The 57,671-nt window shown below is 51.4% G+C and carries 44 protein-coding genes (1 of these 44 cut by a window edge); 39 read left to right on the top strand and 5 right to left on the bottom strand.

Annotation, left to right across the window (positions count from 1 at the left end):
* From NTX59_14445 to NTX59_14410, 8 genes are all read left to right on the top strand, one after another.
* Positions 1-2,073: the 3' portion of a sodium-translocating pyrophosphatase gene (locus tag NTX59_14445; GenBank protein MCX5786879.1), read on the top strand. It extends 324 nt beyond the left edge of the window; 2,073 of the gene's 2,397 nt are visible here — the last part of the coding sequence; the start codon falls outside the window, past its left edge; it ends in the stop codon at positions 2,071-2,073.
* 110 nt (positions 2,074-2,183) lie between these two features.
* A complete protein-coding gene (locus tag NTX59_14440) occupies positions 2,184-2,924 on the top strand; it encodes a YdcF family protein (protein ID MCX5786878.1) in 741 nt (246 codons plus the stop codon).
* A 124-nt stretch (positions 2,925-3,048) separates the two neighbouring features.
* Positions 3,049-3,744 carry a translation initiation factor IF-3 gene (infC, locus tag NTX59_14435; GenBank protein MCX5786877.1) on the top strand — a complete coding sequence of 232 codons (696 nt, stop codon included), beginning with the start codon at positions 3,049-3,051 and terminating at the stop codon, positions 3,742-3,744.
* A gap of 58 nt (positions 3,745-3,802) precedes the next feature.
* A complete protein-coding gene (gene rpmI, locus NTX59_14430) occupies positions 3,803-4,006 on the top strand; it encodes a 50S ribosomal protein L35 (GenBank protein ID MCX5786876.1) in 204 nt (67 codons plus the stop codon).
* A 51-nt stretch (positions 4,007-4,057) separates the two neighbouring features.
* A complete protein-coding gene (gene rplT / locus NTX59_14425) occupies positions 4,058-4,417 on the top strand; it encodes a 50S ribosomal protein L20 (GenBank protein MCX5786875.1) in 360 nt (119 codons plus the stop codon).
* Positions 4,417-5,466 (top strand): phenylalanine--tRNA ligase subunit alpha, encoded by a 1,050-nt coding sequence (gene pheS / locus NTX59_14420; GenBank protein MCX5786874.1) that lies wholly within the window; start codon positions 4,417-4,419, stop codon positions 5,464-5,466. The genes rplT and pheS overlap by 1 nt, the downstream gene beginning before the upstream one ends.
* A gap of 54 nt (positions 5,467-5,520) precedes the next feature.
* Positions 5,521-7,902, top strand: coding sequence for a phenylalanine--tRNA ligase subunit beta (pheT, locus tag NTX59_14415; GenBank protein MCX5786873.1), 2,382 nt, complete (start codon positions 5,521-5,523; stop codon positions 7,900-7,902).
* 114 nt (positions 7,903-8,016) lie between these two features.
* Positions 8,017-8,931, top strand: coding sequence for a KilA-N domain-containing protein (locus tag NTX59_14410; protein ID MCX5786872.1), 915 nt, complete (start codon positions 8,017-8,019; stop codon positions 8,929-8,931).
* A 457-nt stretch (positions 8,932-9,388) separates the two neighbouring features.
* Here NTX59_14410 and NTX59_14405 read toward each other — a convergent pair whose 3' ends face one another.
* Positions 9,389-9,739: a helix-turn-helix transcriptional regulator gene (locus NTX59_14405; protein MCX5786871.1), complete on the bottom strand. Its 351-nt coding sequence runs from the start codon at positions 9,737-9,739 to the stop codon at positions 9,389-9,391.
* A 135-nt stretch (positions 9,740-9,874) separates the two neighbouring features.
* Here NTX59_14405 and NTX59_14400 point away from each other — a divergent pair, with 135 nt between their 5' ends.
* From NTX59_14400 to NTX59_14355, 10 genes are all read left to right on the top strand, one after another.
* The gene (locus NTX59_14400) at positions 9,875-10,840 is read left to right on the top strand and encodes a phosphatidylglycerol lysyltransferase domain-containing protein (GenBank protein ID MCX5786870.1); all 966 of its coding nucleotides are present in this window, start codon (positions 9,875-9,877) and stop codon (positions 10,838-10,840) included.
* A 596-nt stretch (positions 10,841-11,436) separates the two neighbouring features.
* Positions 11,437-11,889 (top strand): hypothetical protein, encoded by a 453-nt coding sequence (locus NTX59_14395; GenBank protein ID MCX5786869.1) that lies wholly within the window; start codon positions 11,437-11,439, stop codon positions 11,887-11,889.
* Between the two features lie 90 nt (positions 11,890-11,979).
* A complete protein-coding gene (locus NTX59_14390) occupies positions 11,980-12,495 on the top strand; it encodes a hypothetical protein (protein MCX5786868.1) in 516 nt (171 codons plus the stop codon).
* Positions 12,496-12,564: 69 nt separating this feature from the next.
* Positions 12,565-13,272 (top strand): hypothetical protein, encoded by a 708-nt coding sequence (locus NTX59_14385; protein MCX5786867.1) that lies wholly within the window; start codon positions 12,565-12,567, stop codon positions 13,270-13,272.
* 380 nt (positions 13,273-13,652) lie between these two features.
* On the top strand, positions 13,653-14,246 hold the full coding sequence (locus NTX59_14380) for a tetratricopeptide repeat protein (GenBank protein MCX5786866.1): 594 nt from the start codon (positions 13,653-13,655) through the stop codon (positions 14,244-14,246).
* A gap of 352 nt (positions 14,247-14,598) precedes the next feature.
* A complete protein-coding gene (locus tag NTX59_14375) occupies positions 14,599-16,074 on the top strand; it encodes a radical SAM protein (GenBank protein ID MCX5786865.1) in 1,476 nt (491 codons plus the stop codon).
* A gap of 139 nt (positions 16,075-16,213) precedes the next feature.
* Complete coding sequence (locus NTX59_14370; GenBank protein MCX5786864.1) at positions 16,214-16,663, top strand: hypothetical protein; 450 nt, start codon at positions 16,214-16,216, stop codon at positions 16,661-16,663.
* 28 nt (positions 16,664-16,691) lie between these two features.
* Positions 16,692-17,291 (top strand): sigma-70 family RNA polymerase sigma factor, encoded by a 600-nt coding sequence (locus NTX59_14365; GenBank protein ID MCX5786863.1) that lies wholly within the window; start codon positions 16,692-16,694, stop codon positions 17,289-17,291.
* Positions 17,288-17,809: a zf-HC2 domain-containing protein gene (locus NTX59_14360; protein ID MCX5786862.1), complete on the top strand. Its 522-nt coding sequence runs from the start codon at positions 17,288-17,290 to the stop codon at positions 17,807-17,809. The genes NTX59_14365 and NTX59_14360 overlap by 4 nt, the downstream gene beginning before the upstream one ends.
* A 76-nt stretch (positions 17,810-17,885) precedes the next feature.
* Positions 17,886-19,973, top strand: a complete 2,088-nt coding sequence (locus NTX59_14355; protein MCX5786861.1) for a tetratricopeptide repeat protein — start codon at positions 17,886-17,888, stop codon at positions 19,971-19,973.
* 92 nt (positions 19,974-20,065) lie between these two features.
* On the opposite strand, the gene NTX59_14350 is transcribed toward NTX59_14355, so the two are convergent.
* Positions 20,066-21,091: a hypothetical protein gene (locus tag NTX59_14350; protein ID MCX5786860.1), complete on the bottom strand. Its 1,026-nt coding sequence runs from the start codon at positions 21,089-21,091 to the stop codon at positions 20,066-20,068.
* A gap of 351 nt (positions 21,092-21,442) precedes the next feature.
* Here NTX59_14350 and NTX59_14345 point away from each other — a divergent pair, with 351 nt between their 5' ends.
* The 10 genes from NTX59_14345 to NTX59_14300 all read left to right on the top strand — a co-directional run bounded on the left by NTX59_14345 (position 21,443) and on the right by NTX59_14300 (position 29,444).
* The gene (locus NTX59_14345; GenBank protein MCX5786859.1) at positions 21,443-21,709 is read left to right on the top strand and encodes a hypothetical protein; all 267 of its coding nucleotides are present in this window, start codon (positions 21,443-21,445) and stop codon (positions 21,707-21,709) included.
* Positions 21,702-22,001: a cell division protein ZapA gene (locus NTX59_14340; GenBank protein ID MCX5786858.1), complete on the top strand. Its 300-nt coding sequence runs from the start codon at positions 21,702-21,704 to the stop codon at positions 21,999-22,001. The genes NTX59_14345 and NTX59_14340 overlap by 8 nt, the downstream gene beginning before the upstream one ends.
* Before the next feature lie 227 nt (positions 22,002-22,228).
* Positions 22,229-23,554, top strand: a complete 1,326-nt coding sequence (locus tag NTX59_14335) for a replication-associated recombination protein A (protein MCX5786857.1) — start codon at positions 22,229-22,231, stop codon at positions 23,552-23,554.
* Positions 23,555-23,962: 408 nt separating this feature from the next.
* Entirely contained in the window at positions 23,963-25,216 is a 1,254-nt protein-coding gene (xseA, locus tag NTX59_14330) for an exodeoxyribonuclease VII large subunit (protein ID MCX5786856.1), read from the top strand.
* Entirely contained in the window at positions 25,210-25,455 is a 246-nt protein-coding gene (gene xseB, locus NTX59_14325) for an exodeoxyribonuclease VII small subunit (GenBank protein MCX5786855.1), read from the top strand. The genes xseA and xseB overlap by 7 nt, the downstream gene beginning before the upstream one ends.
* 13 nt (positions 25,456-25,468) lie before the next feature.
* Positions 25,469-26,233 carry a TlyA family RNA methyltransferase gene (locus tag NTX59_14320; GenBank protein ID MCX5786854.1) on the top strand — a complete coding sequence of 255 codons (765 nt, stop codon included), beginning with the start codon at positions 25,469-25,471 and terminating at the stop codon, positions 26,231-26,233.
* A 73-nt stretch (positions 26,234-26,306) separates the two neighbouring features.
* The gene (locus tag NTX59_14315) at positions 26,307-27,473 is read left to right on the top strand and encodes a radical SAM protein (protein MCX5786853.1); all 1,167 of its coding nucleotides are present in this window, start codon (positions 26,307-26,309) and stop codon (positions 27,471-27,473) included.
* Positions 27,474-27,515: 42 nt separating this feature from the next.
* Positions 27,516-28,556, top strand: a complete 1,041-nt coding sequence (locus NTX59_14310; GenBank protein ID MCX5786852.1) for a hypothetical protein — start codon at positions 27,516-27,518, stop codon at positions 28,554-28,556.
* Positions 28,557-28,663: 107 nt separating this feature from the next.
* Positions 28,664-28,879, top strand: coding sequence for a hypothetical protein (locus NTX59_14305; protein MCX5786851.1), 216 nt, complete (start codon positions 28,664-28,666; stop codon positions 28,877-28,879).
* A 232-nt stretch (positions 28,880-29,111) separates the two neighbouring features.
* Complete coding sequence (locus NTX59_14300) at positions 29,112-29,444, top strand: hypothetical protein (GenBank protein MCX5786850.1); 333 nt, start codon at positions 29,112-29,114, stop codon at positions 29,442-29,444.
* 6 nt (positions 29,445-29,450) lie between these two features.
* On the opposite strand, the gene NTX59_14295 is transcribed toward NTX59_14300, so the two are convergent.
* The gene (locus NTX59_14295) at positions 29,451-30,737 is read right to left on the bottom strand and encodes a TRAM domain-containing protein (protein MCX5786849.1); all 1,287 of its coding nucleotides are present in this window, start codon (positions 30,735-30,737) and stop codon (positions 29,451-29,453) included.
* 600 nt (positions 30,738-31,337) lie between these two features.
* On the opposite strand from NTX59_14295, the gene NTX59_14290 reads away from it, so the two are divergent.
* The 8 genes from NTX59_14290 (at position 31,338) to NTX59_14255 (ending at position 46,862) form a co-directional block, all read left to right on the top strand.
* Positions 31,338-32,702: a T9SS type A sorting domain-containing protein gene (locus tag NTX59_14290; protein MCX5786848.1), complete on the top strand. Its 1,365-nt coding sequence runs from the start codon at positions 31,338-31,340 to the stop codon at positions 32,700-32,702.
* Positions 32,699-33,868, top strand: coding sequence for a PorV/PorQ family protein (locus NTX59_14285; GenBank protein MCX5786847.1), 1,170 nt, complete (start codon positions 32,699-32,701; stop codon positions 33,866-33,868). Before NTX59_14290 ends, NTX59_14285 begins: the two co-directional genes overlap by 4 nt.
* The gene (locus NTX59_14280; GenBank protein MCX5786846.1) at positions 33,868-34,899 is read left to right on the top strand and encodes a hypothetical protein; all 1,032 of its coding nucleotides are present in this window, start codon (positions 33,868-33,870) and stop codon (positions 34,897-34,899) included. Before NTX59_14285 ends, NTX59_14280 begins: the two co-directional genes overlap by 1 nt.
* 158 nt (positions 34,900-35,057) lie before the next feature.
* Complete coding sequence (locus tag NTX59_14275) at positions 35,058-40,697, top strand: hypothetical protein (protein ID MCX5786845.1); 5,640 nt, start codon at positions 35,058-35,060, stop codon at positions 40,695-40,697.
* Positions 40,698-40,784: 87 nt separating this feature from the next.
* A complete protein-coding gene (locus NTX59_14270; protein ID MCX5786844.1) occupies positions 40,785-41,939 on the top strand; it encodes a hypothetical protein in 1,155 nt (384 codons plus the stop codon).
* A 174-nt stretch (positions 41,940-42,113) separates the two neighbouring features.
* On the top strand, positions 42,114-43,064 hold the full coding sequence (locus NTX59_14265; GenBank protein ID MCX5786843.1) for a cache domain-containing protein: 951 nt from the start codon (positions 42,114-42,116) through the stop codon (positions 43,062-43,064).
* Positions 43,065-43,250: 186 nt separating this feature from the next.
* Positions 43,251-45,230 carry an alpha-amylase family glycosyl hydrolase gene (locus NTX59_14260; protein MCX5786842.1) on the top strand — a complete coding sequence of 660 codons (1,980 nt, stop codon included), beginning with the start codon at positions 43,251-43,253 and terminating at the stop codon, positions 45,228-45,230.
* A 156-nt stretch (positions 45,231-45,386) separates the two neighbouring features.
* Positions 45,387-46,862, top strand: coding sequence for an alpha-amylase family glycosyl hydrolase (locus NTX59_14255; GenBank protein ID MCX5786841.1), 1,476 nt, complete (start codon positions 45,387-45,389; stop codon positions 46,860-46,862).
* A gap of 102 nt (positions 46,863-46,964) precedes the next feature.
* Here NTX59_14255 and NTX59_14250 read toward each other — a convergent pair whose 3' ends face one another.
* Positions 46,965-47,696 (bottom strand): ComF family protein, encoded by a 732-nt coding sequence (locus tag NTX59_14250; GenBank protein MCX5786840.1) that lies wholly within the window; start codon positions 47,694-47,696, stop codon positions 46,965-46,967.
* A gap of 122 nt (positions 47,697-47,818) precedes the next feature.
* Positions 47,819-53,200 carry a hypothetical protein gene (locus NTX59_14245; protein ID MCX5786839.1) on the bottom strand — a complete coding sequence of 1,794 codons (5,382 nt, stop codon included), beginning with the start codon at positions 53,198-53,200 and terminating at the stop codon, positions 47,819-47,821.
* A 127-nt stretch (positions 53,201-53,327) separates the two neighbouring features.
* On the opposite strand from NTX59_14245, the gene NTX59_14240 reads away from it, so the two are divergent.
* The 3 genes from NTX59_14240 to NTX59_14230 all read left to right on the top strand — a co-directional run bounded on the left by NTX59_14240 (position 53,328) and on the right by NTX59_14230 (position 57,217).
* Positions 53,328-54,440: an LptF/LptG family permease gene (locus tag NTX59_14240; protein MCX5786838.1), complete on the top strand. Its 1,113-nt coding sequence runs from the start codon at positions 53,328-53,330 to the stop codon at positions 54,438-54,440.
* Positions 54,441-54,517: 77 nt separating this feature from the next.
* Entirely contained in the window at positions 54,518-55,606 is a 1,089-nt protein-coding gene (locus NTX59_14235) for an LptF/LptG family permease (protein ID MCX5786837.1), read from the top strand.
* Positions 55,607-55,672: 66 nt separating this feature from the next.
* Positions 55,673-57,217, top strand: coding sequence for a hypothetical protein (locus NTX59_14230; GenBank protein ID MCX5786836.1), 1,545 nt, complete (start codon positions 55,673-55,675; stop codon positions 57,215-57,217).
* Positions 57,218-57,671: the final 454 nt, after the last annotated feature.

The raw sequence follows: 57,671 nt of genomic DNA, 5'->3' as shown, positions 1-57,671 counted from the left end.
ATCATGGTGGTTTATTTCGGTTTTCTGCTGCATTTTGACACGGTAAAAGTTTTAATTATAGTGCTTTTCAGCATTATAGGTATTTTAGGCAGTTATTCCGTGGCCTGGTTCGGCATACGCATAAATACCTATGCCAATTCCCGCACAGCTTTCGCGGGCTTAAAAGGCCTGCCATACCCCACCATGGCCATACCTCTTAAAGCCGGCATGAGCATCGGCATGCTGCTTATAAGCGTGGAACTGGTAATAATGCTGTTCATTCTGCTTTTCGTGCCGGGCGATTATGCCGGGCCCTGCTTCATAGGTTTTGCCATAGGCGAATCTCTGGGCGCCGCCGCCTTGAGGATAGCCGGCGGCATTTTTACCAAGATCGCCGACATAGGCTCGGATCTGATGAAGATAGTTTTCAAAATTAAAGAGGACGACGTGCGCAACCCCGGCGTAATAGCCGACTGCACCGGCGACAACGCCGGCGACTCAGTAGGCCCCACCGCCGACGGCTTTGAAACCTACGGGGTCACGGGCGTGGCTCTTATAACTTTCATACTGCTGGCAGTACCGCAAGCCGCCTCGCAGGTGCAGCTGCTGGTCTGGATATTTGTGATGCGCGTAGGCATGATAGTCACCAGCGCCTTTTCCTACTGGGTCAATACTTTGATCACCCACGGAATGTACAGCGAACAGAAAAAGTTCAATTTTGAGCACCCGCTCACCATGCTGGTGTGGCTTACCTCGGCGGTCTCCATCGCCATGACCTACTGCTTGAGCTACCTGCTGATACCAGAGCTTGGCGACGGCACTCTCTGGTGGAAACTTTCCACCATTATCACCTGCGGCACCATCGCGGGCGCGTTAATACCTGAACTGGTAAAGGTGTTTACCTCGACCAACTCGGGCCATGTTAAGGAAATACTGTCGGCCTCAAAGGAAGGCGGCGCTTCGCTTAATATCCTTTCGGGGCTCGTTGCCGGAAACTTCAGCGCTTACTGGATGGGCATGGTCATAATATCGCTGATGGCTGCGGCCTATGCGGTATCTACCACCGGCCTGGCCGCGTTAATGATATCGCCGGCTATATTCGCTTTCGGCCTGGTGGCCTTCGGGTTCCTCGGCATGGGCCCGGTTACCATAGCCGTGGATTCATACGGCCCGGTGACCGATAATGCCCAGTCGGTTTACGAGCTTTCCAGCATAGAAACCATCCCCGGTATAAAGGAAGACATAAAGAAAAACTTCGGTTTTGAGCCGGATTTTGAGAACGCAAAGCGTTTCCTGGAAGAGAACGACGGCGCGGGCAACACCTTCAAGGCGACCGCCAAACCGGTGCTTATCGGCACGGCCGTGGTGGGCGCCACAACCCTTATATTCTCCATTATCCAGGTGCTGAACAAAACCTTCCCCGGCCAGGTTGAAGCGGGCTTATCCATACTTAACCCGCTATTCCTGCTGGGGCTTATTACCGGCGGAGCCATAATTTACTGGTTCACCGGCGCTTCCATGCAGGCTGTCACCACCGGAGCTTACAGGGCCGTTGAGTTCATAAAAAAGAACATAAAGCTGGAAGGTGGCGGCGAAAGGGCGTCCGTTGAGGACTCAAAGAAAGTGGTTGAGATCTGCACCCAATACGCCCAAAAAGGGATGTTCAATATCTTTTTGGTGGTGTTCTTTTCAACGCTAGCTTTCGCGTGCGTGAACCACTTCTTCTTCATCGGCTATCTTATATCAATAGCTATTTTCGGGCTTTATCAGGCTATATTTATGGCCAATGCCGGCGGAGCCTGGGATAACGCCAAAAAACTTGTTGAGACCGAACTGAACATGAAAGGCACCCCCCTGCATGACGCTACCGTGGTGGGCGATACAGTGGGCGACCCTTTCAAGGATACCTCCTCGGTGGCCATGAATCCCATTATCAAGTTCACTACGCTGTTCGGGCTACTTGCCGTTGAATTTGCCATTACTATCGACCCCGCAGTGGACCGGATGCTGGCCGCCGTATTCTTCGCCATCAGCGTGGTGTTCGTGTGGCGGTCTTTCTACTGCATGCGCATCAAGAGCGGCGGGGCCGAATAATCCGAAAATTTCTTGCTACTCAGGTAGACAGGATACAGTAGCCAGAATTCAGAATTCTGACTACTGAATTCTGACTCCTGGCTACCTGTGGAGTTGCGAAAATCACAGATATGTTTTTTATTAAAAAGCTCATAACTCCGTTTTTACTGCCGCCGGGTATTTTTGTTGTCGCTGTAGCTGTTTTGGGCGTCGCGCAGTTTAAGAGAACAAGGCGCGCGGCATGGGCTTGTTTTGCGCTTGCGGGGCTGATGTGGCTTTGTTCAAGCGCGCCTTTTGAGGATCTGTGTTTTGCCGGGCTTGAAAACGCTTATACTGTTCCAACCGATTTAAAGGCCGACGCGGTGGTCGTTTTGGGCGGCGGTATTTATGACAATTCCCCCGCTGTTTCAACTGGAGAAAGACTTTTGCCCTCAAGCCTCGCGCGTATGAGCGCGGCGGCCGAGGTTTACCGTAAAACACATCTGCCCCTGCTGGTTTCCGGCGGTGCACCGTTTTCCAGCGGCTCAGAGGCCGCGGCGGACAAACTTTACCTTGTGGAGTCGGGCGTGCCTCCGGGGGCCGTGTTTACCGAGGAGAGTTCCCGCGATACCCGCGAAAACGCGCTTTTTTCAAAAAAGATCTGCGATGAAAAGGGTTATAAAAAAATACTGCTTTTAACCTCGGCCTATCATATGCGCCGCGCGGTTTTCCTTTTCAAAAAAGCCGGTTTCGCTCAGATAGTTCCGCTTCCCGTGGCGCGTCAGTCGAGGCAGGGGCGGAAATATCATTTCAATGATTACCTGCCCGGTTCCGGTAAGCCGGCCAAAGCCTTAAATGAATGGTTCGGCCTGGTTTTCTACAGATTGTTTTAAACGGCGCTTAAAAACATCATTTCCGGCCGGCAAAAAAGGTAAAATATAACCATGAGGCAGTATTTGCCTTAAACTTCAGCACTTCAGTGCTTCAGGCTTCAGCTCTAATGTAAGGAGGAAAAGTTTGTATCACGATAAAAAAGTAAGAGTAAACAGAAATATCACGTCCCCGCAGGTGCGTCTTATCACCAGCGACGGGACCATGGTCGGCATTAAACTTATCCAGGATGCCGGCGCCATGGCCAGAGCCGCCGGTCTTGACCTGGTTGAAATATCGCCGGCCGCCAACCCCCCAGTCTGCAAGATAATGGACTTTTCCAAGTATCTTTACGAGAAAGATAAGCAGGAAAGGGAAAACAGGAAAAAACAGAAAGCCGGGGTTTTAAAGGAAATCCGCCTGAATCCCCGCATTGCCTCAAATGATCTGAACACTAAAATAAGGCACGCTGAGGCGTTCCTTAAAGAGCAGAACAAGGTGCGCATTACCGTGATATTCCGCGGCAGGGAAAACCAGCACCGCAACCTTGGAGAACAAATACTGACCGCTGTAAAAGAGACGCTTTCCCAGGTGGGAGCGGCGGAAGGACGGCCGCAGCTCATGGGCAACAGAATGAGCATAATGCTTTCTCCCGTTACCGCGAAGCCCGTAAAGCCGGGCCAGGTTCCCGCTGCGCAGGCGGCCAAACCAGCGGCGGCGCCGCAGACGGTGAAACCGGCCCAGAGCCCGATCGCTCCGGCGGCAAAAACGGTTCCGGTTCTCCCTAAGCCCGCTCCGGCGCCGGGGACGCAGATGCCGCAAAATCCGCCTGCAGCGAAGTGATAGCCTATTCCCAACGGGCTTCATTATTTATATAATATTAACGTGAGAGAGTAAAACTATGCCTAAAATGAAAAGTCACAGCGGTTCCAAGAAAAGATTTAAGCGGACGGCTTCCGGCAAATGGCTGCACAGGAAAGCCGGGTTGCGCCACCTGCTTGTCGGGATGTCGGCCAAAAGAGGCCGCAACCTCAGGACCGCGAAAGTGGAAGAGAAAAATTCAAGTGAGGGAAGGATCCTCAAGAGCTATCTTCCTTACGATTGAGCGAAATGAAATACACTCCTGCCAAAGGCGGGCGGAAAGGTCTTTAACTTTATGAGAATAACATACAGCGTGCCAAGGCACAAAAGAAAAAAACGGCTTTTTAAGCTGAGCAAGGGTTATTACAGCGATAAGAGCCACCGCCTTCGCATGGCGATACAGCAGGTTAAAAAGTCCCTTACCACCGCTTATGAGCACCGCAAAGATAAAAAAGGCACCACCCGCCAGCTTTGGATAACCAGGATAAACGCCGCCGTGCGCGAAGAAGGTTTGTCCTACAGCAAATTCATGAACGGCCTCAAAAAAGCCAACATTACCATCAACAGGAAGATGCTCTCCGAGATAGCCATTAAGGACCCGCACTCTTTCACCCAAATAGCGGAACTTGCCAAGGCCGCCCTTAAAGGTTCGTAATGACCCCCGAGCAGTGGAAAGGAAAGCTGTCCCTTGTAAGGGACAGCTTTTTTTCTGCTTTGGCCGAAGCCAAGGCGGAAGGCCTGGAAGCGCTTGAACTGCTTTATTTCGGAAGGAAGGGCGACTTAAGCCTGCTGCTGCGCGACCTGAAGGATTTTCCCATTGAAGAACGCAAAACCCTCGGCGCCATGGGCAACGAAATAAAAAGCGCCATGGCCGCTAAACTCGCCGAAAAAAAAGCCGGGACCTGCGCCGGAAAAATAAGCCTTAAAACCTCCGCTTTTGACCTTACCATGGCGGGTTATCCTTTTCCGAAGGGCAGCCTGCATCCGCTCACAGTCACCATAAACCGCCTGACCGAAGCCTTTATAAAACTAGGGTTTTCCATGGCCGATGCCTCCCTTATGGAGGAGGATTATTACAATTTTGAAGCCCTTAATTTCCCGCCGGACCATCCGGCGCGTGAAATGCAGGACACCTTTTATCTGGACCTGAAAGACCGCTCCGGCAAAGATCTGCTGCTGCGCACGCATACCTCAACGGTCGAGATACACACTTTGAAAGACCGCAGGCCGCCCTTGCGCGTTTTCCACCCCGGTCGGGTTTTCCGCTCCGAAGCCGTGGATGCCAGCCACTCTTTCGCGTTCCACCAGATAGAGGGTTTTTATGTGGACAAAAATGTCAGCATGGCGGATCTGCGCTGGACCGTTGACGCCTTTATAAAGGACCTTTTCGGTTCGTCGGTCGAAGTGAGGTTCATGCCCTCTTATTTCCCGTTCGTCGAGCCCGGCGCCGAGGTGGAAATGTCCTGCGTGTTCTGCAAGGGGCATAGCGGCAAATGCCCGGTGTGCAAGGGCTCCGGCTGGATAGAAGTTTTGGGCGCGGGCATACTGCACCCGAACGTAATGCGCGCCACCGGCTACGAGCCGCGCCAATGGGGCGGGTTCGCTTTCGGAGCCGGCATAGAGCGCTTCGCCATGCTGCTTTTCGGCATAAGCGACATGCGCGTGTTTTACGAGAACGATCTGAGGATTTTAAAGCAAATCTAGTGAATAGCAAATAGCGAATGGCGAATAGTTCTAAGCTCTAGGTTCTGTACTGAAATGAAAATCCTTTATTCCTGGCTTTCTGATTTTATCGAAGCGCCTTTGGCGCCTGAAGACTTGCAGGCAAAACTCGGCCGCATAGGCCTGAAAACAGAATCGGTCTCTAGAACCGGCGCCGCTTTTGAAGGCGTGACGGTGGGCCGGATCCTAAAAATTGAAAAACATCCGAATGCCGACAAACTTTCGCTTTGCGACGTGGACTACGGTTCGGGCGTGACGCGCGTGGTATGCGGCGCTAAAAATATCGCAGAGGGCCAGAAAATACTTTTTGCCGGAGTGGGTGCTAAACTGTCGGAGGGGGAACTTAAAAAGGCGAAAATACGCGGCGTGGAATCGGAAGGCATGATCTGCTCGGCGGCGGAACTGGGACTCGCGGGCGACAGCTCCGGCATCTTGGTCCTGCCTGAAAGCTCGACCGTGGGGGCCGATGCCAGAACTCTTTTTGAAAAATCCGACCTTCTGCTTGACATAGAGATGCTGCCTAATCTCGCCTACTGCCTTTCCCATTACGCCGTGGCGCGCGAGCTTTGCGTCTTTTACGGTCTGCCGCTTAAAAAACCGGCCGTTCCCGAATTGAAAGCCGCGGCGCCCGCTCCGGTGACCATAGAAGAACCCGGGCTGTGCGGCCGCTACGCGGGCGTGGTGATAAAAAATCTTCCGCCTGTAAAAACTCCGGCCTGGATGGCCGCGCGCCTTGCCGCCATGGGCTCTAACCCGAAGGGCAACCTGCTGATAGACGTTTCAAATTATGTTATGTACGAGCTTGGTCAGCCCACCCACTGCTTTGACATGGACAAGCTTTCCGGCCCTGAAATAAAAGTACGCCGCGCGCGGGCTGATGAAACCCTTGAAACTCTTGACGGAAAAACCCTGAAACTTGATCCCGAAATGCTTCTGATAGCCGACCGGGAAAAACCGGTGGCGCTTGCGGGCGTTATGGGGGGGCTTCAGAGCGCCGTTTCAGATACCACCACCTCCGTGCTTATAGAGTCGGCCTGGTTTTCGCCTATGTGTGTGCGGCGCGCTTCAAAAAAAACCGGCATCAAAAGCGAGTCCTCCTATCGCTTTGAACGCGGTATCGACCCGGAACTTCAGCTTTACGCGGCTCTGCGCCTGGCCCAGCTGATACTTGCCGAAGCGCCCGGAGCGAAGCTTGAGCAGATTTCGGACGTGAACCCCGTAAAATACGTGCCGGCGGTGGTTGAGGCCGACCCCGCGCGCATAAACGCCATTCTTGGCACGGAAATTCCGGAAAAAGATATTTTCGCCTGTCTTAAAGCCATATCGCCCTCCATTAAGGATGAAAAGCCCTGGACCTTCTATCCTCCGGGCTACAGGCGCGATATTGAATCCGCCTGGGACCTGGCCGAGGAGGTGGCGCGTTACAGCGGCTATGATGTCATACCCGTGCGTTCCAGCATGAAAATGATGAGCGCCTCAGTGACGCCCGCCTTTGAAGCGGCGGGGGAACTGAGCGCGAGACTCGCCGCGCTTGGGTTCTCGGAAGTGTATAATTACGATTTTGTCTCATTGAAAGAGTTGCGCAACTGCCTGTTGAACGAGGAAGCGGCGGTTTCTCTTAAAAATCCGCTTTCTTCCGATTTTCAGTTCCTGCGGCCGGCGCTCGTACCGGGGCTTTTAAAAGCTCTTGATTACAACATCAACCGGGGCCGCAATTCCGCCGCCATTTTTGAGACCGGCACGGTTTATTCAAGGTCGGGCGCGCAGGGCAAAGAGGAAATTTGCTGTTCTGGTCTGATGTTCGGCGCTTTTCCGCAGGAACAGTTCTGGAAAGGCGGCGCTGATACCGCGGATTTCTACCATCTTAAAGGCGTTATGGATCATGCGTTTTCGGGTAAAAGCGGTTTCCGCTTTGAAAAGCCGAAGTCCGCGCCGGCCTATTTCCAGCCGGGAGCGGTCCTTGAAATGAAGCTTGGCGCGGGAACGGCGGGCTTTCTTGGCCTGATAAATCCCATGGCCGCCATAAACAGCGGCCTGAAGGATGTAAAGATCTATTACTTTGAAATACAGCTTTCCGCGCTTGCCCGGTCCCGCAAGACCGATTTCTGGCAGAGAATGGCTCAGGTGCGGCCGGTGTCGGACTACCCGGCCATCTGGCGCGATCTGTCGGTGGTGCTTGAAGAAAAATACGAGTGGGCGGAGCTGGAGCGCGCGGTCATAAAAACACAGGATCTGGCCCGCGTTGACCTTATCGACATTTACAAGGGCAAGAACATAGGCGAGAATCTGCACAGTGTCACCATCCGCTTTGTTTTCTCCTCCATGGAGAAAACGCTTACCGACGCCGAAATAAACGGCCGCATGACCGAAATCCTAGAAAAGCTGTCCAAAAATTTCAACGCCAAGATCCGAAGTTAAAAAAACCCGCATTCGAACGATGTCGGCCTGCTTTGCGCCCTGGTGGCCCATTCCCACCGCGACAAACCCTTGTCGCGTTGGCCTGCTATACTATTTGTGCGGCAAGGAGATATTATGAAGAAGAAAAGCGTTATAGTCCAGGGGCGGGAGATTGTGTTTTTTTCAAAAGAAGAGGAAGATTACATCTCCCTTACAGATATAGCGCGGTACAAGAATCCGGAAGAACCTAAAGATTTGGTTAAAAACTGGCTGCGCTCTAAAAACACAATAGAGTTTTTGGGATTGTGGGAGAAGCTGCATAACCCCGTTTTCAAAGGGGTCGAATTCGACTCCTTTATGTATAAGGCGGGAACCAATTCATTTGTGCTTTCTCCGTCAAAGTGGATTGAAACCACAGGTGCTGTTGGAATCATTTCCAGGCCCGGCAATACTGGCGGCACATTTGCGCATCGCGATATAGCGTTTGAATTTGCCGCGTGGGTCAGCCCTGAATTTAAACTTTTTCTCCTAAAGGAATTCCAGCGCCTTAAAAAAGATGAGGCGGAACGTGTAAAGTCGGGCTGGAATTTCCAGCGGGCGCTGGCCAAAGTGAATTATAGGATTCATACAGATGCAATCCGGGACACGCTTATTCCGGCGGAGCTTACAAAATCTCAAATTAACGAAGTATACGCCACGGAAGCGGATATTCTTAATATGGCCTTGTTTGGAAAAACTGCCTGGCAATGGCGGGAAGCCCATCCGGGTGTGACAGGAAATATCCGCGACTGTGCCACAATTGAGCAACTGGTAGTTCTCTCAAATCTGGAAAGCATTAATTCAGTCTTTATCAGGCAGGGGCTTTCGCAAAGCCAAAGGCTGCGGCAGTTGAACGCTACGGCTATTATTCAAATGAAGTCTTTGTCCGGCGCCGCGATGCTTAAAAAACTCGGAACAAAAGAGCGTTCGGCAAAATATTCTGTTTTAGTGCAGCCTAAAATGATAGGGAGCCGGCGGATTTTCTGCGCGCTCCGGGACCGGGTTTTGTAAGAAGAAGACCGGGGTCTTCCGCCGACTGCGGAACTCGCCTGAAAGGCAATGCTTTCAGGCTCAAACATCCTCGCCGTCCCGGAGGGATACTCTCCAGACCCTGGTCTTGAAACCCTAAAAGGAGCGCGCAGAAAATCCGCCGGCTCCCTTTTTAAATAACATCTCCCCGCCCTTAATGACGGTAAATCTATATTTACCCGCCCCGCACTTTGGCCCTCTTTGGAAAAAGTGCGGGGCCCGCCCGGTGGCAAATAAATATTCTCATAGATGTTTAACTTGAACGATGGGCTGAGTTTCCGACGGACGAGGGGACATTTTCTCAAAAAGGCAACAGCCTTTTTGGGGTGGCATAGGAGATTTGCCTATAAAAAGCGGGCCGTTATCAAGTAGCTGATATCTTTTCCTCACGGTAAAAAAGTGATTACACCTTTTTCGAGGCTGCGGAGGCTCCTTGGCTTTACGGCTTCATTTTTTTGGAGTATGGACGCAGGGTTTCTTTGATTATTCGGTAGGCGTGCTTCTGCTGGTCAACCGGCCTGCCCCTTATAATGCCGATGATTTTCTTTTCCCAGGTTGATGGTTTATATTGTGCGGCTTTTTCCTGAAGAAGGTCTGAAATCCTCACTTTCAGTGCGGTCGACAGCTTTTGCAGCGTCGCCAGGCTGATTTTCTTTGTTCCTCGTTCTATCTGCCCTATATAGCTGGGGTGCAGGCCGGAACGCTCCCCGAATTCCTCCTGCGACCAACCGAACTTATGTCGGTATCCCCTGACGGCGGCCCCCAACATTATATAAATGTCATTTTTCATGATACCAGTATATTTTTATATTGAAATAGCCTCACTTTCCAGAGTCTAAAAGGTTTAATATTATTAAACCTTTTAGCATTGACTTATACCCTTGTTTTTGATTGAATTGGGTTAGCACTCTCTCGGCCAAATCCCATGCATGATCAGCAATCAATATCTCTTTCGGATCAACCAACCACTTCCCGTGGGCCAATCTTTCCCAACTTTAAGCCGCTGGAAATGTCCGATCAGCCTGCGATCGAGGCGTTTACACAACGCTTTGAGCCATATTCTGATTTTTGCTTCTCCACGCTGACTTTTTACAACATCAACAATTGCACCCACTGGTGCTGGTACAACGGTAATCTTGTGCTTCGCTTCTGCGACCCCTTTGGCCCCGGGACGTTCCTCACCTTCCTGGGTGTCGAACAGGCTGCCGCCACCGCCGAAACGTTGATCGGTTATGCCTTGGAGATGGGTTATTCGCCGACACTCTGGCGGGTGCCGGAGATAACCGCAAAGGTGATCGCGCGCAAAAGCGAGGGCTTACACATTGAAGAAGATCGGGACGGCTTCGATTATATCTATCGTATAGATTCGCTTGCACAGTTGGAAGGCTCGGCTCTCCGGGAGCTTCGAAGGGATGTATGTCGATTTAATCGACAGCATCCTCATTACAGCTTCGTTACGCTAGATTTATGCGACGTAACCATACATGCACAACTTCAGTCAACCATTACCGCTTGGCAATCAAACAAGAGCACCACGGGTATGGTGCAAAATTACTGCCATGCACTCAAAACATGTATTCGTTATGTCCGGCACTTCAATCTATTATGTGTCGGAGCTGTAATCGGAGATTCGCTGGTGGGATTTATACTGTGCGAGCGGCTAAATAAAAGCTGGTTGCTTCCCCATTTCGCGGTCTCAAACCCTAAATTTAGCAGCGTCCCAAGCCGCCTTTTACATCATTTGGCACAGTCCTGCTCAAAGTTGGGCTGCACACATCTCAACTATCAGGAGGACCTCGGTGTTCCCGGCCTACGTTACTTTAAAAAAAAGTGTGTGCCGAGCGGCTTTCTTCGGAAATTCTCGGTCATGCAAAAAGATGCTCGGCCATAACTAAACCTAATCAGCGAGAAAGTATCATGATATTATGAATGTCCGAAACAAATATCCACGCCTATTGGTCGAGTTGCGTCAATCACACATGTTGCCGAGCGAGATTGGTCTCTTTGCTGTTCGCCGGCTCAAAAAGGGCGAAATACTAGCCGCCGCACGACGCTTTGATGAGAATCGGTTTATCTCAAAGATGGAGTTTAAGACTTTGGACGGACCCACAAAGAAGGCAATCCTCAAGTTCTGTCCAGGCGCGGCGGAGGGCTATTATGCTCCAGAAGATCTGAATTTTATTCACCCGTTATGGTATTGCAATCATTGTTGCAATCCCAATGTGGGATATGATGACTATGGCAACCTGCGAACACTGCGTCCCGTTTGCGTAGGTGAAGAATTGTGCTTCGATTACACAACCTGCAGCGGCGATCCGCAATTCCGTTTCGTATGCCAATGTGGAACGAAGCATTGCCGGGGTGTTGCTCATTGGAAACGCGAGCCTGAAAAGTGGAATATGTAAAAAAGAAAACTGGTCGAAAACTTGTTCGCAGTATAACGATTGCGCAGTGTTATAAAACAGCGTTATAGTGAAACGCCGAAATATGATAAAAAAAGTTTATCCAAAAGCAAAATATGAGCTGCGACCATCTAAGTTGATTAATGGAGAAGTCGGTCTATTTTCCCTTGTGGTTTTTAATAAGGGAGACGTGGTCGTGGAAGGTTCAAACTGGGATGAAAGCCGCCTCATAACCTGGGAGGAATTTGAAACCTTAGATTCAGCAACCAAAAGGCAATTGATATATTTTTGTTATAAAGATGACAGCGGTGTGCATGCACCTCAAAATATAAATAAAATAAATATTGGTTATTTTGGGAATCATAGCTGCAACCCTTGCTTGTCGCATGAGCGTGACACCAATAATTATGTCGCTAAGAGAAAAATAGGTGTTGGGGAAGAGTTGTCTATCGATGTGGAAGCTCTTATGGAAAAACACATTTTTTCTTTTAAGTGTAAATGCGGAGCTGGAAACTGTAGGGGAATAATTAACACATAAGTTTTCCCCAAAGGGCCCTCCAAGAAAAGTTCTACTCGGTTAAGCAAGTGGGGGGTTCGGCTCAGTAATGGAGATTCCAGTAGATTGCGTTTGAACTATAAAACTATGACGATTACGCTAAGATGGGGTAGGTTGGTTGAGCTGGCAACAGGATTGCTTGGTAACTGGGTAATTTGTTACTTGTTTGACTATCTACTCTACCCATTGGTGATCTACAAACTTGGCCTGTTCAGAGGCGGCGCGGTGATGTCGTTGCTTTCGCTGCTGACGTGCCTTGTTATGATCTGGTTTTATGACTGGTCGCAGCATGACTGGCTGGGAATCGAGACGCTTAAGTCGCTGAAAATCTACACCGGGCCGAGCCGATTCCGCCGCATGCTGGCATGGACGCTTTGCCGGGGTGATTTATTAGCATGTATTGTGTTGTCTCTTTGGTACGATCCTTTCATCACGCTGATTTATTTGCGAGACCGGTCGTACAGCGGTTTAAATCAGCGCGACTGGGGTATTTTTTTTGCCAGTTGGGCTATCGGCAATGGCTGGTGGATTTTAGCGTGCTATTTCGGCGTAACGATGGTGGAGTGGATATGTCGACTGATTTTTTAACGCCACCGGCCTTGATAAAATCAAGGTCGGAACTACTGAAAACTTAAAATGGCAAGTTTCGCGTCTAAAATGAAAATAAAAGTAAAAGGCACTGAGGTCGAACTTAAAATAGCAAGTTTTGTGTCATTTGGCATGGGATTAACGGCGTGGACAACCACATACATGGATGCAAGAATAAAACATATAGCGTACGGTACGAGGAAATATCCATTGGGGTATTGGATTTTAATCATCGCTCCTATCATTTTTGCAGCAATGTATTGTGGAAGTGTTTGGGGTAAATCTTGGCGGCGGAAAATTGTGGTTGCGGAAACAGGGCTTATAGTAGTTAGTGGAATTTCATTGTTTAATTTTCTCCCCGAGTTTCCGCATGGAAATATGCAGGCAGGGCTCGTATTTTACTTCATTGCAAGTGCCATTACTTACTGGATTCATTATGCCCCGATAAACAGTGATTATGTATCTGACACCAACATTCTAGACAATGCTAAAATAGAAAGAGCTAAAGAATCTATTAATTCGTGGCGTAATATAGTCACAACATTAGCTGCAGGCTATATGGTGCTTATTATTGGGTGGTGTCATTTAATTTTGTTAGATTTGCCCCCTACTATGGTTTCGGTTTCAAGTCCCGGTGAGATGCGTCTTGTTATTATGTGGCCTCTGATTCAACTGACGTTCTTTTCCTTTTTTATAATCTTTGGTCTGCTATATGAGGGTATTAAAAAGACCGAGAAAGCCGCTGATGTTCTTTTAAGTATTAAGAAAAACTTATAAATATTCCTGTGGCCTGCCGGATGAAGACTGCCAGTTAGGTCCACCCTGCACTTTGGCGCACTTAGGAAAAAGTGCGGAACCCGCGGATTGATTTATACGAAGCTATAGACCCACTCCCGGCTGACGACTAAAAAAAACAATTTCCCATCTCCTCACTCGTCCACCTCAGGTGGACGTGGGGGGGCTTTTCAAAATTCATAAAAACGCCCTCAGTTTTGGTATCATAGCAGTGGCTTACTTTCTGCAAATTTTAGGAGCATTTGCAGGTTTCAAGCGCGAGGGGAACTAACTATAACCGGTTTTATGTTTCCTGCGGATCAAATACTCATCGGCTTTTCACCGCGAATCACTAGCATCGAGCCACGAACCTCTAATTTATTATGATGAATGATTTAAAATGGAGCCGCATCCTGCTGGCGGTATTTATTTTCTCGGCGCTGGCCGTGATTTTTCTTATGTGGCAGATGGAAAAAACACAACAGCTGCTTATCATGTTTTCAATTTCCGCCGCTATGGTGCTGGGGATGCAGGCCATTCTCAACGCTAAAAAGCGGGCCTTCGGTTACGCGGATACGAGCGCTGATATTATCTGGTGCGGAGGCGCTTTCATCGCCTCAATTTTCCTTTTTTTGATGACGGCCCACTTGGCGGGCCGGTTCGGCAACAAAGGCTTCCTGCTGCCGGCCGCTGTCGCGCTGGTGATGCTGGTGTGGTACTGGCTGGTAAAATCGGAAGCGGATTCCGTTTTAAAACAGCGCGAGAAAGAAAGAAAGGATGAAATTGAGCGCTGCCTTTCAATGATCAAGAGCGACCCGGGTAACGCCGCCGCTCACGAGCGGCTGGGCGAGCTGTATCGCGCCGGCAAAGAGCTGGAAAAGAGCCTGCATCACTACGCGGAGGCTCTGAGGCTGGATCCTTCCGTCAGGAATAGCTTCATGGTTGAGGATATCAGGCGGGAAATAAGGGCTCGTTAAAGAATAATAGCCACATTTGGCTGAGTCGATTTTGGAGCGAGCCGAAGCGACGTGAAGCGACGCGTACTACATGTACGTTAGCGGAACGCCGCAAAGGCGCAGCCCAAAAGCGGCCGGCCCCCCAGGGGGGAGGCCCATCTTTGAACCGGCTGCCGCGTTGCTCCTCAGTCACATAGGCACCGCTATGCTCCCTCGTCGCGCCTTGCATCCGGCTCAAATATGGGCCTCCAAATGTGGCTATTATTCTTTAACGAACCCTAACCGCCTGCGAAAAAGCCGGCCCACGCTCGCAAAAAAGGTGAAAAAGGTGTAAAGCTACTTTTCACTTCAGTAGCCTGACACCGTATTTTATATGGCCCCTACTGATATTGTCCTTACCACGTTGAATGCGCGCTATGCACACTGCTCATTCGCTTTGCGCTATCTTATGGCCAACCTGGGCGAGCTTGAGGCCAGGGCGAAGATACTTGAATTTGAAGCCGGACTGCGGACGCCGGAGATAGTTGAGGCCATCCTTTCCTTAAAGCCGCGTATCGTAGGCATCGGCGTGTATGTGTGGAATGCGCGGGAATGCGGGATGCTCGCAGCGGAGCTTAAGCGGCTGCGCCCGGAAGTGATCGTCATCCTCGGCGGCCCAGAGGTCAGTTATGAAACGTCGGAGCAGCGGATATGCAGTGACGCTGATTTTGTTATCACGGGCGAAGGGGAGCTGGCTTTCGCCCGACTGGCCCGACAACTGCTTTCAGGGAATGCGCCCGCGGAGAAAATAATCGCGGCCCCGGCGCCCGATTTAAATCTGCTGGAGCTGCCTTATGCGCTGTATACTGACGAAGATATCGCCAATCGCGTGATCTACGTTGAAGCATCCCGGGGCTGTCCGTTCGCCTGCGATTTCTGTTTATCCTCGCTGGACACTCAGGTGCGCGGTTTCCCGCTTGAGCGGCTGTTTGAGGAGTGGGATAAGCTGCTGGAACGCGGAGCGCGCCGATTCAAGTTCGTAGACCGCACTTTTAATTTAGACCTCAGCACAGCAAGCGCCATCCTTAAATTCTTCTTTGAACGCCTGCGGCCCGGGCTGTTCCTGCATTTTGAAATAGTTCCGGACCGCTTTTCCGAGGAACTTTACGACCTTGTGAAAAAATTCCCGGAGGGAGCGCTGCAATTTGAGGTCGGCATTCAAACTTTCAACGAGGCTGTGGCCGCGCGCATTAATCGTCGGCAGGATAACGCCGCCGCCGAAAAAAATATCCTCCGCCTGCGCCGCGAAACTAACGCGTATCTCCACGCCGACCTTATAATAGGCCTGCCCGGCGAGGATATGGAGGGATTCGCGGCAGGATTTGACCGGCTTGCGGCTCTGGGCCCCCACGAAATACAGGTAGGGTTGCTTAAACGGCTGCGCGGCGCGCCAATAGCCAGGCACGACGGAGAATGGGGCATGGTTTACAGCCCTTATCCGCCCTACGAACTGCGGGAAAACAAGCTTCTGGATTTTTTCACCATACAGCGGCTGCGCCGTTTTGCCCGGTATTGGGATCTGATAGTTAACAGCGGCGTTTTCCGCGAAACCGCGAAGCTTCTCTGCGGCGGGGCCTCGCCCTTTTATGATTTTCTCGCTTTGAGCGACTGGCTTTACGGGCGGACTCACCAGACCTATGCCATCTCGCGCTCGCGTTTGCGGGAACTGCTGCTGGTCTATCTTACGGAAGTTTTAAACCATCCCGCCAGTTCAATGGCTGCATTGTCCGAACGCGATGCGGCAAATTCACGCCGCAATTCAAAAGAGGACAGCCCGCAAAGACAGTCAATGCGCCATACTCAGAATTAAATTTATAGACATGGGATAGCCTCGCCTCCCTCTTATCTTTCCTCTAGACTATTTCTGGCATTACCTTCTAACGCGGCGTGAACTTTTTCCGGGTTCGCGGCACTAATATTATGAAAAGCTTTGGAAGGAGCCGGTTTTTATGCTTAAAAACAGGTCTTATCCGGTTTTGGCGCTGATAATTTGTTCCCTGGCGGTTCCGGGCGTCCGGGCTGAACCCTGTTATAACACCAGCGATATGGTCTGCGTGGTCTATCAGGTCTGCCGTTATGTCCTGGACAAATTTCCGGAAGCGGAAATTAATGAAAAAGGCAAGGACTGCATTCTGACAATCGAAGGCCGCCAGCTTATAATCCGCAGAAAAAAGGTGGGTAGCGGGATAAAATATTTCGTATTTGCGAAGGCTGTAGCCGCTAAAGAACGCAGCCGGCCTGTGAAATTCAGGGCCGGCGCGAAAAACCCGGCAAAAAAGTCCGCCGGCGCCGGCGAGGCCCGGTTGCAGCTTAGAACAGTTCCGGCGTTTCGCGCGTTTGGAATTGCGCGGGCTGATGTGGTGGACCCAAATGGCCAACTTGTGCGCCTTGACCAATAACCATATAATTATTGTTGCCGCTTAAAATATGCCAAACCAGGATAAGAACGATCAGGCACTCGAGAACGAGCTTATAGACCGCTTCATGAACGGTTCGCAGTCAGCCTTCGCGGAACTGGTGGATCTGTATAAGGACAGGATATATCAATTTATCATTTGCGTCCTGGGGCCCGACAGAGAAGCGGAGGATATTGCGCAGGAAGTCTTTATCCAGATATACAGGTCGTTAAGATTGTTCAAAAGAGAATCCTCTTTCAGCACCTGGGCCTATGCTGTTACGCGGAACGTCTGCCGCCACAGACTGCGCTCGCGGGGGCGGGAAATGAACCTGTTTTCAGACATAAAAAGCGAAATTCCATTTGACGCGGCTGACTCAGCGCCCGGTCTCGAATTTTCCCTTGAAGCGAAAGAGACAAAGGCCGCCATACGCGCGGCCGTGGAAGCGCTGCCCCCCATATACCGCACGGTGCTGTTCCTCAGTTGCTGGGAGCGGCTTTCATACGAGGAAATAGCCCGCGCGCTGGATATCCCTGTGGGCACCGTACGGTCCCGGCTGCATAATGCCATGGCGGCACTCGCCGGAAAAATCAAGCCGGTTTTAGACGCGGAGAGCGAGGTCAACACATGAAATGCATAGATGCCGAAAATATCATGGATTATCTTTGCGGTGAATTGCCGGCGGCGAAACGCGCGGAAATCCAGGCCCATCTTTCCTCCTGCGCCCGGTGCCGGCGCGAACTGGAAACGTTCGAGCGGGTAAGGAGCGCCGTCGCTTCCGCGCCTCCCGCGCGCGTCTCGGAAGATTTTACCGCCGCGCTTATGCGGAAACTGGAAGATGAAAAGTCCGCCATTTCTCCGGGACCCGCACGCGTATCTTTTCGCGCTCTTCTCAGGCCGGCATATGGTTTCTCACTCGCGGTTCTGACGGTTTGCCTGATAATAGGCGCTGTTTTTCTTAAGGGAAAAGCGGGATTGCCGCGCCCCGCCGCGCAGGCTATATTTCTAAGCGACGGTCCGGCGGCGGCGAACCGGGGCTTTTACAGGACAGCGGATATCCCCCTTGAAACCGGCGTTGATGATCGAGGCGGCGAACCAGGGCGCATCAACACCGATGACTGCAAGACGGCCGATTGCGGGATATTATAAAAAATGAACTTTTTTAATATTGCGGGGCACTAAGGATAAAGTCAGGGAGTGCAAAATTTGAGAGAGGAGAACTGATATGAAAAAAAATGTGATATTCGCGGTATTTCTGTGCGGAACCGCGGCTATGCTGCCGCTGCGCGCAGACGCCGGGGAAGAGCCCGCCGCCACGCCCGCCGTCTCCACCGCCGCTCCGGAAAACACCCCGGCGGGGGAATCTTTCAGTATTAGGGTGAAAGCTGTGCCGCTTTCCAGCCTTCTTGACATAATTTCACAGCGTGCGCACGCCTCTTTCTCCATAGCCGACCCTGAACTGGCTGAATGGAGATTGACCATGCTCATTAAAAACGTGCGTCTGAACCAGGCGCTGGAGATATTGCAAAAGACTAAGGGCCTGGATTTCGAGCGCGTCGGCAGCGCGGACAATTTTATAGTGCGCAAAAGCACCATACCCCCGCAGGAATTCCCTCCGCTGACACAGCAGGACCTGGCCGACCCGGTCCTGAAAAGGCTGGTAACCGTGCGGGTGAAAGACGTCCCGCTTGCCAGGCTTCTGGATGTGATCTCGGAGCAGGCAGGGATCAGCTTTATTATCACCGGCGAAATGCGGGATGTCCGGATAACATCGTTTTTAGAAAAAGTGACCATCGTGGATGTATTTCAGTTCCTGAAGGCCAGGGGGTTTTCCGTTTCCCGTATGGCGGCGGCGGACCTTTTTATAGTCCGGCAGACGCCCGGCGCCGGGGAAGATTCCGCCGCAAAACCCGCCGTCTCCGCCGCCACGCCTGAAAACCCGGGTTTCGGGGAACCGTTCGATATCGCATTGAAAGGCGCGCCTCTTTCCACTCTTTTTGACGTGCTTTCCCAGCATTCGCACGCCTCTTTCTCCATCGGCGCCGACTTGGCTGAACGGAAATTTACTATATTCATCAAAAACGTGCGCCTGAACCAGGTGTTGGAGATATTGCAAAAGACGAAGGACCTGGATTTTGAGCGCGTCGGCACTACCGATAATTTCATAGTGCGGAAAAGCACCCGGCCCCCGCAGGAATTCCTTCCGCTGACACAGCAGGACCTGGCCGATCCGGTCCTGAACAGGCTGGTGACCGTGCGGGTGAAGAACGCCCCGCTTACCTCCTTTTTGGAGGTGATCTCGGAGCAGGCACGGGTCAATTTCATTGTCACCAGCGGATTTGAAAACACCCGGATCACGGCGTTTTTGAAAAAAGTGACCATTGTGGATGTGTTGCAGTTCCTGAAAGCCAGGGGATGTTCCGCTTCGCGTGTGACAGGGACCGATCTTTTTATAATCCGGCAGACGGCCGGCGCCCCGGATGGATTTTCCGACGCTGAAGGCAAATTCGGCGATAAAAAATACGAAGAAGCGGTCACGCTTTATAAAGAGCTCGCGGATAAATATCCCGATTCCGAAATGGCGGATTACGCCCTTCTCATGACGGCTATCAATTATGACTGGATAGCCGCCAGGGACAGTGATCCTTCCGTGCTTAAACGGGAAGAAGAAACCCTTAAACGCCTGATACACGATTACCCCAAAAGCACCCGCCTCGGCGACGCATATCTGTATCTGGGCCAGATATACTCCGGTTACGGCGGGGCGAAGACCCAGGCGATAGACTGCAAAAAAGCGGTGGAGTTCTATAATCTCGCGATCAAGAGCACATACCGCGACTGGGTCAAAGCTCAGGCGGAAACCAGGATAGCGCAGTGCTATGAACGCGGGGGTGAGAAAAACAAAGCCCTGGAAATTTACAAGAGGATAATAAAGCAATATCCCGGCGCGGCAATAACCGAAGAAGTGCGCCAGCTCCTTAAGGGAGAGGACCCACTGTTTGAAACGGGGTTAAACCTTGAGAAACAGAAAGAATATGGATTGGCCATAGCTGTCTATAAGCGGATAGCCGTGAAAGCGTCATTGCCGCAGTCTGTCCGCAAAGCGGAATTGCGCATCGGCGTCTGCCAGTCAGCCATGGGCGACGTGGATCCGGCCGTCAAAACTTTTGAAGCCTACTTCGCCAAATACAATCCCGGACCGGACGACGCCGTGTATTTCTACATGGGGCAGGCGCTTGAAAATGCGGGCAGGAAAGAAGAGGCGCGCAAGTACCTGAATAAGGCGAAGATAGCCGTTAAGCCGAAAATATAAACGCGTCACTGGGGTGGACGCCCCGGACAGAAAACAAGAAAGGCGCGTCAGCCTTAGGCTGACGCGCCTTTAAAACTTACTTATATGCTTACTTATGCTACATGCTGGGCGCCTGAAGAGTCTATCCAGACAATCTTGCCGTAGTAGTCCATGCTGAAGCTCGAGGCGTCGCTTGTCACCCTCTGGTCGTTCTTGTAAAGATAGCCTGAATCGTCCAGCCAGGCCACGTCCCCCGTGTAGTAGGACACTTTATAGTCTTTCACGTCTGTGCCGAGGCGGTTGTCGTTTTTATATAGGTAATTTGAGTCGTTCACCCATACCACGTCCCCGGTGTAATCCACTACTTCGTAGCTTTTTACGTCGTAGCCGATGCGAGTATCATTCTTATACAGGTAGTTAGAGGTATTCAGCCATACCACGGCCCCGGTATAGGATGAGACTTTGTATTCTTTCACGTCGTAGCCAAGGCGGTTATCGTTTTTGTAAAGATAATCCGAGGTGTTCACCCATACCACGTCACCTGTGTAATCCATCACCTGGTAGTTTTTTACGTCGTAGCCGAGGCGGTTGTCGTTCTTATACAGATAGTTCGAGTTATCCGTCCATATGACGTCGCCGGTATAAGCTGACAACTTGTATTCTTTCACGCCGGAGCCAAGGCGGTTATCGTTCTTGTAAATATACCCCGAGTCATCTTTCCATGCCACGTCGTTAGTGCAGCCGGTCTGGTAGTCTACAGCGCCCGTGCCCAGACGAGTCCCGTCTTTATAAATATAGCCTCCGTCCTGTATATAGACCGCGGGCGAATGACAGTTGGGATAGGGCTGGGGCGGGTATGGCGGATGTACGGGGCCGGGATGCGGATGCCAGGGTTGAGGCGGAAATGGCTGGGGCTGGACCGGATGTCCCGGCTGCTGCGGATGGAACGGCTGCCCGGGCTGGGGAATACCGTGATTCTGGTTTCCGGGGCCGGAGTGATTCATATCCTTAAGGCCGTTTATCAGTGTCTGCATGTCTCCGCCCTGCGCGTCAAAAGAGATGGTCTGGGCTGAAGCCAGGCGCGCATAACATATCAACGCCATTAACACCGCTATGGCGCTTTTGCCGGTTTTTGTCATTGTTTGTCCTCCAATTGGAATTTACCGCTGTTCCGCAATTATAATATAGCACCGATGGCGGCAGGCTTCAAAAGGCTAAAGTCCCTCTTTTTTCAGGTAAATGTCCCGGCAGAATGCCCTAACGGCCTATTGATATCGGTCAATATTCCGGCGCGGCTCCGGACTAAACACGCGGCTTAGTAGCCTGAATATGCTGCCAGTGCAGGTTGGAAGCGATGTCGGGATCGTAGTTGGGATTGTCGGAAAGGAGGTGCCCGCCATTGGAATTGGTCCGGCCCCGGCTGTAACCGCGTGGCAATTTCCCTTTTTTTGAAAGGCGCCGGCTTTGGTTTTTTTTACTATAATTAACTTATGCACAACACGATGAAGAGGCTTGAGGAAGTTATTGTAAAGGCTAACAAGCATCTTGCCCAGCTTAAGGAGGAGAACTCCGTGCTTAAAAAGCAGATAGAGCTGCTTAGTTCCGAGCGCGGCAAGTCCGTTAAAAATTCCACCGGTGCAAAAGAGCTTGAGGAACTTAAAATTAAAGTCAAAAAAAAACTTTCCAGGATTTGCGCCAGGATAGAAAAAGCCTCCGAATTGCAGCCTGGTTTATTTGAGGACGAAACAGATGACTAATACCGAAACTCCTATAACAATAAGGGGCCGCGCCATAACTGTTTCCGTGGAGGGGCTTTCACCTCTCGAAATAAGTTCCATAGCCGGCAAGGTTGAGGAAAGAATTAAGCGGATAGAGGCAAAAACAAAAATAGCCGACACTTCCAAGCTGGCCATACTTGCAGCTTTTGAATTTGCCACCGAATTGGAAAATTTAAAGCAGAAATCTGAAGTCAGCAGCGAAGCGGAAGAAAAAAAAATAGACGAGCTGGCGGCCATGCTGGAAAAAACCATGGAGAAGGGGCTGTTTTAATCCGAAAGTTGCCGTTACTGTTCCTCATCATAGTGAAAAATGTGATGAACAAAAAAATGCAACTTTCGGAAGGCTGAAGGCTTAGGGCTGAAGGCTGAAGTTGGAAAAATTTCCTTATACACCTTAAGTTTTAGCCTTTCCTAAAAAATTTAACTAAATTTTTTAGGGCTAACCGCTCGCCGCTTTTTCGGCTTGTGGCTTGTGCTCTTGTGACTTGCAACTTATTTATGTCCGACCAGCTTTTTGAAGAAGAACAAAACGCGGAAAACAGCCAGGAGCAGATGCCGCTGGCGGCCCGGCTTGCTCCATTGGAGCTTTCGGAGTTTTCCGGGCAGGAGCATATACTGGGCGAAGGTAAACTGCTGCGCCGCGCCGTGGAGTCGGATAACCTCAAATCCGCGGTATTCTTCGGCCCTTCCGGCACCGGCAAGACCGCTTTGGCGCGCTACATCGCTTCAAGAACAAAAGCCAGGTTTTTTGAGCTTAACGCCGCAACCGCGGGCGTGGCCGAGCTTAAAAAAATACTTGAATTTTCAAAAGGTCTCTCCGGCGGCATAGCTAAAAAACAGCGCGTGCTGCTTATCCTTGACGAGATACACCATTTTAACCGCACGCAGCAGGATGTGCTTTTGCCTTCCGTGGAAAAGGGCGAAGTCATTTTGATAGGAATGACCACGGAAAATCCGTTTTTCTACATCAACAACGCTTTGCTGTCGCGGTTTATAGTGGTTGAATTCAAGCAGCTTGAAGAAAGCCATCTGCGTGAGATACTGGCCCGCGCGCTTAAGCTGGAACTGGGAGTTAAAAGCCTGAATGTCGAGGTTTCAAAAGAAGCGGCCGATTATCTGGTTTCAAATTCAATAGGCGACGCCCGGCGCCTTTTAAACGCGCTGGAGCTTGCCGCCGTCACCACAAAGCCGGGTCCCAAAGGCGTAAGAAAAATTGATTTTGACACGGCAAAAGAATCCATACAAAAGCGCAGCCTGCGCTACGATAAAAGTTCCGACGAGCATTATGACCACATCTCCGCTTTCATAAAATCCATGCGGGGCTCCGATCCCGACGCCGCGGTTTACTGGCTGGCCAAAATGCTGGCCGCCGGAGAGGACCCGCGCTTTGTGGCGCGGCGCATCCTTATTTGCGCCTCTGAGGATGTCGGCAATGCGAACCCCATGGCCCTGGTGCTGGCGCAGAGCGCTTTTAACGCGGCGGAGTCGCTGGGCATGCCGGAGGCTCGCATAATACTTGCGCAGGCCGCCATTTATGTGGCCTGCTCGCCCAAATCCAACGCTTCATACATGGCCGTTAATGAGGCTATGGCGGAAGCTGAAAAAGGAAAGGAGCGCCCCGTGCCCATGCACTTGCGCGACGCCACAAAAGACGGAGAGGCCTTCGGGCACGGCAAGGGCTACAAATATCCGCACGATTTCCCCAATCACTATGTCGAGCAGGAATATATGCCGGAGCCTAAAACCTTTTATCGTCCCACTGACCAGGGCTTTGAAGCGGAAATAGCGAAGCGTTTGAAGCGGCTTAAGGAAGAGCAGAAGTAAGTAGTAAACGACAGGGTTCGCTGGGCCTGTCGGGGGACTGGAACGCAAAACCAGAATCGGGACACACCGTGCCCGCTCTTCGCATCCTCACCCTCCGCGCTATGTAAGCGTCGGGTTCCGGAGCGTTTTGCTTATCCAGCTCCCACGCCACCCGCTCCATTTAATTTTGTTGAACTCAACAAAATGCTTGTTCAAAAAGTTTTGTGTCAGGAAGCGGCAGGCGTATACGGACGCGGGTGCTGGTGGCGCCGGATTCGCGGGGCCTTCGCGAGGCTGAGGCTTACATAAGCGCCGAAGCCGAGTGGTGGAAGCGCGGCACGGTGTGTCCGCGCTGTCCCCCGCGATCCGGTCCACCGGCAGGCCCCGCGAACTTGCCAGCCTGCCGTTACCATGGCCAGTTTAGATACTATGGACCAGAAAATTTATACCGTCAGCGAGCTCAGCCAGGGCATAAAGTCCCTGCTGGAGGCCTCCTACCGGGAAATTTGGGTGGAGGGGGAAATTTCAGGGCTTAAGGTGTCATCTTTAGGCCATACCTATTTTGACCTGAAAGACGCGGCCTCCAATATTTCAGGCGTGCTGTTCCGCGGGTTCGCCGCCGGGCTTAAATTTGAACTGGAAAACGGCCTGCTGGTGCGCGTGCGCGGAAATATTACCACTTACGACAAACAGAGCAAGTATCAGCTGATGGCGCGCGAGGTCCAGCCCGCGGGACAAGGGCCCCTGCAGCTGGCTTTTGAGCAGTTAAAGAAAAAATTACAGGCAGAAGGCCTTTTTGACCCGGCCCGGAAGCGGCCCATACCCGCCCTGCCGCAGAAAATAGCGGTAGTCACCTCCCCCACGGGCGCCGCCATACGCGACATCCTTGCAATACTGAAGCGCCGCTACGCCAATCTGCATATAATAATAGCGCCGGTAAAAGTGCAGGGCGCGGGTTCAAAGGAAGAAATAGCGCAGGCCATAGAAGACCTGAACGATAATTTCCCCGACATAGACGTAATGCTGGTGGGCCGCGGCGGCGGCTCCATGGAAGACCTGTGGGCTTTCAACGAAGAAATAGTGGCCCGCGCCATAGCCGGCTCAAAAATACCGGTAATTTCCTGTGTGGGACATGAAACTGATTTTACCATAGCCGACTTTGTGGCGGATTTGCGCGCGGCTACGCCTTCGGCCGCCGCGGAACTGGTGGTAAAGAGCAAGGTGGAACTGGCCGCCAACATAGCGCAGCTGGAAAGACGCCTGCTGCAAAGCCTGCGCATCTATTACGAAAATCTCTCAGGCAAGTTCAGGCGTCTGGCTTCAAGCCGGGCCTTTGTAAACCCGCTGTTCCTGCTTGAAAGGCCGGTACAGCGTTTGGACAGCGCGGTGGAAGCTCTGTTTGACGGCGCAACGGACAAATTAAGGCGCTCCGGAGAGAAACTGAATTTGCAAAAAGAAAAGCTGAAAGCGCTCAGCCCGCTTTTCCCTCTTAAAAAAGGCTATGCCATAGTTAAAAAAACCGACGGTAAAGCGGTAAAAAAAGCCGCCGATCTGCGCGCCGGGGACAGGCTTTTACTGCAGTTCGCCGAAGGGCGCGCGGAAGCAGATGTGGTCACAAGCAGCGGGAAAACAGAGAAAGGGAATAAAGGCGGGGCCGGGCCGGAACAGGAGACTTTATGGTAAAAAAAGAAAAAACCGCGGGTTTTGAGGAAAAACTGGGTAAACTTGAGGAGATCGTGGGTAAGCTGGAAGATGAAAATACGCCCATAGAGGAATCTCTGTCCCTTTTTGAGGAAGGGGTGGTAATTTCAAAAGAGCTTTCGGAAAAACTGGAAGAGATAAAGCGCAAAATCGAGGTCTTAAAAAAAGACGCCGAAGGCAAATTGAAACTGGAGAAGTTTGAAGAGGAGAAAAGCGAGTAGTTGCGCAATATTCATGAAAGCCCGTCTTGATGTCACCTGTGTGGCCCGGGGTTTTTTTGAAAGCCGCGAGAGAGCCTTGCGCGCCATTATGGCGGGGCTGGTTACGGTAAACGGCAGGCCGGCGGATAAGGCGGGGCAGGCGGTGCGTGAAGGCGATGTTATTGAACTGGTCAGGCCGGACTGTCCTTATGTTTCGCGCGGCGGACTTAAACTTAAAGGGGCCCTGGACAGTTTTAAAATAAGCGTTAAAAATAAAGTCTGTCTGGATGTGGGGGTGGCCACCGGGGGGTTCACGGACTGTTTTTTGCAGGAAGGCGCGAAAAAAGTTTACGCGGTGGATGTGGGCATAGGCCAGATTCACGAGAAAATAAAGAATAACCCCAAAGTGGTTTTTATTCCCGAAACCAACGCCCGGTTTTTAAAGCCTGATCTGTTTCCCGAAAAACCCGAACTTGCCGCCATAGATGTGTCTTTTATCTCCCTTAAACTTATACTGGGCCCGGTTTTTGATTCCATCGCGCCGGGAGCCGAAATCGTAGCTTTGGTTAAACCCCAATTTGAGCTTGAGCCGAAACACCTCTGCAAAGGCATAGTAAAGACTGAAGGCTTAAGGCTGAAGGTGATGGAAGATTTGAGGGAATTTATGTCCGAAAAGATAAAGAATTATGAGGAAAAAGGCCTTATGAATTCACCGATAAAAGGCGCTAAAGGGAACCTGGAATTTTTGTGGTACTTGGGGAAGTTGGGAGTTCAGGGAGTTAAGAGTTCAGAGTTGTGAGTTTTGAGTTTTGGAATTTAAACTCCCAATTTCCTAACTCCTAACTCTCAACTCATAACTGTCAACTAAAAATATGGCTGTATCAAAATATAAACTAGGCTGTGCGGTGTGGGAATTCACCCTTGCCTGCAACCTGAACTGCATTCATTGCGGTTCGTCAGCGGGCAAAAAACGCAACGATGAGCTGACCACGGAAGAAGCGTTCAAACTTTGCGAAGACCTTAAAAAAACAGGCTGTTTGGGCGTGGCCCTTATGGGGGGGGAGCCTTTTTTACGTAAAGATTTCTGGCAAGTCGCCCACAAGATACGCGACCTCGGCATGGAACTCTCCGTAATCACCAACGGCATCATGGCGGATGAGGAAATAATGAAAAAGCTCGTGCCGCTTTCCCCGCGCGCCGTGGCCGTAAGCGTAGACGCCGCAACGCCGGAAATACACGACCATATCCGCGGCCGCGCCGGCGCTTACGCGGATTCCTGGAAGTTTATTGAACTTGCGCTCAAATACGAGCTGCCGGTAAGCGTGATAACTACCGTGCACAAGTTAAATATCGGCGAACTGGCAAAAATGCGGGAACAGCTAAAAGGCCGCGGGATCGCCTGGCAGGTGCAAACCGCCGGCTCCGAAGGCCGCCGTTTCGCAAAAGATCTGCTTTTGGACGAAGAAGAATTTTATTCCGTGGGCTTGTTTGTGGAATCCACCCGCCGCAATTATTCCGCGGAAGAAATGCCGGTTATAGGCGCGCATGATCTGGGTTTCAACTCAATGCTGCTCAAAAACACTTCGCTTCAAAAAAAATGGGAGGGCTGCCAGGCCGGGATCTCGGTTTTGGGTGTGCGCAGCAACGGAGATGTTCTCGGCTGCCTTTCCATAAACGACGATAAATATGTGGAAGGAAATGTCCGAAAGACCGGCGTTTGCGAGTTATGGAACAGCCCCGCCTCTTTTGCCGGTTCAAGACATTTTAAACCTGAACAGGCGGGCGCTAACTGCGCCGCCTGCAAATACCTTGACGTCTGCAAGGGCGGCTGCAACGAAATGTCGCTCATGAAAACCGGGAGTTTTCACAACGATCCCTGCTGCTTCTGGAAAATAGAGCAGCGCCTTTTTGGCAGGGAATTGCATCATCCGCTTAAACGAGCCATGCTCGGTCTTAAAGGTCTCTGGAGGCCGGTAAAGAAAGGCGGAAAATTTAAGAAGCTTTCGGAATTTTTTAATGGGGAGAGACCTGCCAAGTGATTCTAAGTTCTAAGCTCTAAACTCTAAGCTCAGTCTGCTATTATGAAATTAAATATCGGTTGCGGTTATAACCGCCTCGCGGGTTACATAAATATCGATTCAAATCCGGGCGCTCCGGCTGATAAAATAATGCCCGCGCATAATCTGGATTTTGCCGGCGGGAGCGTTGAGGAAATCAAGGCTTTGCAGCTTATAGAGCACCTTGGTTTTTTTAAAACGAAATATTTTTTAAGCGAATGCCGCAGGGTTTTGGAACCCGGCGGCCGCCTTATTATTGAAACCCCTGATATAGCTAAGACTTTTGAAGTTTTTCTCAATGGCGGCGAAGCTCAAAAAGAAGCCGCTTTGGGCTGGGTTTACGGCAGCGAAACAAAAGGCATGAACCACCTTTATTGTTTTCCGGCCGAGTTGCTGGCCGCTATTATTAAGGAAGCGGGTTTTGAAATAATTGAATCTGATTCCTTTTATTTTCAACCGAACAGGCCGGCTTTGCGTTTTAAAGCTGTTAAGGAAATTTCCCCTAAGGCGGATTTAGCGGCAGCACTGCGAAAACGCCTTGTTTCAACTGATATCCCCTGTTTTGAGGATGAAATAATGGTCTCTGAACAGGAAAAGGTGATAAAATCGCTCCTTTCGGCCCAAAGCCCGGACGCGGCCCTTGGACAGGCGGTTTACAGCGCGGAAATAACCGGAGAATATTTCAGTTTGCGCCCGTTCGGAGACGAAGGGGATTCCGGGCACAAAGCTGTTTGTGACCGCCTGGTTGAAATAAATTTACAGGGATATCTGATGACAGAGCTTGAAAAAAAGGCGGTTGAAGGCGTTTTTAGCGAAAAAGATTTTAAATTGGTTTTTGATGCCGGACTTGATTGTTTAAACAACTTTATTTACGGTAAAGCCGGGCAAGTCCCGCACTTTTTCCGAAAGGGCCAAAGTGCGGGGCAAGCGGGTGGCGGAATAACCGTACCTACCGGGCCAAAAGAGCGGGACCGGCCTCCAACACAAAAATCAAAAGTTTTTTCCCGCGCGTGCGCTGAAGATGTTTGCCTTAAAAAGTGGTTGTTCTATAAGGCTAAATTGTAAAAAATGGGTCTAATATTGCTTTGGATATTATTTGTCCGCTGAAATAAGTTGTATAATCTAAATACGGAAAATTTAGTATTTAGTAAAATCCAAGGAGACTACAAAAAATGAAGAAAGCATTATTATTGGCGCTGCCTTTAGCGGCGCTTACACTCGCGGTTGCCTGCAAAAAGCAGGAAGCCGCCCAGACCCCTGAACAGCCGGCCGCCACCCAGCAGGTTGCTGGAACCGCCGTAGAAGCGGCGCCTGTGGCCGTGACGCCTGCCCCGGTTGTGCCTGCCGCGACACCCGTTGCCAAGCCGACCGCGAAGAAAGGCAAATAGTTGCCTTAGGCCGTCTGATGACTGGAGCTGAAGAACTTAAGTTCTTCAGCTCCGGTATAATGCGGCACAGTCATAGGCTGGAAGTTTACCGGCGGACGTTTTAAAGCGTCCGCCGGTTTTGTTTTTAGGTGGAAATTGGTTAAAATAGCATTAACTAATTGATAAAGGGCGAACAGCAAATAGCACAAATAACTGGAGCGGATAGAATACACTCGCAGCTTGAGGGGTTAAAATGAAAAAGATTTATGAGCTTGGATCAAAAACCGGTTTAAACGCGGGCGAGTTGAATAAACTGGCTAAATTCGGGATTTTGGGGCTTGCGGCGCTGGCGTTTGCTTCTTTGGCCGCGTGTTTCAAAGACAATAAAACCGAACTCAAGCCCGCACAGCCTTCCGCCCAGGCGCAGCCGACAAATTTGCAGGAGCTTGCAAATTCCGTAAACACCAGCACCGCGCCGGCGCGTCCCAAGGACCGCGGCGATGGCAGCCAAAATTGCGGCCCATACCCCGGATATCCATGCGGCACCAAATATTACACCGTAAGCGTTTCGGATTTTAAAGCCTGAAAATTTTTACGAACCCTTATCGAACACCATGAGCGTTTCCGCGTGCGGAGTATTGGGATAGAAGTCAAAACCTACGGCGCGGACCAGCTTGTATTTTTCAAGGAAAAAGGCGGCGTCGCGCCCCTGCGTGATGGGGTTGCAGGATAAGTATATTATCCTTTTCGGGAGCAGCTCCATGATCTTTTTCACCACTTTGTTATGCAGACCGGCCCTGGGCGGATCAAGCACAAGAATGTCGGCGCCTTCAAGAAAGGCCGCGTCGGCTTTTTCAGACATTGAGCATAAAATTTCAAAGTGGGCCGCTTTATTGTTCGCGGCATTTAAGGCCGCGTATTTCGCGGCGTTCGGCACCGACTCCACCGCGTAAATTTTTTCCGCCATGTCGCGCAGCGACAGGCCTATGGCGCCGACGCCCGAATAAAGGTCTATCAACTTCCCGCACTTAAAAGTCGCTTCGCGGATTTCCTTAAGCGCCTCTTCAAAAAGATCAACATTGTTCTGGAAGAAACAGTCAAAACCGTAAGAAAGCGCCGTGCCGCCCGCTTTTTCGGTCACAAAGTCGTTTCCCCAGGCGTAAAGGATTTCATCCGCCGAGCTCATGGGGCTTAAGGGGTTTGAGTAAACCGCCATAAAACCGTTAAGCCCCGTGAGTTTTATTTCGGGCAAAGTTATGTCCTTGCGCTTTAAAAATAACACGGCTATCCGCTCATCGGAGCGTTTGGCTTCCCTGAAAACCAGGGTCTTTAGATCCGCCGTTGAAAGGCCGGTTTTATTCAGGGTCTCAAGTATTTCAAGCGCGAGGGCGTTTGTTTTTTCGCTCATCAGAGCGCAGCCCGCGGCTAAGATATATTTTTCCCTGAAGTTTCCGCGTTTGTGAAAAGCAAAAGCCAGTTTGCCTTCATGTTCGGTGAAACTGTATTCGATTTTTGTGCGGTAGCCGAAAAGCTCTTTGGCTTCGTAAAATTTATCCAGCCTTATGGTTTCTTTAGTGGTCTGGTAAAGCAGGTCTTCGATAAGGCCTTTTTTAGTTTCCGCCTGGTAGGAATACTCCATTATCTGCCAGGGGGAACAGCTTATGTAATGGTTTTCTTTGGCCGGTACGCGTTTTTGCGAGGGAATGACTATTTCAACCAGTTCCGCCTCCATGAAATTCCGTTTTTCAAAGGTTATCTTAACCCTCGCGGTTTCGCCGGGCAATACCCCGTAGCAGAACACAACTTTGCCGTCATGACGCCCAAGGGCTTTGCCCTCGCCGACTATTTTTTTAAATTCAAGCTCAATTATTTTATCCATTGTTAGGATTCGTGACAGAATAATATGGGCCTCCCCCTGGGGGCTGGCCGCTTTTGGGCTACGCCTTTGCGTCGTTCCGCTAACGTACGTGTAGTACGCGTCGCTTCACGCCGCTGCGGCTCGCTCCAAAATCGACTCAGCCAAATGTTCATATTATTCTGTCACGAGTCCTTAATATAATACAAAAAATACGATTGTCGTCCGGCGCACATCCTGCAGGCTTTAAGCGGGCGGCGGGATGGTGTAACTGAAAGTGCCTTGACGTTTGACGGACATTTCGGCAATACTATAGATGTCCGGCCTTTTCATATAAGCGCTCACAAGGTTTCTTTTTATCGGGGATATTGAGTTGCGAGTTAACAAATTATTCACAATTCCATAATCCGTATCCATTACAATGTCTTTATATGTCCAAGCGGCTGAACTTGCGGGTTGCCAAGTTTGCTAAAATATCGTAACTGCTCAGGTTGTCAGGTTCACGGTTCAGGGTTATCTTTTGCACAGGCGTTTTGGCCATTTGCAGGCCATAGGCTTTGATACGGCGCCTATGCATGTCTTGAAATTCAACCGTTGAACCGTGAACCTGGATAGTGACAATTTATGAACTTATTTAAACTCTTAGCCGTTTTCGTTCTTTCTTTTTCATTTGAGCAGTGTTTATGGGCCGGTTGGACGCGGCTAAATTCAGTTTACGGCTCATATGGCTCCGCCCCGGTTACTGTGTCAAATATGGTCACTATATCAAGTTATAGCGTGGCGCAGACTATCGGGTCCGAGGCGGTTGGCAGTTATGCGTTCAATTACTCCGGCGGGGAGCTGACTACGGGATATCTCTCACAATTTTATTCCACAAGGCTTTTCCCTGAAATACTGAGTTTCACTTCCGATAAGGGGATGGTATCGGGCGGAGTGTTGTGGGGGACGGGCGAGAGCTCCGCGCAGAAAGTGTTTTTTTCAAACGAAATGTCCACCTCATCCCTTTCACAGCAGGTGAGGGTAACCCAGGTTTCAGACCACCTGGCAGCCGCTGTCAATTCCACCTGGACCGTGAATGTGGCCTACCTGCCCCTTGAGAGTGCGGTGAGCATTGCTACCGGGTCGGCGGTCTGGGCGAAAGGCGGACTTTTTGCCATAAATTTCTCTTCAGCGCTCAAGGATCTCAACGGCCTGCCTGTCGCGTCAGGCGCTACGGTCTATTTCAGCGTGGCCATGGACAAGGACCAGAATAATGTGTCAAAGCTGGCAGGCGACGATTCCGTGCGCATTAACCTATCATCGGAGACTTTTGGCAGCGATTTTTTCGTGGTGCTCTCAACCTCCCAGGATTCACAGGCTATAAGCGCCGCCAACGGGAAAAACCTGTACGGGTTCCTGCCGCTCAAAACGCTGACTGCCGCCTCATACGATGTCAGCGGCAGCACGATCCAACCCTTAATCCCCTGGACCTTGCGCTTTGACTACAAGGACGCTGATAATAACGGCATAGTGGACGGAACGAACCCGAAGGTGAAAGTAAGGAATCTTTCCGTTTGGTGGCTTAACGATGATGTGAAGACCTGGGTGCGCCAGAACGGCGCCGTGATCGACAGGACCGCGCGCACGGTTTCTTTAAATACCGGGCATTTTTCAACTTATGCGCTTATGTCTTCTCCGGATGAAGATGTTTCATCGGTGCACGCGTACCCCGTGCCTTTCAGGCCCAACGCAAGCGGCGCCGCCAGAAGCGGCACTTGGGCTGATGGGATAAGGTTTACTTCGCCTCCGGTGCGCGGGAAAATAAAAATTTATACCATAAGCGGCAGGCTGGTCAAGGAGATTGATATCGCTCCAGCCACTATTATTAACGGCGAGATACCATGGGACGTAAAGAATTCGGATGGAGAGTTGGTGGCAAGCGGGGTTTATATTTGGGAAGTTACTTCCGGCTCTAACCGCAAGACCGGAAAACTTGTAATTATAAAATGAGAACCTGGGATATTAAATTTTCACCTTTTTCGGCGCTCCGCGCGGCGGCGGTTCTTTGCGCTTTGTTCTGCCTGGCCGCTCCGTCGCTGGCCGGAACCGGGGCGTCAGGCCTTGAATTTTTGAGGATAACGCAAAGCCCGAGGGCCGTAGCCATGGGCGAGAGCGGGGTAGGCATGTACGGCGATGTCCTTGCCGCCTGCCAGCTTAATCCGGCGGCTTTGGGTCTGACCGATTACAAGGAAGCGAGCGCGGTTTACAGCTCCTGGATAGAAAATCTTAGCATGCAGCAGGCGGCCTACGCCCAGCCTTTTGCCAAAGGCGGAGTGCTTGCCGGCTCCATAGCGCTTTTGCAGACGGGGTCTATTGACGGTTACGATGAGTACAACAGCCCGACAGGTTCGCTTTCCTCCTCCGATAAGGCTTTTTCGCTTGCCTACGCGCGCAGGCTTTTCGGACCCTGGGATGACAAGCGCTTCGGCCTTTTCGGAGGGGCCGCTTTAAAATACGCCAGTGAGACCCTGGGGCCGGTGTCGGCAGGAACCACGCTTTACGATATAGGCCTGCTTTCCGTTAACCGGCGCGGCGATTCGGTTGTGGACATAGGCTTTTCCATCCAGTCGCTTGGAAAAGGGCTGAAATTCGATTCCGTTCAGGACAAGGCCCCGACTGTCTACTCACTGGGTTTTGGCTTTATAACTCCGCTTTACGGTGACCCGCTTTCGCTTGCTTTTGACATAAAAAAACCGAATGATGAGAAAGTTTATTGTTCCGCCGGGCTTGAATATCTGACTAAAAAAATGCTGGCCTGGCGAATGGGCTGGGTATCAGCCTCGGATTTGGGCAGCGGTTTGCGCTTCGGGGTGGGATTTAATCTTAAGTTCATCCAGCTTGATTACGCCCTGGCCAGTCTGGGTAAATTCGGCCTGACTCACCGCCTGAGCGCGGCTTACAAGTTCGGCCATCCCGTGGAAATTTCTCCGTATCTAAAACCCGACCAGGAAAGGGCGATGCGGAAACTTGAGCGGGGCAAAAAGCTTATGGCGGACGGTCGCTATTACGAGGCTATGACGGAATTAGGGGAAGCCATAGAGCTTGACCCCGCACTGAAAGAAGCGGTTACGCTGCTGCGCGGCGCAAGAAGGCAGATGGAAACGGAGAAAGAATAATGTCCCGCGGATTCTGCCTGAAGTCCGCCGCCGTCTTTCTTGCCGTTTCAGCTTTTTCGGAAATACGGGTTTTTTGTTCTTCTCCGGAAAACGGGCAGAACTTTACGCAAAGCGCCGGGTTTTACGAGCGCGGCGAGTATAAAAAGGCCATGCTTGGTTTCATGGATGTGCTTATAGAAGAGCCCGGCAACGCCGCGGCCGCGCGCTATCTCAGAGACTCCGGCGCCATGCTGGACAGACAGGAAAAGAACGGGATTATAGAAGAGAAGGACAGGCTTTTGCGCGAGGCCGCGGCATTGAAAGCCGCCAAAGCACGGCTCCGTGAAAATCAAAAAAGGCGCCTGAAAGCGTGGAAAAGCGTTTATTCCGATGTGGTAAAACTCGCCGGCAGCCCGGAAACGCTGCGGGAAGCCGTGCTGCAGTATGAGGTTTTCCTTAAAAAAGCGCCCGCGTACTCGGATGGATATGCGCGTTTTACTTCGGATAACGCCGCCATAAAAAAGAGGTTTTATAAAACCATGAAAAGCTGTTATCCCGTACTGTTTCAGAACAGGGATTCCGTTGACGCAAGGGATCTGGCCACGCTTTTTTTCGCCACGGGCTCGGAAAGCGATTCCCCGTATAAATACGTGAATACACAGGGCACGGAGCAGATGCTGGGCAAAATGCAGGAAGTGAGCGGTTTTGAAATAACGGCGGAAACAGGATATAAAACCGCGTCCGACGCTTTCCGGTTTTATGCGGACGGAAAATATGAAATCTCGCTCGGGCTTTGGAACCAGCTTCTGGCCGGAGACCCGTCAAATGAAGAAGCCGTTTTTTACCAGAAACTGGCTGAAGGAAGGGTCCGCGAGAGCTCCGACCAGGCCGGCGCCGCGCGGCTTTATGAGCAGGGGGTAAGGGAATTTTCAGCCGGAGATTATGCCGCCGCCGTTAAAAGCTGGCGGGATTGTATTGCGCTTGAACCGGGAAATAAAAAAGCGGAGCTCGGCCTTAAAAAAGCGCTGGAATTTACTGGTGAAAAGCAGTAATTGCCGATAGGAAAGGCTGAAGGATCAAGGTGGAGAAAGGTGTCAGGTGAGGAATGATGCAAAAATGTATTAAAAACAATAATTGTTTTTTTGGCTTCGGTCTTAAACCTTCAGCCTTAATCCCTAAGCCTTCAGCCAGTGTTTCTCTGGAGGAAAGTATGGTTTTTAAAAAAGTTTTTCGTCTATTTGCCTTTGCAGGTTTGTGGCTGACCGCTTTTTCCGCTTTTTTAAGCGCGGCCGTTCCGCAGGGGATAATCTACCAGGGAACATTAAGAAAAGACGGCGCCATATACACGGGCACCGTGCCAATGAAGTTTAGAATTACTAATGCAGACGGAGGTCAGGAATACTGGACCAGCGGGTCAACGGATGTCGCCGTGTCCGCCGGTCTTTTTAGATATGTCCTGGGCACGCCCGCCGGGAATTTCGCGAATATAGATTGGCAGACGTTTACTCCCTATGTGGAAGTAACGGTGGACGGCAATCTTCTGCCGCTGGAACCCCTGCTTTCTTCGCCTTATGCCCTGCATGCTCTTACCAGCGTAACCAGCGCGGGCGCCAAGGGGCTTTTTACCGTTACCGACGGCGATATAATAATTTCCACCGCTGTCAATGGTTCATCAAAGGGAATAGTTTTTCAGGACGGCACAAAACAGATCACTGCCGGCGGAGCAAGGGCCTGGGCATTTTCAGGCAACAATCTATACACCACCAATACCGGCGGCAATGTCGGTATAAGTTCAGACACCCCGTCGTACAGGCTTGTGGTATCTTCCGGCGCGGGTGAAGCCGGGATCATGCTTATGGTATCCACCGGCTCTTCCAGCGTTTTTCAGGTTACGGGTTCCGGCGGGGTGTATGCCAACCGTTATTACGGGGACGGGTCGGGCCTGAGCGGCGTATCCCCCGCCGATACCCTGGGCACACATATAGCCACCACCACGCTGAACATGAACGGGAACCAGATTATTAATATTACGTCGCTTACCGTAACCGGGATGTCGGGTATGAATTCACCCAGGGTCCGGTTCGCGCAGAATGTGGAAATAAGCTCAACTACGGCCTCCCTTTACGGCGGGCTGGCCATTTCAACTAATGTTTATCTTGTTCCCGGCGCTAAATATTACGGCAACGGCTCTGGGCTCACTAATCTGCCTGAAACAGATCCGGTTTTCACTGGGCATGTGGCCTACGGCATCGCAGCCGGAGACATATCAAACTGGAACACGGTCTACGGTTGGGGAAACCACCAGACGGCCGGTTACGCGAAAATCAGTTCCGCGCAAACATTTACCGGCATCAATACCTTTTCTTCAACCGCGTCCTTCACGGCCATTAATGGCGTTCTGCCGGGTGTGTATATCTCGTCCGGTTTGATAGTTGCCAACGGAAATATGGGAATAGGTACGACAAATCCCCAGGCGAGACTTGATGTTAACGGCGGTATTAAGCTGGGCAACACCCCGGCAATCGTTCCCGCCGGCACCATGAGGTATGCCGGCGGCCTCTACGAGGGCTATAATGGCAGTGCCTGGAACGCCATGAGCGGCGCTTTCACAATAGATAATTCCGCTCTGTGGATGGGGGCCGACGATAATATTTATCCCGTTAAGGTTTCTTCAAATGTAGCCATTGGTTCAATGGATGCCGGCACAAGCAAGCTGCGCGTGACCGGCGCCACCGCCAATAACTTGACCAACGCGTTCCTTGCCGAAGATTTCCTGCTCGCGCCGCTTTTCACGATCCGCAACGACGGGAAAGTATGGGTCGGCCCTGTAACCACTCCCGCCGCGCGGCTGGAGGTGCAGGCGGCAGCGGGAGACAGCTACACGCAGATATGGCGCGATTCCGGCGGTGTGCTGAAGGCCTCCATATCTGATACAGGGGTTCTGGCCGCGGACGGTTCCTTCTTGACTGGCGTTATTCATACCGAAGCAGACCCGGTTTTTGAGGCGCAGAAAGCCGCTTTCGCGAAAATTGACTCCTCGCAAACGTTTACCGGCAGCAATACTTTTTCTTCAACGGCGGCTTTCACGGCCCAAAACGATTCTCTGCCGGGCGTATATATATCGTCCGGTTTGACCGTTGCCAACGGAAATGTGGGGATCGGCATGTCAGGCGCGGCCGCCCGGCTGGATGTGCGGGGGGCAGCGGGCGACAGCCCCACGCAGATCTGGCGCGATTCCGGCGGAACCATAATATCCTCCATGTCCGCGACGGGTGTGCTTATGGCTTCACAATTCATAGGCGACGGTTCCGCGCTGACCGGTGTGTCCAACGTTGATACCCTGGGTACCCATCTAGCCACCACCACATTGAACATGGCTAATTATGACATAGTCGGGGTTTCCACTATAACGGTCAGTTCCATCACAAGCGCCGGCGCGGGCGTGGTATTCAGCACTAACATATTCACTAACGGCAATATCATCAGTTCCAACTTCGCCGGTTCGGGCCCTCGCTGCGTATACGCGGACAGCTCCGGAATGCTCCAGCTGGCGGGAAGCGCCTGCGGCACGGGCGGCACCGGATCCGATAACCTCGGCAATCATACGCTGACCCAGAACCTGATAGTCGGCAACTACTGGATTTCCCACGACGGGAGCGCCGGAGGATTGACCGTGAGCGTAAGCAGCAATGTGGGCGTCGGCATACCCGTAGCCGCGACGCGGCTGGATGTGCAGAGCGCTCCAGGCGACCCATACACGCAGATATGGCGCAATTCCGGCGGAAACATAATATCCTCCATGTCCGCAGCGGGTGTTATGTCGGCCGCAAAATTCATAGGCGACGGCTCGTCCCTGGCCAATGTTTCGGGCTCGGATAATTTGGGCAATCACACGGCCACCACAGACCTGAACATGTCAGAGAACCAGATAATTAACATTGCGTCGGAGCAATTCGGCTCAAATATTATAATTAGTTCTGCCGCGGCCGCCAATTACGGCGGGGTCTACTTTTCCACGCATGTTTACCTGCCGCCAGGCGCCAAATATTACGGCGACGGCTCGGGGCTTACAGGCGTTTCAGGTTCGACGGCCACCCAGAACCTCAACATGGCCGGTTACCAGGTGTTAAATGTTTCTTCGCTCAGCGTAACAGGCGCTTTGGGCATAGGGGCGGCGAAGATCCGGTTCGCGCAGGATGTGGAAATAAGCTCAGCCGATAGCTCGGCAAAGGGGGGAGTATACGTTTCCACGCATGTTTACCTGCTGGCAGGCGCAAAATATTACGGGGACGGTTCCGCCCTGAGTCTGCCGCCTGAAGCGGACCCGGTTTTCACGGCGCAGGCGGCCAGTTACGCGAAACTTAGTTCCTCGCAAACTTTCACCGGCTCCAATACCTTTTCTTCAACGGCGGCCTTCACGGCCCAAAACGATTCTCTGCCGGGAGTGTCTATATCGTCCGGTTTGGTAGTTTCCAACGGGAATGTGGGAATGGGTATAGTGACAGGCAATGTCGGTATAGGGACGCTGAACCCGCAGGCGAAACTTGATGTGAACGGCGATATCAAGGTCGGCGCCTTGACCGGAGTCGCAGGTGATGGCAAGATCCGATTTACGGGCACCGCTTATCAGGGCTATTATTCGGGTGCATGGCACGACTTGAACGGTACCTCCACGAACGACAATTCCGCATTGTGGACCGCCGGAGCGAATACGGTTTATAATACCAACACTTCTTCCGGTGTGGCGATCGGCACCACCGATGCCGGAAACAGTAAACTGCTCGTGATCGGCACTACGAGCGCTAATACTGAGAACACGTTTCTGGCTAAAAATTCAGGTTCAGCTCCGCTGTTTATAATCCGCAACGACGGGACGGTGGGGGTTGGAACTCTCACCCCCGCGGCCCGGCTGGAGGTGAAGGGGGCAGGCAGCGACCTTTACACGCAGATTTGGCGCAATTCCGGCGGGACTGTAATATCTTCCATGTCCGCCGCCGGCGTGCTTATGGCTTCAAAATTCATGGGTGACGGCTCGGCCCTCGCTGGAAGCATGCACAACCCGGCCACCGCGGACCTGAACATGCAGGGCTACAGGGTAATAAATGTTTCCACCATAACAACGTCCGGCGCTTCAGTGCAGTTCACTACCAATGTTTATGTGGGCGGACATGCCGCTTTCGGCAACGCGGCCACAGTCGAGGTCTCAACCGCCGTTTTTATGTCTGAGATCTTCGGTAATATAAGTCAGGATAGTTATGTTTTGAAAGCACATGGTAAGGTTGATAATAATTCCGGTGGTGCGGATACCGCGCTATATGGCGGCAGTTTTAGCGCGGCGACGAACCAGGAAATCGGCAACTACTCTTTCCCAACTCTTACCGGTGTTATTGGCAATGCCATGCAAAAAAACGCAGGCAACTTAACCAATGCTTACGGCGTTTCAGGAATAGGCAGCCAGTTTGGAGGCACGATAACAAACGCTTACGGCGGAAACTTTAAATCGATAGCCTTTGGGGCGGCTACGCCCGCCATTACAAACGCTTACGGTGTTTTCGCCGGAAACTCGGTAAGAGACAGTGGGGCTTATATAACCAATTCCTATGCTATTTTTGCCTCAATACCTGATTCTATAGGCCATATAGATAACAGCTATGGGCTTTATATAGGGGATCAGTCCGGTTTCGGCACCATAAAAAGTTTCAACCTTTACTCCAAGGGGGCCGCCTCAAAAAACTATTTTGAAGGCAGTGTGGGAATAGGCGTCGAAGCTCCGATAGCTCAATTGCAAATTTCAACCGTCGCAGGGTTTTCAGGCAATATGCTGGTGATCTCCACAGGGAACGCCAATGTTATACGCATGACCGGCGCCGGCGGGATATACGCAGCTAAATACTACGGCGACGGCTCGGCTTTAACCGGTATTTCGGGCGGCGGAGGCGGCAGCGATAATCTGGGCAACCACACGGCTACCACAGATTTGAATATGCAAGGCAACAAGATACTAAATGTGCCCAGTATAACCGCGATCGGAGCTTCAGTGCAGTTCGCCACCAATGTTTATGTGGGCGGGCATGCCGCTTTCGGCGTCGGTTCCACGCTGGAGCCCGTCGGCAATATAGTGAATATAGATGAAACTTTTTCAGGGGGGGCTCTGGACCTTACTGGGGATACCGGGTTAACGGTTAATGCCGAGATCGATCCGGCTGCGGGTTCGTTGCCCAATACCTCGCTGACAGGGGCTGGTTTCACTGCCAATTACGAAAATTCTTTAGCTATGTTGATAGGCGCCAGCGGCCTAGCTACAGCATCAGGCGGAGCAGGGATCGTAGTAAGCACAATGGCCGGGGTGTCCGGCATTGCTGTTAATAGCAATAATGGGAATGTGAGCAACGCCTTGGGCGGAAACTTTATCATCATGGCCGGCAACCCCTACGATGGAAGCGGGACGGGGACAGTGAATAAAGCTATGGCCGTCCGCGGTTGGAACACCCTTCAGTCTCCGACGGCCAATATTACCAATGCTTACGCGTTGTTTGCGGAAACTCCCATGGGTTCCAATAGGATCGCCAACAACTACGGTCTTTATATTAACGACCAGTCCGCCTACGGGACCTCCAGCAGTTTCAACCTTTATTCCAAGGGCGCCACGGCTAAAAACTATTTTGAGGGGTCAGTTTCTATCGGGGGAAAGATAGGATTTCCTTCTAAAACGATAAGTGAACTGAAGGGGATTACTCCGGCGCTTGGAGAGGTATATTATTGCAGCGACTGTTCACCGAAGAAACTAGTGGTTTCAACAGGCACAAGCGCTGGGAATTTCGCCGACGTGGCAGGCGGAACATTTAAATAAAAAGCAAATTGTTCCCCGCAGGTTTGCCGGCGGCATAGTTAATGAGGGGCTGATGACTTTTTAGCCGCCCCGGTTCAAAATATTAAAATGTTCGATTTTAAAATACCCGGTTTTAACGTTGATTGGCGTAAATTAAACCTGCATTTTACCTCCTGGCTTGTTTTTACGGCCCTTTCCCTTAATATAATCATTTGTTGGATACTTTATGCCAAGGCGCCGTTGGGGGAAGCCCGTTCCTGGGCGGCGGCCGTCCCAGGCGCCGTTTTTTTTTATAATCCGGGTTTTGCGCCGCCGCTCCCTGTTTTCGCGCTTAAAATACTTATGTTTGCAGGCCTTGGGTTCAGGACGGCTTTAATGATCTGCGGTTTCTCGGTTTTCTCGGCTCTTGTTATTTTCACGCTTTTTGCTTTTGGCAAGCGCTATGGCTCCGTAGCCGGTTCCATGGCCGCGCTTTTTACGGCGGCAAATCCTTACTTCGGTTATTACGCAGCCCAGTCAAGCTCAAACCTGTACGCGGCTCTTTTTCTCGCGCTGTTCTGGCATTATAATTCATATGAGGTTAAAACACTTAAAAAGTCCGTTTTCGCGGGGCTTTTCGGCGGCCTGGCCCTGCTTGCACGCCTTGACTGCGCCTTTGTTATAGCCTTGCTGGTTCTCTTCGAAATTATCCGCGATTTGCGGCTTGAAAGAATAAAAGCCGCCGCTATTTCCATAAGCCTCGCCTGTCTTATCGCCGCGCCGTATCTGGTTTACCAGAAAAAACAGTATCGCAATTCTTTCTATTTACAGGAGCAGTCTTTAAGGCGCTGGGCGAACATAGATAAGTACGCCTATAAGCCGGCTCCCGACATGGAAACAGAACCGCTTAGCCTTGGCGGTTTCGTGCGCAGAAATGGCGCGGCAGGTTTTGCCAGAGCCGCTTTTAAAGGTTTAGGAATAAGCCTTGGCGCCGGTCTGCCCCATGCCTGTTACTATAAGTTCAGTATAGTTCTCCTTTTTCTCGGGGTTTATTTTGCTTTCTCGCTCAAGATATACGCTTTACTGTTCTTCTTTGCCGCTTCGCTTGTGCCGCTATTGCCGCTTGCGGCCATAGCGCAGGTGCCGGCTACCGGGGGGATAGAACCCAGGTATTACCTCGCTTCACTTTGGGTTTTATGCGCGTTCGCGGGCCTGGGGCTGCAGGAATTCCTTGTCTGGGGAATGAAGGAATTGCTGGAAAGGAAAAAGCCGGCTAATAAATAACGATCGCGTTTGCGGACGCCGTGCAATGTGCTAAAATTGATTTAAAGCAGAGGCTGGCGGTTAGAGGCAAGGGGTTTAGAGAAGAGAAAGGGCGAGTATAAAAGCCTCGTAATAAAAACTCTTTCCCTATTCGCTAATCTCTATACGCTATTCTCTTCTCCAAGGTATTTTACTATGAATATAAAAAATGAATATAAATTTATAGCTTCGGTGATCTTAATGTTCTGTTTGCCGTTCTTCATTCTAAGCGCTCATTTTCTTAGTGGCGCGAGGGAACTGCTGACAAAAGACACCTTGTCTTACCTTGAACTGCGCACACGAACCGCCTCAGGCATTCTGTCCTCGGTGTTGTCCGTCAACTATGACCTGTCAAAAATAACCGCAGTTAAGGATTTTTACGCTTCAACGCCCGCCGGAAAAAAATCTTTTCTTGAAAGGAGGATGAGGGAAAACCCGAGCGTTTTTTCCGAGTTTTCGGTGCTGAACCGCTCAGGCCTGGAAATCGCGCGTGCCGGAACCGCTTCTCTTAAGGATCCGAAAGATTATTCTAAAGAAGCTGTTTTTAAAGAGGCGGCTAAAAGCGCGCAATCCGCCGGCGCGGTGGAATTCGGCGATTATACCCCTCCCGCGCTTGTGCTTATGGAACCGGTATCGTCCGTGAAAAGCGCCAAGCCCGATTCTTTCCTGCTGGGCCGCCTTAGCCTGGCGTACCTTGGAGAGATCGCAAGGCTCATGGGCAATAATTCCTGGGGGAATTTCGGCCTTTTGGACGGAGGGGGGCAGATAATAGCGGATTCCATGGGCCGCTCTATAATCACCCCCGGCCTGAAAGCCCCGCCTGAAGTGCTTAAAATGGTGGCGTCAGCCTCCGATAAAGAGCTTACCAGCTTCATGAGCGAAGTTTTTTTCAGAGGGCGCACTTATTTGGTTTCGGTTTCAGCGGTGAGCGGCACTAAATGGTGGGTTTACGAAATTATGGACGCGGCCGATATGCCCGCCTATACCAGTTCCGCGTGGGCTAAACGCATTGTTTTTTCCGGCATTTTACTTATAATAATTTTCGGTTTTATCACCTATAAACTGGCCCAGACCTGGCTTGTGGACCAAGAGCAGCGTATAGAGTAGAGGGGATAGGGCTTAGGAAAGGAGTTCCTTATTTCTGCAACTCTATTCTCTCCCGTCTGCCCTTGCTTTTCCCTAACCCTCTAACCCCTCGTCTCTAGCCCCTGCTGCTATAGGCCCTTTGGGTAATTGCGCGGTGGGCCTTTTTGCTCTTGAATTTCCGGTTTTTATGCCTTATAACTTCAGAGAATGAATCCATCACTATTTTTAAAGGTGCTGTTTTCCGTTTTGTTAGCAGCACCCTGCGCGGTTTTTTCGTCTCCTGAGACGGAAAGGCAGGGCGCTGCCGCGCTTTTTGACGGTTCCGGACCGGCGGCCGTCGCTGAGCTGTCGCGCTCACGCGGTAAGACGGATTTAAATACCCAGTTCCTTCTGCAGATGAAGGAAATTATGTCTTCCGGCGCGTGGGACGGCCCCATACCCCAGGCGCGGCAGTTTATGTTCACCAATGACAGGGAAGGCTGGACGGCCCAGGCGCAAAGCGTGGGGCTTGAAGGCTTTTTATGGACTAAAAAAGAGCTTGAGGGCAAATACGGCACGGGGCCTTTTCTGCATCACATGAACGATTATTTTGTGTTTCTGGACGATTTGCTTAAAGAAGTTTCCTGGACTACCGACCTGAGGACCGCGCTTAATAACCTGAAAGCTTCGGCCATGTCCCCGGAAGAAAAGAACGCGAAGCTTAACGCCATCCTTGAAAATTATGTTTCAGGCCTTCAGGCGAATATAGCCAAATACGATGCCGCCGCCTGGGCGAAGAAAGCCCGCATTTATGAGCTTTTCCCCCGCGCTTATAATCTGGCCGGAAGGCGCTCCAGCGCCGGTTTCAAGTCCCCGCGCGATCCTTCCAAAACGCTTTTTTTCAGGGATTTCAGGGCTTCTGATTTTGACGTGATAAAGCGCATGGGCTTCGATACCGTGTGGCCGATGGGGATACTTCCCATAGGCGTGCGCGGCCAGACCGGCACGGGCGGAGGTTCGCCTTATTCCATAAGCGACCATTCCACCGTCAACCCGGATCTGGGCACCGAGGAGGATTTTAAAAAATTCGTCTCGCTGGCGCATCAGGCCGGCCTTAGAGTCATAGTCGACTTCGTGGTCAACCATACCTCGCTTGATTCAAAGCTGCTGGCCGAAAACCCGGACTATTTCGTCAGTTTCCGTTACGACGGCGCCTGCCCGAAAGACGGCTATTTTGACTATACCTGGCAAGGCGCCAAATATTGCGTGCACCACGGCGGTTTTGAATACGGAGGAGGCGTTTCAAGCTGGATAGACACGGCCCAGATAAATTACTCGAACCGCAACCTGCGCGACCGCATGACAGCCATTGTAAAAGGCTGGGTCACAAAATTTGACGTGGACGGTTACCGCGTAGACATGGCTTACCTGGCGCTGAACAATGTGTTCTCCCACACCTGGCAGAAGTCCATGCCGCACGATGAATTTTTCCGCCAGCTTATCTGGACGGTGAAAGCGGCCAAGCCTTCAGCGGCTTTCATGGGCGAAGCTTACGCTTTCCAGGAAGATCTGGCAGCCTGCGGTTTTGACACGCTGTACAGCAAGTACGAAACCGGCCGGCCGGAAGGCCAGACCGGCTGGTATAACGCTACCGAGAGCGGGAACTCCGGCGAGATGCAGAGCGCGGTCAACAGGGCCGCATTCCTGGCCTGGCAGAAGGGCGGGGCCGGTTCCGTGAATTTTGTCGGCAATCACGACGAGTCCGCTCCTGAAAAGATATACGGCAAAAGGCTGCCGGCCGCTCTTATGCTGACCATGCTTTATCCCGGCGCCGTAATAAGCTACTCGGGCGCGGAAGTAGGATATGACGCTTCCATACCCGGCGGCGAGCCCAAGCCGCTTCCTTTCAGCGTTCCCTGCGAGATAAACTGGTCGGGCGGGGACCCCTGGGTAAAACAGACCTACCAGACGGTGTTTTCAGCCTCCGGAGATTTAAGGGCGCAGCTTGGGGACTATGATATAGAACCGCTTTGGCCGCCGCAGGGACAGACCTGGGTCGGCTATATCCTTAAGTCTAAAACGGTTCCGGGGCTTAAGAAGGCGGTTATAGGCAATATCACCTGGAATTATACCGGGGCTAACATCCCCGCGTTCAATTTCAGTTCCGGCCTGCAGAGCGGTGAATACCGGATAATAGATTTAAAGTAAGGGCATTTGGTAGAATATGGGGGGAAAGGGGCGCTGGTCATAGCCCCTGGTTCCATAACTTAACGAGAGATTCCATCGATCTCACGGCGTTACCGGCTTTTTGGGCAGAGCCGGTTATATGCTTTAAGGAATTTTGTGCTGCGCGCCAATCCACACTTGATAGAAATCAATACCAGGCTCTGGCTTAAAGACCTTCGTAAGAAGTACGCCATGGCCGACATGACGCTTTCCACGGTGCCTGAGGACGAATGGCTGGGCCTGAAACACCTGGGTATCGATATGGTGTGGCTGGTTGGCGTGTGGCAGACAAGCCCGGAATCGGAACGCATTGCCCGCGAGTCAGCCGGTCTGCTTGAAGAAATAAAAAAAATCTCACCGGAATTTACAAGCTCGGCCATAGGCGCGTCGCCTTACGCCGTGTTTGAGTATAAGCTCAACCCGGAACTCGGATTTGAATGGGAATTGAAAGCCCTGAAAGAAAAGCTTAATTCCATAGGCATGAAGCTGATAGTTGATTTTGTTTCAAATCATACCTCAAAAGATAATCCCGGCGTTGACCAGGCGCCTGAGTGTTTTATCAGGGGCGGCGAAGACGATTTTAAAGCCCACCCGGGCTGGTTTTTCCCGCGCGAGATAAACGGGGTGAAAAATTACATCGCCTACGGGCGCGACCCGAATTTCCCGGCCTGGACCGATACCGCCCAGCTGAATTATTTCAACCCCGCCACCAGGGAAAAGATGCTTTTCAACCTTATGCGCATGGCTGAAATGTCGGACGGAGTGCGCTGCGACATGGTGATGCTCACCTTAAACGACGTACACGAAACCACCTGGGGCGACCTTCTTGGCAAGGCGGGCTTCAAGAAGCCGGAGCGTGAATTCTGGGACGACGCCATAAAGTCCGTGAAGGAAAAATATCCGGAATTTATATTTTTAGGCGAGGTTTACTGGGGTCTTGAATGGCGCGTGCAGCAGATGGATTTTGATTATACTTACGACAAGGTTACCTACGACCGCCTGCGCTTTCTGGGGCCCCAGGATGTTAAGGGGCACTTGCGCGCGGAGAAACTTTACCAGAAACGCTCGGTGCGCTTTATTGACAATCACGACGAACAGCCCTCTTTAACGGTCTTTGGCCGGGAGAAGGCGTTTGCCGCGGGCGTTATTATTTCCACCATTAAAGGCCTGCGCTTGTATAATGAAAATCAGCTGGACGGCATCCGCTACCGTGTGCCGCTGCAGCTCAAGGAAATTTATAACCGCGTTCCGGACACGGCGGTCAGGAAATTTTACGAAAAACTTTTAAAAATAACCGATCATCCCGCTTTTCACGGAGGAGAATGGAATTTGCTTGAGGTGCGCGCCTGCTCCCCCCAGGATAATACAAACCGCAATATATTGGCCTGGAGCTGGGTGCAAAGGCGCACCATGAAGATAGTGGCGGTTAATTATTCCGCCGCCCCGTCCTGCGGGGTAGTGAATGTGTCCGTGAAAGCGCAGGGTGAGAACGCGGCCCTTTTTGAGGAAATTTCAGACCGCTTCTTTTCCTTCAAGGCTGAAGATGTTTCCCCGGGCCTGAAACTCCAGCAGATGCCGCCCTACTGTTCCTACATTTTTGACGTGGAGTTTTAAGGCAGCGTTTAGCGAATAGCGAATAGGGGTTAGGGAAGGAATTCCTTATTCCCCTGCATCCTTTACCCTATCCGCTAGCCCCTCGCCCCTCGCCCCTGCCCTTTACGGTTCCCTTGCCAGCGTTAGTGCCGCCACGCCTTTGGCGCCATTCTTTTTTAATTCGCGCGCCAATTCCTCCAAAGTTGAAAGTGTAGTGGCGACATCGTCTATCAGCAGTATCTTCCTTCCTTTGACCAGTTCCGGCCGGGTTATTTTAAACGCGCTTTTCATGTTGCTGGCCCTTTCTTCTTTTGAAAGTGAGACCTGCGGTTTTGTGTTAAGCGCGCGCGCGGCCGAATTTTTAAGCAGAAAAAGATGTTTTGCGGCGGCCAGTTTTTCGGCCAGCAGCTCCGACTGGTTGAACCCGCGTTCCTTTTTCTTGGCCGGGTGGAGCGGTACGGCCAAAACGAAGTTATAGTCCTTCAGTTCGGGGAAACGGTCCCATGCGCCGGCCATGGCTTCGGAAAGCGGGCCGCAGAGGCTTTCCATCCGGGAGTATTTGAAAGCGTGAATGAGAGAGCGCAGTTCCGCGTTGAAAACAAAGGCTGAGCGCGCCAGTTCAAGCGCCGCGGCCGCGCTTTTTTGCCCGCGGCAGTCATAACAGGTTTGGCCGCCCGATTTCAGCGGCAGGCCGCAGCGCGCGCAGTGCAGTTCAGGCAGCGGTTCAAGAGCGCCTTCGCAAACGGAGCAAAGCGATTTGTTGCTTTCCCAGGGCAGGTCTTTAAGGCAGTGGAGGCAGGTTTTAGGAAGCAGGACATGAAGAAAATATTTCCATATTGCAGGTAAAGCTTTCATAAATCGTTAAAAAATCGTTTGCTTTAGGCCGTAAGCCGTAGGCCATAGGCTTGAAGGAGCTCCCTAAAAGCTTATGGCTTACGGCGTAAAGCCTATGGCTAGACCAGCGCCAGGGCGCTGGTCTAGAACTGGAACGTCATCGTGGAGCCTGCCTGGTAGGAGAGATATTCCTCTTCCTTGAGATATTTGTGCCATAGCCGCTGCAGCCCCAGATTAAAGGTCATGCGCAGGTTCGTTGCCAGTTCATAATCGGCGCTTGAATTGAGCGAGAACAGCCTGTTATTATCGGCTATGGTAATTGGCGATGTTTTTATAGCGTAACTTAAAGTTGTAGTCCACACTATGCGGTTGGTAAGTACCATAGTGTCTTTGAAGAAAGGCAATTTCAGTCCTTTCGGTATCTGCAGATCGGTCTTAATAAGGAGACTGGGAGTCAGTGTTACGGTGTTCTGGTTCACCACTCCGAGCGCGCCCTTTGCCACATCCGAGACATAGTCCACCTTCGGAGTAAACCGGAATTTTTTGTAATCCAAAGTGCCTTGCAGGGTGGCGTCGTTGTGCACTGAGCTTTGCACCAGCTTGCCGGCGTGCAGATCCTTCGTGTCCGCTGTGCGCAGGTTATAGCTCAATGCCGTGTCCATATAATTCAGCAGTTTAAAACGCATGTCCATGCCATAGGTATCCGCGTCGGCCAGACTTATATTAACGGACTCGTTCTTGTTGTGGGAGTATTTAAGATTTATAGTGGCGTTCTGCGCCCATTTTCGCGCGCGGAGAAGCGCTTCCAGCTGCGACAGCGAAACTATAAGATCCGGGAAAGTGCGGGTGACGCTTTTTGAAATCGTGCCGGTAACCTCGGAACGCTGAACCGAGTTGGTAAAGTTGTTGGTCAACGACATGGTGTTCAGCGCGGAGGCCGCCCCCTTGAAAGCGAATCCCTCAAAGGGCTGCCAGCGCTGGGTGGAATTTACCGTGTCGCGCAGAGTTATTGAATTGCGCTGGGCGAACGGGTTTTGGGGGCGCAGCGCCGAACGCAGCCAGAGCTTTGAGCTGGTGTCGTACTCTTTTTCCACATTCTGCCAGGAATCGCCGTCCTGTATCTGGTAATTTGAAGACAGCACCATGGAGCGCAGGAGCTTGTTTGACGGCACGAGGTCGTTGGCGTTAAGCGTCAGGCTCACTCCGCCCTGGGCGTTGCGGGTCACTGTTTTTATGTCGCCGGCGTTAAACGGTTTCGAGGACACACCCAAAGCGCTGACCATCGTTAAAGTGGAGACAGTAAGGTTGTTGTTTTCCATGGTTGTGACGGAATAATTAACCGATGGATTGAACCACTTGACTATCTGAAAATTTGAATTAAAGTCCACGGTCTGCTGCCGGGATTTGGGATAGTTCTCTTCGGTCCCGGGTAATGAAAGCGTGGTGCGTTTCTCTTTCACCTGCTGCAGGGTGTAGCCCGGGTTTAAGGATGAGCCGTTCCAGGGTACGAAGGCTAGCTTCGCGCCGTAGTTGTTGGTTATTTCATCCGTGCCGAACAGCCCCGCGGTATTGATCAGCTTGGAGGCGTCGTAATTTACCTGGCTGCGGCCAAAAGAATAATTCAAATCCAGCGATTTGGGCAGGGGGAAGAATCTCACGGGCACCGGGTAAGAGAGGCTCGCGGTGTACAGGTCCCTGTCGTCGCGCCGGCTCAGCAGGCTGTAATCCGTTATGTTTTTTGAATAATTCAGGCCGAGTTTCGGCAGAGCCGGAATATTTAAAGTGCCCGCGGCCGTACCGTTAAGGGCCTTTACTTTGCCCTGTTGGAGCGAGTTTACCAGGTTGTTTGAACCCGTGGCTAACGTGTTCGGCGTCACTGTGAGCTGTTGGCCGGCGGTGAAATTCATGGGGAAGAAGGAAAACCGCGTGAAATTAAGGTAGCCTGTATCCTGCTCATTGTCCTGGTTTGTGATGGCCGATACAGGCGTTTGGAAACCGCGGTCCACATAGCGGTATTTGCCGCCAAAACTCATCCAGCCCGGCACTTCAAAGTTTCCCTCCACCTTCCGGGCATTGCCGGTGCGCGTAATGGATTTGGCCAGGTGTATTTCGTCTATGTAAACCGTGCCACTGTGGGAGGACCCGTCCGCGGTTTTTATGCCAAGCACGATCTGGGACACCTGCTGCAGGCTTGGGGTGCCTTTTGAAGAAACTGTTATATTGTAATTAGAGCCGTCCCAGACGTCAGGAACATTGTCGCCGGTCAGATCCACCTGGTCCAGGGTAATAAGGCGCCAGCCGGTGTGCGAGGTGTCGAGCGGCACTTCGGCCCTGAAGTAGTTGTTTTCGTCTCCCAGCTGCAGATAAAAACTGGCGCCATTGTCCAGCGCCTGAGGCTTGAGGAGTAAGCGGAATTGTTTGTGCTGTGAAATATCTATGGGGCGGGTGAATTTTCTGTAAACATAGGCCGTGGAGGTGGAAGCGATATCAGAGTAAGTGATTGAGAGCGCCTGCTCCACCAGATTTTTCGAATTATTCGCGTTTTGCTGGTCTGAAACCGAGCCGTAGAGTTCGTTGAATACGGTCGTTGCGTCCCCGCCGGCCGAATAAATAGGAATATAGCCGGGGTTGTCAATATTGTTCACCGCGAGCGTCTGCAGCGACCCCACGGTGGCGCTTGGCTGGACCGTCCAGGTATTTCCCACGGCCGCCAGACGCGCTATTTTTATAACGCCCCTGGTCGCTCCCCCCGGAGTCTGCGTCAGGCTGAGCCGCACCTGCTTTATGTCGCTCCATTTATAACTGTCGGTCGATGCTATGGGCATAGGCGCCTGCAGCGTGCGCCAGCCGGAGAAATTCACCTTGTTTTTAGAGAGCAGATCCGTGGTGTCCCTGAAAAGCGAGGCGCTTACATAACCGAAATCTCCGCCGGTGAAGTCCTGCGCGTCCAGGCGGCCGTTCTTGTTTAAGTCTTCCGAGTCCAGGCGGCCGTTGTTCCCGCCGTAGCGCGCCTGCGCCCGGCCGGGCGGAGCGTAGAGCCAGCCGATGTCCTCCGCCGAAGACACCTGCCCGTCGCAGTTTAAGTCTTCGCTTTTTGGGGAATCTGAAGGAAGCGTCAGGCCGCTCGCGCAGGTGAGAGTATGCCCGATTCCGCCTGTTCCGTCGGCGTCCTCATTTATCTGGCCGAAGTGAATGTTCAATTCCGGCCCCTGGTTTCCGGCGGAATCGGAATTCTCTCCATACAGCACAAGTTCAAGCGAGGTTTTTTGCGAGAAATCCAGCCCCGTGGCTGACAGCGGATAAACGATGGAGACTTCCGAGGACACATTAAAATCGTAATGGACGGTCAACACCTGCTGTGTGCCGTCGGATGTGGCTTGCGAATTGATGTCGCGGGCTTTCACATCCTCGCTGTTCCAATCTGGCTTGAGCGCGTTCGGATCGGCCGGCCCGAGCATGGGGTTTGCGGCTATAAACCAGTAGTTTTTGTCAAATGAGGGGGAGTCTTCCTGTTTTACACCCTCCATGTTGTCTATCAGGGCGTAATCGTTTAAATTGGGGTTTGTTTTTGACTGCGCCAACTCGCCCGACAGGTTCATTTTCAAGCCGAGGATGTTCAGGTCTTTTAACTGCGCGTCGCCTTCATAAACCGTCATGCTGTTGGTGAGATCGGCCACATTGGGCACTGAAGCGGATTTTATGCCGCCCTGATAAAGCAAGGTTGAGCCAAGCGAAAGGTGTCTGCTGAGATCATAGGAAATCCGTCCGCCTGCCAGCGACTGGTTACCCAGGCCGCCGAAAGGCGCAACCTCGTAAGTCAGATCTATCTTTGAGTTCTGTGTTATCCTGTCCGGGTAGTAGAAAGTGATAAAGCCGGAATCATAGTCGATGAAGTAATCCTGATTCCGGGTAAGTTTAACTCCGTCCACCAGCACGGATTCCGACTGTAAAACAATGCTCGGCTCAAGCAGGAAAGTTTTGAAGCGATAATAGTATTCCACCCGTATCAGCCGTTTTGAAGAAGGCGAGTCCGAATATATCTGTTTGTCGGGGGCGGGATCTGCGGCGGATGTTCCAAAAGGATGTTTAAGGGTTATTATGCCCTGGTCAAAGTCCACGTCCATGTCATCCGGATAGGTCTGAGTCGGGTTCAGGGAAGTTCCCACATCGTTGCGGTTCTGGTCTTTAACCTTTAGGGTAAAATTTCCTCTTCCGTCGTCGTGCACAATGTTCGTCTGGCCTATGGAATAATAAGTTTTCAATTCACGCTTGTCTCCGGCTTGTGAAATATATATATCACTCGGGTTTTTTATCAGCTTGTAGAGTCCGTTTACTACAGAAGTGTCGGCGAGGCTTGAGGTGGAATTTTGCACCAGGCTGCTTCCATTGGCGTTTATGTAGTCGATAATAACCACGTCCTGCGAGTTCAGTGTCCGGTTGAAAGTCACTATGCCCTTTACATAATCCATAACATAGTCTATGCCCGGGTTCAGAAGCTGGAAACGCCCCGTGTAAGAGGACGCGGGCACATCCAGATCGTTCGCGGTTTTATCGAAAACGGTTATGTTGTCCACGGGCGTCTGGTTCTGCTGGTCGATATAAATTTTTTCCGACCCCGCCTTTATGGGCAGGCGGCCAAGCGCGGCGTTGCCGGCCGAATCCCTGAAAGCCACATCATAATACTTGCGGCGCAGATAATTGGTATCAAGCAGGTCCACGCCCTGAAACTGGGTGTTGCCCGTAAACTGCTTGGTTTTGGTCAGACCCTTGGTGCGCGAGCCTACGAAGGTCATTTTGAAATGGTTGGTTTGTAAGTCCGCTCTTATGCCGAACAGCTGTTTATTGTAAGAAACAAATTCCGTGGCCGGCAGTGAAAGGTCTATGTCGCCGAAGGAAACATTCTGCACCACCTCATTGGGTTCGCCCTGGTAAACCACCGAAATATCCTGCTTGTCCTGCTTGGTGTCGTCGTAGTCCACATTCACGCTTATTTTTTGGCCCACCTTGCCCTGCATCCTCACCTGCATCTGCTGGGTGATTTCAAAAAGGCTTAACGATCTGGGCCTGGTAACTGTTTTCTGGTCGTTAATAAATCTCTTTCCGCTGTAATTAAGCGAGATCACCTTTCTGCCCGTGACGGAAAGCGAGGTCCCGGAGTCTTTAAATTCCACCTCGGGGGGAGGGGCGCTGGGAGCGGAGGTGGAAAGGGAAAAATCGGTTTCCGGGATATAGTTTTGCCTTGCCCCCCCGGTCTCTATATCCTCACGCACCCGGTTCCAGTCGCCTTGCGAGTAGTCTGAAAGGGGAAGATCGTTTTCCATGTTTTCAAGGGCGGAGCCCTGCACCGGCGCGGTGTCGGCCTGCATAGTGTTCAGGATGGTTTGGGGGTCAGGGCGCTCAAGCAGCAAAAAACGCCCCCCGGCGCCTGTGGCGGATGCCGGGGCCAGGAAATTGTCTTCAGCCCGGGCCGGTGAAAACCCCTGAAGCAGGCAGAAGGAAATCAGAACTGCGGATAATGGTTTCACTGTTTTTGCTTTCCACGCGCGGGTCCGGTTTATAATATAATATAGCCGGCGCCTTTGGCGCCTGGTCAAAAAAATAACCTCCCGCCGACGGAGGCGGACTTTAATAGATATATAATAGAATAAATAAATGCGAATTCCCATAGCCCAGCGTTATATCCTGCGAAGCTTCGCCAAATTCTTTGCGCTTTCGCTTTTTATTTTTACCGCGCTTTTTGTGATGCTCAATTTTGTGCAAATCGTGAACCAGGGGGTCCTGGGCGGTTTTTCCCTGTATTTTCTCGCAAAAAGCATGGCCTATCTGCTGCCGAATATAGTCTCGATGTCGCTGCCGCTGGCTTTCCTGCTCGGCCTGCTTTTGAGCCTGGCCCAAATGTCGCAGGAGGGGGAAATAGTGGCGCTCCGCGCGGGAGGTTTTTCGTTCTCGGATATACTTTCCCGGATATTTTCCCTGGCCGTTCTATGTTCCCTTCTGCTTCTGGCCGTAAACAACTGGCTGGGTCCTGAAGGCTTTAAAAAATCGAACGACTATACCTTTTACATGCTCAACCGGGTGACTAAAATAGAACTGAAACCGCGCACTTTTCAGAAAGTTTCCGACTGGGTCATTTACGCGAGGGAAGTGAATAATATCACCGGAAAACTGCGTTATGTGCAGTTGATAAAGCGCCTGAATAAAGGGGAAACGCCCGTTTATGTGAATAAAATAAACTCGGCCGAAGGCCGCTACGAAATGGTGCAGGAAAAAGGCATGGAGATAACGCTCGCAAAGGGACAGTTTACACAGACCGACTGCAAAAACGACGAAAAACTCATCTACGGGGAATTTTCGGCATATAAGACGCTTATTCCTTTTATTTCCGGGAATGTAGACCAGCGCGCCTTAAGCCCTATGGAGTATTCAAGTCCCGATCTTTTGGGCAGGCTTAAGGCCGGAGTAATTAACGCTGAAAACGCGGTCCGCTACCGCGTTGAGATAGTTTCGCGCCTTACTTTCGCCCTTACGCCCATCGTGTTTTTTCTCATAGGCGCCCCGCTTGGAGTGGTGCTTGACAAAAAAGGCCGTTCCGCCGGGTTTTCACTCAGCCTGCTTATAATCTTTTTTTACTACGGCCTTACGCTTACCGGAGTGGTGCTGGCCAAAAAATACAGTTTTTTGTTTCCGTGGGCGGTTTTTACGCCTGCCGTTTTTGCGGCGGCGGCAGGTATCTGGCTCTGGAGAAAACGCCTGTATGCGAGATAAAAGGTCGGAAGTCAGACGCGGCAATTCACTGTTATTCGCTGTTAACTATTCGCTATTTGCTGTTCGCTTTCCAAACCATGAATAAGACATTCCTTCGTTATATAGCGCGAAGTTTCTGGGAGCCTTTCATTTTGGGCCTGGGTGTCTTTACGGCCTTGCTTTTGTTCGGCAGCTTTTTTGATAAGCTCAATTCTTTCATGAAAGCCAGTTCCGGAATCGGATTGCTTGGCAGGTATCTGCTTTATCAGTTTCCGTATTTCCTTGTAAAAATGACGCCAATGGCCACGCTGCTTGGCGTTCTGTTCGCTTTGGGCGGAATGCTCTCGCGAGGTGAATGGAAAGCGGGCATGGCCGGCGGCTGGCGCCCCTTTGAAATGCTTAAGCCGCTTCTGCTCTGCTCGGTAATGACCGCCGCCTTCCAGCTGGTTCTGCAGGAGGCCGTAGCTCCCCAATTTTATATGCGTTCGAAATTTCTTTTTGAAGGCAAGCTGCGCGGAAAGGAAAACTGGCAGGAATTGGCTAAAAAAGATGTCGTTTTTTCCGCCGGGGAGGAGGTTTTTGTAACCGCCCATGTTTTTGACGGCAGGAAAAACTCCATGGAGCGGGTGCAGGCTAATATTTACCGCGATGGCAGGCTTTTTGTCGAGATAAACGCCCGAAAGGCTTTGTGGCAGGCGGCGGAGCGCCGCTGGCTTTTTGAGGACGGAGTGCTTATAAACTACGACGCGAGTCTCAAACCGTCCAGTTCCAGATTCAGCGCTTACCAGTCCGGTATTTCCGTGCCGCCCGACAGCCTGGTGCTTGAACTGCTGGTGCCGGAGGGCGTTTCAATCGCGGATCTTCTGAGGCGGGTGAAACGTCTTAGCGCTGTGGGTTCGCCCGTGGTAAGCGAGCTTACTCTTATTTACTGCAAGCTGGCCGCTCCGCTTGCGAACCTTATAATGGCGCTTATCGGCGCCATGATGGTGCTTCTCATTAAGGGCGGAAGCCGCATTTTAAACTTCGGCCTGGCCGTGGTGGTGGGCTTTATATTCTGGGCGGGGATGATAATGGGGCAGTCTTTGGGCAACGCCGAGTTTTTCCCTCCGCTGGTGGCCGGATTCGGGCCGCTGGCGCTTTTTGCCCTCTTTTCTCTTTTCGGCCTGAAAAAAGCCAGGGTGTTCTAAGAAAGGCTGAGGGGTGAGGGGTGAGAAATCAGAAAAAAGGATGCAGTAGCGGGGGGATTATCATCAATGACCAGAGTGACTATTATAAAAATAGTTGGTTTCGCTCTGCTTCTTACCGTGGCAGTTTTTATCCATTATAAAATGTATTACACCGGGCGGCAAATAGAACCACGCAAGGAGGCGGTGTCTGCAAGTTACGGACAAATGATATCGGGTTTAGGTATGGGCGTAGCCACGAAAGGGATAATGGCCGGACCGGCGCCGGCGGCTCAGGAAACCTTTGAACTTACGGAAAAAGACACCCCGCTGGAATTGATCTCCACCCTGATAAACGCTCCCTTCAATCAGGAGCCCGGCGAAATAAATCCGGACAATAACTGGAAGGTCGTGCTCTCCCAACCGGAGTACGCTGTTTCCCTTCCCTATTCAAAATGTTTTAGACGGAAAGGCCCGGGAATGGAAATAGATTTGTTTTCCTATGCAGTGCCCTCCTTGACCGACGCCAAAGAACTTATAATGGCTGGCGAACTGAAGATTTTCAAGGAGATTGAACAAAAGGCCGCGCTTGACTTGCTTAAAAGCAGCGGCTTTGAGACGAAGCCTGCGGACTATGGTTTCAGCCCCGGGTTAGTTAATTGGACCGATGTAATAAAACTGGAAAAAGGCAAACTGTCGGGGCTTATGTATTACGAGCAGCACGGCGTGATTCGCAGTCTTAAGATCAGGCTTGAGCATAAAGACAGAGATGGATACTTAGATCAGGGACCAACCGCAAAACATTTTTTCGATCTCTCCGGAACGACTGCAAAACTGATCGCGGACGTGGAACAGCGGGGGGCGGCAAAAATAATAGGCGCGGACTGGGAAGAAATCAAAAAAATGCTGACAAGCGGTGTAAACCTCAATACAACCGTCTCGGTTGACAAACTGCTGGCCGCCAAGAATTCTATTGAGGCCAATATGCCCGAGGGCGAAAACGGGGCGCTTTTTCTGGTCTTGAAGAAATATCTTGTAGATGGGATGTTTCCCCGGATAACCCAGGATTTGCATCACCAGATTATTGCTGGCGGAGTGAATCCACTGGCTTTGCCTGAACTTGCACTACTCAAAGAAAATAATATCCCTTACGAACTTCAATATTTGGGGGACAGTTACGCCCCTGTAAAAAACTCGCTTTTTAACGTTTACGGGAAATACTCGGATTCTTACTGGGGGCAATACTCTTTTTTAAAGGAAATGGAAAGGGGTTTTAGCGACAGCACCTGCGGACTGGATTCCCTGATGGTGATAAAAGAAGGAGAGCAGTTTCTGTCAGGTCATGCGGGTTCGCCTTTCCTGACACGTATTTTATTCCTGCTGGGCAAAGCAAATGAGAGTGCTTATTCCGTGGGGCTATCTCTGGATACGTACGATTGTATTGACAAAACCGATGGTGAAGCATTAATAAAAGACAGTGAAAAACACAGGCTTGATGCGATAAAGTATTACACGGAAGTGCTGGGCAGGCCGGACGGGAAGGAATATCAGGAGCATCTGCTTCATATCCTTCCTAAATTAAGAACCAAAGGAAATACCTACTGCTCTTTTTACTCCGGCTGCGGTCCGATGTAAGCCGGATAACTTTATGTGCTCAATCCGCGTGCAAATGTCCCTGGTTGCTGTTTTTTTATCCATTCTTCTGTCCGACCCCGCTGCCGCCAAGGACATAGTTGAGTCTATGGATATTTCCACGACAAACCTTTATGGTATTCCCGCTGCCTTAAAAAAGGAGAACCCGAAGCTGGAAGGCGTCGCCATCATAGCGAGCCATCCGATCTCGGCGCATCGTTCAGCAATATTAGTCGGCACCGGCAGCTTCCCCTGGATTAGTGAAACTTTTAGGCTCTTCCTTGTAAACCCGTCTTCCGGCACACTCGTAAAAAGTATCACTACGTTTGACTCTGTTTCGCCAGGCAACACTATTCCTGACATAAAAGCGGCCGGGCCGGATTATATCACCGTGGTACAGGAAGATGCAGACTATGGCGGCGAACTTGCCCGCACCAAATATTTCTTCAATGAGCTT

Source organism: Elusimicrobiota bacterium, from assembly GCA_026388155.1.
In the GTDB taxonomy this organism is placed as follows: domain Bacteria; phylum Elusimicrobiota; class Elusimicrobia; order Elusimicrobiales; family UBA9959; genus UBA9634.
The sequence above is the reverse complement of the archived record's forward strand: the minus strand, read 5'-3'. Positions and strand labels throughout refer to the sequence as shown.

Coding starts and splice junctions, on each gene's coding strand:
- NTX59_14305 (MCX5786851.1), top strand. CDS start 28,664: ATGAAGAAAGCATTATTATTGGCGCTGCCTTTAGCGGCGCTTACACTC.
- NTX59_14380 (MCX5786866.1), top strand. CDS start 13,653: ATGATGAATGATTTAAAATGGAGCCGCATCCTGCTGGCGGTATTTATT.
- NTX59_14280 (MCX5786846.1), top strand. CDS start 33,868: ATGTCCCGCGGATTCTGCCTGAAGTCCGCCGCCGTCTTTCTTGCCGTT.
- NTX59_14290 (MCX5786848.1), top strand. CDS start 31,338: ATGAACTTATTTAAACTCTTAGCCGTTTTCGTTCTTTCTTTTTCATTT.
- NTX59_14295 (MCX5786849.1), bottom strand. CDS start 30,737: ATGGATAAAATAATTGAGCTTGAATTTAAAAAAATAGTCGGCGAGGGC.
- NTX59_14385 (MCX5786867.1), top strand. CDS start 12,565: ATGAAAATAAAAGTAAAAGGCACTGAGGTCGAACTTAAAATAGCAAGT.
- NTX59_14285 (MCX5786847.1), top strand. CDS start 32,699: ATGAGAACCTGGGATATTAAATTTTCACCTTTTTCGGCGCTCCGCGCG.
- NTX59_14240 (MCX5786838.1), top strand. CDS start 53,328: ATGCGAATTCCCATAGCCCAGCGTTATATCCTGCGAAGCTTCGCCAAA.
- NTX59_14375 (MCX5786865.1), top strand. CDS start 14,599: ATGGCCCCTACTGATATTGTCCTTACCACGTTGAATGCGCGCTATGCA.
- NTX59_14340 (MCX5786858.1), top strand. CDS start 21,702: ATGACTAATACCGAAACTCCTATAACAATAAGGGGCCGCGCCATAACT.
- pheS (MCX5786874.1), top strand. CDS start 4,417: ATGACCCCCGAGCAGTGGAAAGGAAAGCTGTCCCTTGTAAGGGACAGC.
- NTX59_14395 (MCX5786869.1), top strand. CDS start 11,437: ATGATAAAAAAAGTTTATCCAAAAGCAAAATATGAGCTGCGACCATCT.
- NTX59_14275 (MCX5786845.1), top strand. CDS start 35,058: ATGGTTTTTAAAAAAGTTTTTCGTCTATTTGCCTTTGCAGGTTTGTGG.
- NTX59_14335 (MCX5786857.1), top strand. CDS start 22,229: ATGTCCGACCAGCTTTTTGAAGAAGAACAAAACGCGGAAAACAGCCAG.
- NTX59_14410 (MCX5786872.1), top strand. CDS start 8,017: ATGAAGAAGAAAAGCGTTATAGTCCAGGGGCGGGAGATTGTGTTTTTT.
- NTX59_14365 (MCX5786863.1), top strand. CDS start 16,692: ATGCCAAACCAGGATAAGAACGATCAGGCACTCGAGAACGAGCTTATA.
- NTX59_14315 (MCX5786853.1), top strand. CDS start 26,307: ATGGCTGTATCAAAATATAAACTAGGCTGTGCGGTGTGGGAATTCACC.
- pheT (MCX5786873.1), top strand. CDS start 5,521: ATGAAAATCCTTTATTCCTGGCTTTCTGATTTTATCGAAGCGCCTTTG.
- NTX59_14250 (MCX5786840.1), bottom strand. CDS start 47,696: ATGAAAGCTTTACCTGCAATATGGAAATATTTTCTTCATGTCCTGCTT.
- NTX59_14370 (MCX5786864.1), top strand. CDS start 16,214: ATGCTTAAAAACAGGTCTTATCCGGTTTTGGCGCTGATAATTTGTTCC.
- NTX59_14400 (MCX5786870.1), top strand. CDS start 9,875: ATGCATGATCAGCAATCAATATCTCTTTCGGATCAACCAACCACTTCC.
- NTX59_14320 (MCX5786854.1), top strand. CDS start 25,469: ATGAAAGCCCGTCTTGATGTCACCTGTGTGGCCCGGGGTTTTTTTGAA.
- NTX59_14235 (MCX5786837.1), top strand. CDS start 54,518: ATGAATAAGACATTCCTTCGTTATATAGCGCGAAGTTTCTGGGAGCCT.
- NTX59_14440 (MCX5786878.1), top strand. CDS start 2,184: ATGTTTTTTATTAAAAAGCTCATAACTCCGTTTTTACTGCCGCCGGGT.
- NTX59_14300 (MCX5786850.1), top strand. CDS start 29,112: ATGAAAAAGATTTATGAGCTTGGATCAAAAACCGGTTTAAACGCGGGC.
- NTX59_14345 (MCX5786859.1), top strand. CDS start 21,443: ATGCACAACACGATGAAGAGGCTTGAGGAAGTTATTGTAAAGGCTAAC.
- NTX59_14360 (MCX5786862.1), top strand. CDS start 17,288: ATGAAATGCATAGATGCCGAAAATATCATGGATTATCTTTGCGGTGAA.
- NTX59_14270 (MCX5786844.1), top strand. CDS start 40,785: ATGTTCGATTTTAAAATACCCGGTTTTAACGTTGATTGGCGTAAATTA.
- NTX59_14265 (MCX5786843.1), top strand. CDS start 42,114: ATGAATATAAAAAATGAATATAAATTTATAGCTTCGGTGATCTTAATG.
- rplT (MCX5786875.1), top strand. CDS start 4,058: ATGAGAATAACATACAGCGTGCCAAGGCACAAAAGAAAAAAACGGCTT.
- xseA (MCX5786856.1), top strand. CDS start 23,963: ATGGACCAGAAAATTTATACCGTCAGCGAGCTCAGCCAGGGCATAAAG.
- rpmI (MCX5786876.1), top strand. CDS start 3,803: ATGCCTAAAATGAAAAGTCACAGCGGTTCCAAGAAAAGATTTAAGCGG.
- NTX59_14260 (MCX5786842.1), top strand. CDS start 43,251: ATGAATCCATCACTATTTTTAAAGGTGCTGTTTTCCGTTTTGTTAGCA.
- NTX59_14405 (MCX5786871.1), bottom strand. CDS start 9,739: ATGAAAAATGACATTTATATAATGTTGGGGGCCGCCGTCAGGGGATAC.
- NTX59_14355 (MCX5786861.1), top strand. CDS start 17,886: ATGAAAAAAAATGTGATATTCGCGGTATTTCTGTGCGGAACCGCGGCT.
- NTX59_14230 (MCX5786836.1), top strand. CDS start 55,673: ATGACCAGAGTGACTATTATAAAAATAGTTGGTTTCGCTCTGCTTCTT.
- NTX59_14310 (MCX5786852.1), top strand. CDS start 27,516: ATGAAATTAAATATCGGTTGCGGTTATAACCGCCTCGCGGGTTACATA.
- NTX59_14350 (MCX5786860.1), bottom strand. CDS start 21,091: ATGACAAAAACCGGCAAAAGCGCCATAGCGGTGTTAATGGCGTTGATA.
- xseB (MCX5786855.1), top strand. CDS start 25,210: ATGGTAAAAAAAGAAAAAACCGCGGGTTTTGAGGAAAAACTGGGTAAA.